The sequence below is a fragment of the Pseudoalteromonas sp. Of7M-16 genome, assembly GCF_022347805.1.
GTDB classification, from domain to species: Bacteria; Pseudomonadota; Gammaproteobacteria; order Enterobacterales; family Alteromonadaceae; genus Pseudoalteromonas; species Pseudoalteromonas luteoviolacea_F.
On record NZ_JAKRFY010000027.1, the window covers coordinates 1 to 57671 of the forward strand.

Annotated in this window: 52 protein-coding genes, 1 tRNA gene and 1 riboswitch; of the genes, 30 read left to right on the plus strand and 23 right to left on the minus strand. The window is 40.6% G+C overall.

The window, feature by feature from the left end; all coding sequences use genetic code 11:
- Positions 1-192: hypothetical protein (locus tag MHN81_RS21895; RefSeq protein ID WP_239426716.1), on the plus strand; the 192-nt coding region annotated here is incomplete at its 5' end.
- Positions 164-1033, plus strand: a complete 870-nt coding sequence (locus tag MHN81_RS21900) for a DNA replication terminus site-binding protein (protein WP_023400161.1) — start codon at positions 164-166, stop codon at positions 1031-1033. The genes MHN81_RS21895 and MHN81_RS21900, both read left to right, overlap by 29 nt.
- 51 nt (positions 1034-1084) lie before the next feature.
- Here the strand turns inward: MHN81_RS21900 and MHN81_RS21905 are convergent, their stop codons facing one another.
- The gene (locus MHN81_RS21905; RefSeq protein ID WP_023400160.1) at positions 1085-2299 is read right to left on the minus strand and encodes a hypothetical protein; all 1215 of its coding nucleotides are present in this window, start codon (positions 2297-2299) and stop codon (positions 1085-1087) included.
- Between the two features lie 708 nt (positions 2300-3007).
- On the opposite strand from MHN81_RS21905, the gene MHN81_RS21910 reads away from it, so the two are divergent.
- From MHN81_RS21910 to rmuC, 6 genes are all read left to right on the plus strand, one after another.
- A complete protein-coding gene (locus MHN81_RS21910; RefSeq protein ID WP_023400159.1) occupies positions 3008-4237 on the plus strand; it encodes an AAA family ATPase in 1230 nt (409 codons plus the stop codon).
- Between the two features lie 14 nt (positions 4238-4251).
- Positions 4252-5217, plus strand: coding sequence for a ParB N-terminal domain-containing protein (locus tag MHN81_RS21915; RefSeq protein ID WP_239426717.1), 966 nt, complete (start codon positions 4252-4254; stop codon positions 5215-5217).
- Between the two features lie 146 nt (positions 5218-5363).
- The gene (locus MHN81_RS21920; protein WP_239426718.1) at positions 5364-8462 is read left to right on the plus strand and encodes a DEAD/DEAH box helicase; all 3099 of its coding nucleotides are present in this window, start codon (positions 5364-5366) and stop codon (positions 8460-8462) included.
- Positions 8463-8763: 301 nt separating this feature from the next.
- The gene (locus tag MHN81_RS21925; protein ID WP_023400156.1) at positions 8764-8970 is read left to right on the plus strand and encodes a hypothetical protein; all 207 of its coding nucleotides are present in this window, start codon (positions 8764-8766) and stop codon (positions 8968-8970) included.
- Positions 8970-9659, plus strand: coding sequence for a response regulator (locus MHN81_RS21930; protein ID WP_023400155.1), 690 nt, complete (start codon positions 8970-8972; stop codon positions 9657-9659). The genes MHN81_RS21925 and MHN81_RS21930 overlap by 1 nt, the downstream gene beginning before the upstream one ends.
- A gap of 131 nt (positions 9660-9790) precedes the next feature.
- Positions 9791-11248, plus strand: a complete 1458-nt coding sequence (rmuC, locus tag MHN81_RS21935) for a DNA recombination protein RmuC (RefSeq protein ID WP_239426719.1) — start codon at positions 9791-9793, stop codon at positions 11246-11248.
- A gap of 33 nt (positions 11249-11281) precedes the next feature.
- On the opposite strand, the gene MHN81_RS21940 is transcribed toward rmuC, so the two are convergent.
- The 3 genes from MHN81_RS21940 to MHN81_RS21950 form a co-directional block, all read right to left on the minus strand.
- A complete protein-coding gene (locus tag MHN81_RS21940; RefSeq protein ID WP_023400153.1) occupies positions 11282-11761 on the minus strand; it encodes a hypothetical protein in 480 nt (159 codons plus the stop codon).
- A gap of 194 nt (positions 11762-11955) precedes the next feature.
- The gene (locus MHN81_RS21945) at positions 11956-13992 is read right to left on the minus strand and encodes an ATP-binding protein (RefSeq protein WP_239426720.1); all 2037 of its coding nucleotides are present in this window, start codon (positions 13990-13992) and stop codon (positions 11956-11958) included.
- A 470-nt stretch (positions 13993-14462) separates the two neighbouring features.
- Positions 14463-16067, minus strand: a complete 1605-nt coding sequence (locus tag MHN81_RS21950) for an isocitrate lyase (protein WP_239426721.1) — start codon at positions 16065-16067, stop codon at positions 14463-14465.
- Between the two features lie 231 nt (positions 16068-16298).
- On the opposite strand from MHN81_RS21950, the gene MHN81_RS21955 reads away from it, so the two are divergent.
- The 7 genes from MHN81_RS21955 (at position 16299) to MHN81_RS21985 (ending at position 24892) form a co-directional block, all read left to right on the plus strand.
- Positions 16299-18479, plus strand: coding sequence for a malate synthase G (locus MHN81_RS21955; protein ID WP_239426722.1), 2181 nt, complete (start codon positions 16299-16301; stop codon positions 18477-18479).
- A 192-nt stretch (positions 18480-18671) separates the two neighbouring features.
- Positions 18672-19535: a MipA/OmpV family protein gene (locus MHN81_RS21960; RefSeq protein WP_023400149.1), complete on the plus strand. Its 864-nt coding sequence runs from the start codon at positions 18672-18674 to the stop codon at positions 19533-19535.
- Positions 19536-19543: 8 nt separating this feature from the next.
- A complete protein-coding gene (locus tag MHN81_RS21965) occupies positions 19544-19912 on the plus strand; it encodes a DUF3019 domain-containing protein (protein ID WP_023400148.1) in 369 nt (122 codons plus the stop codon).
- A gap of 10 nt (positions 19913-19922) precedes the next feature.
- Positions 19923-20615, plus strand: coding sequence for a response regulator transcription factor (locus tag MHN81_RS21970; protein ID WP_023400147.1), 693 nt, complete (start codon positions 19923-19925; stop codon positions 20613-20615).
- A gap of 28 nt (positions 20616-20643) precedes the next feature.
- Positions 20644-21900, plus strand: a complete 1257-nt coding sequence (locus MHN81_RS21975; RefSeq protein ID WP_239426723.1) for an ATP-binding protein — start codon at positions 20644-20646, stop codon at positions 21898-21900.
- Between the two features lie 287 nt (positions 21901-22187).
- Positions 22188-22286: riboswitch (cyclic di-GMP riboswitch) on the plus strand.
- A gap of 88 nt (positions 22287-22374) precedes the next feature.
- Positions 22375-24606, plus strand: a complete 2232-nt coding sequence (locus MHN81_RS21980; protein WP_239426724.1) for a DUF4955 domain-containing protein — start codon at positions 22375-22377, stop codon at positions 24604-24606.
- Between the two features lie 115 nt (positions 24607-24721).
- Positions 24722-24892: a hypothetical protein gene (locus tag MHN81_RS21985; protein ID WP_023400144.1), complete on the plus strand. Its 171-nt coding sequence runs from the start codon at positions 24722-24724 to the stop codon at positions 24890-24892.
- A gap of 148 nt (positions 24893-25040) precedes the next feature.
- Here MHN81_RS21985 and MHN81_RS21990 read toward each other — a convergent pair whose 3' ends face one another.
- Entirely contained in the window at positions 25041-26012 is a 972-nt protein-coding gene (locus MHN81_RS21990; RefSeq protein WP_239426778.1) for an integron integrase, read from the minus strand.
- Between the two features lie 237 nt (positions 26013-26249).
- Between MHN81_RS21990 and MHN81_RS21995 the strand changes: the two genes are divergently transcribed.
- From MHN81_RS21995 to MHN81_RS22005, 3 genes are all read left to right on the plus strand, one after another.
- The gene (locus MHN81_RS21995; RefSeq protein ID WP_239426725.1) at positions 26250-26633 is read left to right on the plus strand and encodes a hypothetical protein; all 384 of its coding nucleotides are present in this window, start codon (positions 26250-26252) and stop codon (positions 26631-26633) included.
- A 135-nt stretch (positions 26634-26768) separates the two neighbouring features.
- Positions 26769-27752, plus strand: coding sequence for a DUF4365 domain-containing protein (locus MHN81_RS22000; protein ID WP_239426726.1), 984 nt, complete (start codon positions 26769-26771; stop codon positions 27750-27752).
- An 82-nt stretch (positions 27753-27834) separates the two neighbouring features.
- Positions 27835-28569, plus strand: a complete 735-nt coding sequence (locus tag MHN81_RS22005) for an abortive infection system antitoxin AbiGi family protein (RefSeq protein WP_239426727.1) — start codon at positions 27835-27837, stop codon at positions 28567-28569.
- Between the two features lie 432 nt (positions 28570-29001).
- On the opposite strand, the gene MHN81_RS22010 is transcribed toward MHN81_RS22005, so the two are convergent.
- Complete coding sequence (locus MHN81_RS22010) at positions 29002-30156, minus strand: IS110 family transposase (RefSeq protein WP_239426728.1); 1155 nt, start codon at positions 30154-30156, stop codon at positions 29002-29004.
- 111 nt (positions 30157-30267) lie between these two features.
- On the opposite strand from MHN81_RS22010, the gene MHN81_RS22015 reads away from it, so the two are divergent.
- Positions 30268-30630 carry a hypothetical protein gene (locus MHN81_RS22015; RefSeq protein WP_023400132.1) on the plus strand — a complete coding sequence of 121 codons (363 nt, stop codon included), beginning with the start codon at positions 30268-30270 and terminating at the stop codon, positions 30628-30630.
- A gap of 108 nt (positions 30631-30738) precedes the next feature.
- The gene (locus MHN81_RS22020; protein ID WP_023400131.1) at positions 30739-31086 is read left to right on the plus strand and encodes a hypothetical protein; all 348 of its coding nucleotides are present in this window, start codon (positions 30739-30741) and stop codon (positions 31084-31086) included.
- 325 nt (positions 31087-31411) lie between these two features.
- Here MHN81_RS22020 and MHN81_RS22025 read toward each other — a convergent pair whose 3' ends face one another.
- Complete coding sequence (locus tag MHN81_RS22025; RefSeq protein WP_023400129.1) at positions 31412-31834, minus strand: PACE efflux transporter; 423 nt, start codon at positions 31832-31834, stop codon at positions 31412-31414.
- Between the two features lie 91 nt (positions 31835-31925).
- On the opposite strand from MHN81_RS22025, the gene MHN81_RS22030 reads away from it, so the two are divergent.
- Positions 31926-32816: a LysR family transcriptional regulator gene (locus tag MHN81_RS22030; protein ID WP_023400128.1), complete on the plus strand. Its 891-nt coding sequence runs from the start codon at positions 31926-31928 to the stop codon at positions 32814-32816.
- A 22-nt stretch (positions 32817-32838) separates the two neighbouring features.
- Here MHN81_RS22030 and MHN81_RS22035 read toward each other — a convergent pair whose 3' ends face one another.
- Positions 32839-33714, minus strand: a complete 876-nt coding sequence (locus MHN81_RS22035) for an NAD(P)H-binding protein (RefSeq protein ID WP_239426729.1) — start codon at positions 33712-33714, stop codon at positions 32839-32841.
- A gap of 457 nt (positions 33715-34171) precedes the next feature.
- On the opposite strand from MHN81_RS22035, the gene MHN81_RS22040 reads away from it, so the two are divergent.
- Positions 34172-34546 (plus strand): hypothetical protein, encoded by a 375-nt coding sequence (locus MHN81_RS22040; protein ID WP_239426730.1) that lies wholly within the window; start codon positions 34172-34174, stop codon positions 34544-34546.
- A 98-nt stretch (positions 34547-34644) separates the two neighbouring features.
- Here the strand turns inward: MHN81_RS22040 and MHN81_RS22045 are convergent, their stop codons facing one another.
- Complete coding sequence (locus MHN81_RS22045; protein ID WP_023400125.1) at positions 34645-35094, minus strand: Hsp20 family protein; 450 nt, start codon at positions 35092-35094, stop codon at positions 34645-34647.
- 763 nt (positions 35095-35857) lie between these two features.
- On the opposite strand from MHN81_RS22045, the gene MHN81_RS22050 reads away from it, so the two are divergent.
- The gene (locus MHN81_RS22050; protein ID WP_036976607.1) at positions 35858-36565 is read left to right on the plus strand and encodes a TorF family putative porin; all 708 of its coding nucleotides are present in this window, start codon (positions 35858-35860) and stop codon (positions 36563-36565) included.
- A 59-nt stretch (positions 36566-36624) separates the two neighbouring features.
- Here the strand turns inward: MHN81_RS22050 and MHN81_RS22055 are convergent, their stop codons facing one another.
- Entirely contained in the window at positions 36625-37350 is a 726-nt protein-coding gene (locus MHN81_RS22055) for a YebC/PmpR family DNA-binding transcriptional regulator (RefSeq protein WP_023400123.1), read from the minus strand.
- Between the two features lie 121 nt (positions 37351-37471).
- A complete protein-coding gene (locus tag MHN81_RS22060; RefSeq protein ID WP_023400122.1) occupies positions 37472-38077 on the minus strand; it encodes an HAD family hydrolase in 606 nt (201 codons plus the stop codon).
- Between the two features lie 388 nt (positions 38078-38465).
- Between MHN81_RS22060 and MHN81_RS22065 the strand changes: the two genes are divergently transcribed.
- From MHN81_RS22065 to MHN81_RS22075, 3 genes are all read left to right on the plus strand, one after another.
- Positions 38466-39353: a LysR substrate-binding domain-containing protein gene (locus MHN81_RS22065; protein WP_239426731.1), complete on the plus strand. Its 888-nt coding sequence runs from the start codon at positions 38466-38468 to the stop codon at positions 39351-39353.
- Between the two features lie 80 nt (positions 39354-39433).
- Positions 39434-40036, plus strand: coding sequence for a hypothetical protein (locus MHN81_RS22070; RefSeq protein ID WP_239426732.1), 603 nt, complete (start codon positions 39434-39436; stop codon positions 40034-40036).
- 1 nt (position 40037) lies between these two features.
- Positions 40038-41342, plus strand: coding sequence for a S41 family peptidase (locus MHN81_RS22075; protein WP_239426733.1), 1305 nt, complete (start codon positions 40038-40040; stop codon positions 41340-41342).
- A gap of 175 nt (positions 41343-41517) precedes the next feature.
- On the opposite strand, the gene MHN81_RS22080 is transcribed toward MHN81_RS22075, so the two are convergent.
- Positions 41518-41898 (minus strand): DoxX family protein, encoded by a 381-nt coding sequence (locus MHN81_RS22080; protein WP_239426734.1) that lies wholly within the window; start codon positions 41896-41898, stop codon positions 41518-41520.
- A gap of 99 nt (positions 41899-41997) precedes the next feature.
- Between MHN81_RS22080 and MHN81_RS22085 the strand changes: the two genes are divergently transcribed.
- The gene (locus tag MHN81_RS22085) at positions 41998-42882 is read left to right on the plus strand and encodes a LysR family transcriptional regulator (protein WP_239426735.1); all 885 of its coding nucleotides are present in this window, start codon (positions 41998-42000) and stop codon (positions 42880-42882) included.
- A gap of 293 nt (positions 42883-43175) precedes the next feature.
- Here MHN81_RS22085 and MHN81_RS22090 read toward each other — a convergent pair whose 3' ends face one another.
- Entirely contained in the window at positions 43176-45971 is a 2796-nt protein-coding gene (locus MHN81_RS22090) for a methyl-accepting chemotaxis protein (protein ID WP_239426736.1), read from the minus strand.
- Between the two features lie 546 nt (positions 45972-46517).
- Between MHN81_RS22090 and MHN81_RS22095 the strand changes: the two genes are divergently transcribed.
- Entirely contained in the window at positions 46518-46922 is a 405-nt protein-coding gene (locus MHN81_RS22095; protein WP_023400115.1) for a hypothetical protein, read from the plus strand.
- Between the two features lie 62 nt (positions 46923-46984).
- Here the strand turns inward: MHN81_RS22095 and MHN81_RS22100 are convergent, their stop codons facing one another.
- Positions 46985-47800: an aminotransferase class IV family protein gene (locus MHN81_RS22100; protein ID WP_239426737.1), complete on the minus strand. Its 816-nt coding sequence runs from the start codon at positions 47798-47800 to the stop codon at positions 46985-46987.
- Positions 47801-47877: 77 nt separating this feature from the next.
- Between MHN81_RS22100 and MHN81_RS22105 the strand changes: the two genes are divergently transcribed.
- Positions 47878-48237, plus strand: coding sequence for a MerR family transcriptional regulator (locus MHN81_RS22105; RefSeq protein WP_023400113.1), 360 nt, complete (start codon positions 47878-47880; stop codon positions 48235-48237).
- A 52-nt stretch (positions 48238-48289) separates the two neighbouring features.
- Here the strand turns inward: MHN81_RS22105 and MHN81_RS22110 are convergent, their stop codons facing one another.
- On the minus strand, positions 48290-49162 hold the full coding sequence (locus MHN81_RS22110; protein ID WP_023400112.1) for a LysR family transcriptional regulator: 873 nt from the start codon (positions 49160-49162) through the stop codon (positions 48290-48292).
- A gap of 109 nt (positions 49163-49271) precedes the next feature.
- On the opposite strand from MHN81_RS22110, the gene MHN81_RS22115 reads away from it, so the two are divergent.
- On the plus strand, positions 49272-50330 hold the full coding sequence (locus MHN81_RS22115) for an FAD-dependent oxidoreductase (protein ID WP_023400111.1): 1059 nt from the start codon (positions 49272-49274) through the stop codon (positions 50328-50330).
- A gap of 109 nt (positions 50331-50439) precedes the next feature.
- Here the strand turns inward: MHN81_RS22115 and MHN81_RS22120 are convergent, their stop codons facing one another.
- From MHN81_RS22120 to MHN81_RS22155, 8 genes are all read right to left on the minus strand, one after another.
- Positions 50440-50859, minus strand: coding sequence for a GNAT family N-acetyltransferase (locus MHN81_RS22120; protein ID WP_239426738.1), 420 nt, complete (start codon positions 50857-50859; stop codon positions 50440-50442).
- A gap of 328 nt (positions 50860-51187) precedes the next feature.
- Entirely contained in the window at positions 51188-51544 is a 357-nt protein-coding gene (locus MHN81_RS22125; protein ID WP_023400109.1) for a ribonuclease E inhibitor RraB, read from the minus strand.
- 157 nt (positions 51545-51701) lie between these two features.
- Positions 51702-52154, minus strand: a complete 453-nt coding sequence (locus MHN81_RS22130) for a hypothetical protein (protein WP_239426739.1) — start codon at positions 52152-52154, stop codon at positions 51702-51704.
- A 255-nt stretch (positions 52155-52409) separates the two neighbouring features.
- Positions 52410-53207 carry a nucleotidyltransferase domain-containing protein gene (locus MHN81_RS22135; RefSeq protein ID WP_023400107.1) on the minus strand — a complete coding sequence of 266 codons (798 nt, stop codon included), beginning with the start codon at positions 53205-53207 and terminating at the stop codon, positions 52410-52412.
- 2 nt (positions 53208-53209) lie between these two features.
- On the minus strand, positions 53210-54253 hold the full coding sequence (gene rtcA / locus MHN81_RS22140; RefSeq protein ID WP_023400106.1) for an RNA 3'-terminal phosphate cyclase: 1044 nt from the start codon (positions 54251-54253) through the stop codon (positions 53210-53212).
- A gap of 2 nt (positions 54254-54255) precedes the next feature.
- A complete protein-coding gene (locus MHN81_RS22145) occupies positions 54256-55482 on the minus strand; it encodes an RtcB family protein (RefSeq protein WP_239426740.1) in 1227 nt (408 codons plus the stop codon).
- A gap of 10 nt (positions 55483-55492) precedes the next feature.
- A complete protein-coding gene (locus MHN81_RS22150) occupies positions 55493-57097 on the minus strand; it encodes a slipin family protein (protein ID WP_239426741.1) in 1605 nt (534 codons plus the stop codon).
- A gap of 207 nt (positions 57098-57304) precedes the next feature.
- Positions 57305-57378: transfer RNA gene (locus MHN81_RS22155), tRNA-Leu, on the minus strand.
- Positions 57379-57671: the final 293 nt, after the last annotated feature.

A 57671-nucleotide genomic window follows, 5' to 3' on the forward strand; every position in this document is an offset into this window, starting at 1 on the left:
TCTGGTAATCCGGTTTCTGGTAATCCGGTTTCTGGTAATCCGGTTTCTGGTAATCCGGTTTCTGGTAATCCGGTTTCTGGTAATCCGGTTTCTGGTAATTACAATTGGAATAAAATAAGGTTTTTAGCTATAATTATAGGAACACATCATACATATAAAGATCATGTCAACAAAGTTAATATTAAGAAGTAGTTTTGATTACTTATTCGATCAGCTAAATCTCCTTTGCGAAGAACTAAAAGAAAAAGAGATTAGCTATTCTAGTTATTATCAATTACCAGAAATCAAAGCTGAAGATGAAAAGAAAGCGCCTGAAGAGATTCAAGTTACAAAAATATCGGGTAATGAAGCATTTGATAAATGCATAAACGGAATTACGGATCTATTTGTTGGTCAAAAAAAGAGTAGCAAAATACTAACTCGCCATCCAGGTTTAATTGCTGTCGATGATGCAGATGGAAAAATTAAGTCAAGACTAGTTGAAGTAAACAAATCCAAAGAACAGTTTAAAAATACCGTTCTTGAAATTAATAATAATGACGCCAGGTTTGAAGCTGTACACAATGCAATACCGAATTTAATTACGTTAGCTGCGTATAGGAAAATACATTTTGAAGATTCTATACCTTATTCGGTAAGGTTCACATGGATGAAAAAGCATTCTACAACTACGCTTTCAAAGAAAGTTGCATTAGAAATGCTCAATAAATCATCAGGTTACTCCAACCCTAGAGTTATCGATCAGCAAAGCTGGCAGCAAATCGTAGAATTAGAAAAAGTTAGGCTCTCTAGTTTAGGAGAAAAAACTAAACTAAGGATAAAAAGGCCTACTCGAGTAACACCAGAAGTTAATGTTAGATTTACAGCCAAAAATAGATATCATGTCAGTGGTGCACTGCCCTTTATTCTATTAAACCCACAAAAGGAAACTAAAATAGGCAGTTTAAGTAACTTCAGCTCTAAAGTTGAAGATACCAGAAAGAAGGACTATAGCTATCTAATTGAGCGAATATATTTAGAAAATTTAGAGTAAGCTTGCTAAAACAAAATTTAAAAGCCAATTTAACATAATTGGCTTAGCAAACTACTTTTTTACGATTGCTTCTAGAATATCTTCATCGATAATTTCAGCCGTTTCGACCAATCTTTTTCCACCTTGAATTTCAATTCTCTTGTTATGTTTATTCAAAGCTAAAATTTCTTCACAAAACTGTGTAGAAGGATGCATTTCATACACATAGTCGATAATTCGGCCAGTATCATCATCTTTTACATTAGAAATGTTATATTCTGAAATAGCACCTTTTTCTATCAAATCTTTCATTGTCGTAGTCATATCTCTACGAAGTGCTTTCAGTTTATTGTCTGTAATTTCATCCGTTGAATAAATAGAGCCATATTTTTCCATTATTGAAAGCAGTCTGAAATGGTAAGTTTTTCCAGGTGCAGCATAGCGCCACAAATGATACAGCCTAAGCATCATCCAGCGGGATAAACCGCGCTTTAGCTCTTGGGCACTGTTGAAATAATAACCTTTATATTCAAGGTTATCGATCATATTATGAACAAATGCGTTTAAACAGGCTACACATTTGATATTTCCACCTTGTCCTTTCTTACCACTGAAATGTAATGAGGATAAGAAGTTCATATTAGATTCATAAAAAGAATCATCTACATCGCTATTTTTAGTATCGGTTGCGCGATATTTAAATGAAAGCTTCGAGCCTTGTAAAGCTTCCAAAGACTCCTTGATCTGCGGGTAAGGCATTGATTGACCAACAGCTTTTAACTCCTGAGCCAATTCATTCATCGAAAAAATCACAGCATATTGAATACCGGACTTAAAATTTATTTTTACTATTTTGCCTTTTGATGCAAGTCGAATAAGTGCTCTTTCAACTTTTTCTTCTCGATCAGACGGCCAAACTAAAAACTCCGTTTCTTCACCATCTTTTTTACTACTTACAACAGCAGGAGTAATTTTAATCTCACCATCGTATAAAATACCATCAACTTTTTCTGATATTCTTCTAGTTATAATCGTCTTTTTGGGAGCTTCCTCTAAAGGAAGTTTTTTATGTCCAGAACGTACAAACCTACCCCATAAATCATAGTGATTAAATGTGTTTGAATACGCTCTCAAGCCATGGTTGGTGTTTTCTAATGAAATTCGCACATCTTTGTTGTCAGTAAAAAGTGCTAAACTTTCATTATCGATTGCACTTTCCACTCCATGAATTTGACCTCTAAGTGAGTCTGGTAGATTGTCAACAGAGATGTTTACCTTGCGGCTCATTTTTTTACTTCCTGATTCTTCCGACAGCTAATAACAACACATTCAAAGGAAAAAGTTAATAATTAAAGTTAGTAAAAAACTGATCTGAGTTCAAGTTTTTTTAGAGATCACAATTTTACCTACTGATTGGTATTATGAGATCATAATTTTACCAACAGTGTAGGAAAATCCTCGTTATTTAGGAGAAAATCACTCAAGAAACGCTATTTGGAGCTGATTTCAATACCGAGTTGTGCATAACATCGATCTAATTTAGTAAAGATCTGATCTATTCGTAGTATAGATCAGATCTTTATTTACTTAATCTTAGTGTTGCCAGTGATTTTGTTGATAACTCTTTGTTTTAACTTAGTACAACTTTGATCTTGAACACCCAATCTGTTTATAACATTGTGGATAAGCTGTTATTATAATGAAACTCAATTAGTAAGTTAGTATTTTCTTGATCTGGCAGTATATAAAGATCTGATCTTTACTACGTATTTTTGTGATCTACTATTTTATTAAAATTACTTTATTTACAATAGCTTATATATGAAATTTATCTCCTTATCCTTATATACCTATATATCTAACCATTTCTAAACTCCTTATTTATTCTTAAGATAAATTTTAAATCCTATATTTTTTGGATGTCTCTTATTTTAGTGGTTTACCTTTTATTTGATGGACATTATAATATTAAGCATAAAATTAAGGAATATACGTATGTCTATCAATAGCAATGCACTTTCCACTTATAAATTGTTGAAAGCAACTGCCGAAGTAGCAGAACAATCCCTTGAGGGCCGCATTCAACACTATAGAGCTCATCTTAAGTCCGAAGACAAAGAACTACGTACTTATACACAAAAGGCTGCTGCGGATCTGTTAGGCGTTAATAACAGAACATTAAAACGCCGCCATGATCAAGGTGATTTTGATCATCTGCACATTCAAAAAGGCGCTAATGGCCATTACGCATATACGTTGAGTAACATTTTTGCTATGGCTGATATTTTAGGGATCAATGCAGATCACAGAGATCTTGAGGATAAGCTTCAAGTCATTGTGATAAACAGCCTAAAGGGTGGTTGCGGTAAAACAACGTCCCTCGTCAATTTGGCGGCAGCGCTTGCTACAACAAATATTAAGAGATATCGCATTGGGATCATTGATTTGGATCCTCAAGGATCTTCATCAAGTTTTTTCCCGTCAAGTGAACATGATCCGATCACAGTTGGTGATCTAATGCGAGATTGCATAGAGCTCGAGGAAAACGAAACTTGGGAACAACTTGTTGCGGATTCATTCCAAAAAACACATATCCCAAATATTCGTATATTGCCTTCCGGCATGGATGACTTTTATTTTGAGCATGAAACAGCTACAGAATTAAAAGAGTCGAGTAGTTATGAGCAAACTCGCCATTATCATAAACTAAAAGAACGCGTCATAGAGCCTGTTAAGGACGAGTTTGATATCATATTGATAGATACGGCACCGTCTCTTAATTTCATGTTCTACAATGCACTGATGGCTTCTACGGCGATGCTGATCCCTGTCCACCCTGAAGCAGTAGATTTTGATGCGAACAATAAGTATCTGAAACGACTTGGTGAAATTTACCATACTGTCGCTGCACTCGGTCATGAAGGTTGGGACTTTATGCAATTCTTGGTGACTAACTATGTTAAAGGAAATCATTCTCAGCGAGACATAGTAAAAGATGTGCGCACTGCATTTGGCAGACAGGTAATGAGTTATCCGATTAATCATAGTTCTGCGATAACAGCTAGTTCGTCTTCTTTTAATACGATTTTTGATCAAAAAACATCGGACTCATTAGCAAGTAGAGAGTCTTTGCTTAGAGCACAAGAAAATATCAAAGACGTTGTCGATGAACTCGAAATGTTAATTCGCTCAAATTGGGCTTCCACACAATCCAGCTTAGATTAAATACAGGTTAGATAATGGCTAGAAAACGTAAAAATGATACACGATTAGACCCTTTTGCTACTCCTGTTGAAAAAAGCAGCTTGGATGATCTATTGGGGCAAGCGAGTCAAGGTGACGTCGTTACTATGCCGTCGCCAAGTGATCCAAATCGGCTAATCGAATTAAAGTGTGAAGTGATCGCATTCTCTGACATTGAAAGCAAAACCATTGTTTTTGGTCAAAATCGGCGTGAGCAATCACTGCTTAATGAAAAATCCGTTGCTGATATTTTACCAGCCATAAAAGAAGATGGCAGGAATATGCATCCCGCTTTATGTTGGGTAAAAGATGGCAAACTACAAGTATTATCTGGTTCTAGAAGACGAAAAGCATGTTTGTTAAGCGGTGCTGATTATGTTGTATTGTCTTCAAGCGACTTCACTAACGACGATGCTAAGGCGCTTGCTGTTTCGTCAGATCAATATATCGCACCAAGTCTGTGGGAGCTTGGCAAAGCGTATGAGCAAACCAGAGTACGGTTGCAGGAAAATGGCAATAAAGGATCTTATAGAGAGATAGCGGCAATAGAAGGTGTTTCTCATACAGCTGTTGCTGATGCTATAAAAGCCTTTCAACATATCCAGCATGAAGTTGTTTTGCTCTACCCTACGCCAAACCACTTAGGACGTGAGGTTGCAAAAAAACTTATCAATGCACGTAAGGAACAGCCTGAACAATTTCAAAGTAAACTAGAACAGATTGCTGATGAGTTACTATTTGATGACCAAATGAGTGATGAAAAGCGTGCTTTGGCCATCACTAAGTACCTCACTACATTTGAAAGCAGCTCTGCGACACGTTCTGAAGCTTTGGTTGATAGTCAGTATATCAAAGTGCAACGAAGCCTTAATTCTGGCGCTATTACCGTCAAAATTGACGATAAGGTGCTAACAGATAAGCGTTTAGAACAATTGCAAAAACTGTTAAGTAGTTTTAATTAGTATGTTGCGGCCTAGATCATCTAGGCCTTTTTTATATCTTTTCACATCCAACCAGTCAATTTTTCATGATTTAGTCCCATTTGGCTCTTTAGCTCAAAACCGTAATTTCATATACTGGTCCTTTACGTTTTATTGCTTGTTAAAAAATGTCCTCGCAGTTATCTAAAGAGCAGCTATTAGCTTTATTTGAAGAAATTAAACAGGAACAGTCTTCTCAGTTCCCCTTATCTGATCGCTTCCTTAAGCAGTACTTTAATTCTGCTATGTTAGCGAAGGCCAAGGAGTACCTTAACGACGATCAAATTTGCTTTCTTGATCACAGTGAGGATTTCTCGAGAATAGATGCTCAAGTACTTGGTAATTTTGGTAATACGTTCACACAACACATAAAAATTGAACAAATAAAAGGCGCTCCGTCAGTTGAGGCTCAATGTTCTTGCTCTCACAATCCGAAGTGTCGCCATATTGCTGCTGTACTACTAAAGCTTAAAATCGACCATTCTGGTGGTTTTGGAGAGTCTTTTCTCGTCAATGATTGGTTTAACGAGCTTTCATTACTACAGCAATCTTCTGGACTGAACACATCCAACGTGCTGCTGTTCGTACTGGAGCATCGCGGAAACGAAGTATTATTAAACCCAAAAGTGTCACCCCATAAACCTGATGGGCATTATCCTCTTGGTCGTGTATTAACGGAGAAACAGCTCAATGCACATGTTCCGCCAAAGGATATTTTAGAAAGTGACTATCGTCTGTTTAGTTGGGTTCGCTCACAAAATACGCCAGGCCATTTCGAATTGGCTGGTAAGTGGGGGTTCGCTGCGCTGCAACAGCTTGCTGCCACCAAGCGATGTTTTTTCGGTAATAGCCGTAAGCCTTTGCAATTTGGCCACATGCAACATTTGGATTTCTTTTGGCAAGCGGAAAATGACAGCTTTAAGCTCGTCAGTCACCTCTCAGATGTAGATCAGTGGCTACTGATAAAATCGGACCCTCCTGTCTATTTAGACACTGAAAATATGTTGCTCGGCCGTATCGAATCTGAACTAAGTGCGCAAGAAATTGCACATTTACAAACCATGCCTAGTATACAAAAAGACAAGATTGAGGCGGTGATCAAGCGCTTTCAAGATATCTTTGCCGACAATGTAATTCCCCCTCCTCAAGGGTATGAAAGGCTGATCAATAAAGATAAATTGGTTGCTAAGCTGTCGGCGAGTGAAGGCGAGTATACTCATCTCACGCTCTCTTTGTTTGACTCCAAGAAAAAGTATTCCACAGAGAAGCAACTTAATCGCTGCGAAAAAATGCTTCTTGGATTAGGTTTCGAGGCGCAAGGTGGCGGTTTTAAACTGCCAGTTGAGGACGAGGTTTCTTATCACTGGTACAACTGTGAAGTTCGACCTTATTTACAGCGTAAAATGTGGCAGGTTGAAGAAATTCAGCAAGCAAAGAAAGTCTTGGTACCAAGGGTCACATTGCAACTTAAGCGAGATAAAAAGCATCATGTTATTGGCAAGGTTATGTTTGATGATAAACAAATTTTGCTTGATTGGGACAAGGCCCCTAGCCATGAAGTCAACTCTATCGCAAACGTATTTCAATATGTACAAATTGCACAGCAGCACTACGCGATTTCGAAAGATATTTATGAAGAGTTATTGCTTCTAAAATCTCGCTTCAGCTATTACCTTTCTAGCTCGCAATTTAAGTTTCCGCTCTCTTATGCTAAAAAGTTATTTGAACTTGATGCTGTGGAAAGTGTTTCCGATGATGCGCGATTGTTAGACTATTTAGCAGAGCTTAACAAGCCCGTAGATATCAATGAATCTTTGTTAGGTGATAGTCAGGAGCGGTTTACTTTGCGTGATTATCAATTGCAAGGAGTCAATTGGTTAAAGTTTTTGAACCGACATCAGCTTGGTGGAATATTAGCGGATGATATGGGGCTCGGCAAAACACTTCAAGTTATTGCTTACTTCATATCTCAGCACAATACATTAGTGACCAAGCCGTCTCTCATTGTCTGTCCTACTTCTTTGGTTGGAAATTGGCAAAATGAATTTAAAAAGTTTGCTCCACATTTACCTGTGCTTACAGTGCATGGCAGTAACCGTGATAAGCAGCTTAATCAGGTAGCCCAAGCCCGTTTTATCATCACGACTTACCCACTGTTGAAGCGCGATTTACCGCACTACTCCGAACTACAGTTTGATTCGATAGTTCTTGATGAAGCGCAGTATATAAAGAACGAAACCGCACAAATTTCGAAATGTGTAAAACAGTTATCAGCTGAATTTAAACTTTGTATGAGCGGTACGCCAGTAGAAAACAACCTTATGGAGCTTAAGTCGCTACTTGATTTTGTGATGCCAGATGTACTTGGTACTAAGCAGCAATTTAAGCAAAACTTTCAGCAACCAATAGAAAAAGAGCGCGATAGCAAAAGGGCTAAAGAGCTACAATCACTGATTGCGCCATTTATATTGCGTCGAACGAAATCTGAAGTTGTGCGAGAGCTGCCGGCGAAAACGGAGCTGATTAAAAAGCTTGAGTTTACACCAGAGCAAGCGTCACTTTATCAGCATGTACAAGGCCAAATTGAAACTAGTTTGATAGATCTGTTTAAAGAGCAAGGTGTTGAAAGTAGCAAACTTGCATTTTTGGATGCATTGCTGAAGCTAAGGCAGATTTGTTGTCACCCTGAGCTCGTAGACAAAGAGAGCGAATATCAGCAAAGTGCTAAATTTAAATGGTTAGGCGCACATTTACCAATCTTGTTAAAAGAAGGTAGAAAAGTCATTATTTTCAGTCAATTTACGTCTGTACTGGATATGATTGCCAATCTATGCGATGAGATTGAAATACCATTTGCGATGCTAACTGGGCAAACAAGACATCGAGATAAAGCCATTGCGCGTTTTACTGAAGGTGATGTTGACGTGTTTTTGATTTCTTTAAAAGCTGGCGGTACAGGCTTAAACCTGACTCAAGCAGATACAGTTATTCATTTTGATCCCTGGTGGAACCCAGCTGTAGAGAATCAGGCAACAGATCGTGCGTACCGTATAGGCCAAGATAAGCCTGTCTTTGTCTACAAGCTTATTGTTGCTAACTCTATTGAGCAGAAGGTTTATCAAATGCAAAAAGACAAACAGGCGTTGGTGGATGCTTTATTTGCTGATACTGGGGTTAATTTAAGTGAGTTTAATGAAGCGCAAATGCTTGAGTTGATAAAAAATTAAATTATTTTTGAACTAATTAAATAAGGGGCTGTCTATCTTTATGCACATTGTGAGATTACATACAGCAGTGAGCACATGTTGATTTCCCCCTATTAATTACATGACGTATTTGTAATAACCAGCTCTTTTGAGCTGGTTTTTCTTTTTTTGCTTCTCGGTACTTAAATATCACCCGCTGTAATGGCGTGTAATGGTATTACGTGTCATTTCTTGCCTTGTTCCACATTTGATCCACAATCTTTCACTTTAATACACACATAGGAAAACAAAACCAAATGAATTGGACTTAAGGTGGGTTATTATGTTGTGCTATGAAAATACGATTTCGCAGTTAAACTTTATTGAACCACAATCGCTGTGCGACTATGATCTCATAAATGAAGTTGCAAGCTCTGAAGATTTAGCAAGTATCTTAACGACACTGCTTTTTGACGATACACTTTCTTCAAATCTTAAAAAACAGATAAAGCAACAGCTGCGAGTATTAAAAGCCAGTAAGAGAAACTAATGGAAGAAAAAAACCACATTTTGATCGTCGAAGATGATTTTGATATTGCTGAACAAGTCATGCTGTTTTTTAAAGCATCAGGCTTTAAAATAACGCATATAGCCGACGGTGCAGAAGTGGTTAGTTGGGTCAGAGAAAACGGCCCTGATGCCATCCTAATGGATATCATGCTACCAAACCAAGATGGTGTTGTGTGCATGCAACAAATTAGAGAGTTTTCAATGGTACCTATTGTGATGTTGACAGCAAAGGTATCTGAGTCAGATAGACTTAAAGGGCTTGAGTTTGGTGCAGATGATTATGTCTGTAAGCCTTTTAGCGCGGCAGAGCTTGTTATGCGTATAAAGGCTATATTACGCCGTTGTAGTGCGCCTGCTGTTTCGGATACGCCTGATATAGAAGTTAACGAATCACAGTTATTGGTGTCCTTAAAAGGACAGTCATTAAGTTTAACTAAAGTTGAATTTGATGTGTTTGCTATGCTTTACAATGCGCCTAACAGGGTGTTTTCGCGACAACAAATATTGGATCATATTCAACCTGACAATTTTGATATATCAGATCGCGTAATTGATAGCCATATAAAAAATATCCGCAAGAAAATTAAAAATATCGATATTTCCCCAAAAATTGTTGAATCTGTGTATGGTGCAGGATATAGGTTCAATGAACAGCATATAAACAGCTAACCTCCCTACTTCTCAGTGCCAATTAAAATGGTTGGCACACTATTTTAATTGGCAGATTAACCTCACTTGTAAGTGATTGATCAACTTCTCTAAGGTATGATTTAACTAGATTTAATTGTTAGGGTTACCCTATGTTTTGGACTAGTTTTTCTTCGCTACCTTGGCAAGTCGCTATGGTGCTTTTAGGGTCTGGTGCCGCCATTTCAGGTTTAGGCTGGTTGGTTTTTTCTTATTTATCTAAGCAAAAAACGCGCTCCTTGCAGGCCATGGCACAAAATAAGATAGACTCACTGCAATATGCACACGATGAGCTGAAAGAGCAATTGAATGTGGCGCAGCAGCTGCAACTGAAAACCCACGGTGAAGCGCAGCAATATCAAGCAAGGTTGGCGGAAAAGCATGCTCAAGTTAAAGAGTACTATGGTTTGTGGCAGCAAGCTCAAACTAAAGCGCAGACAGAGCAAGAGCAAGCGCATCAACTGGCGTTACAGTTAACAGATATGGAAACCAAACTGGCTGAAAAGCAATTGGCTTTTGATGCGCAAATTGCGCATTTAGAGCAAGCCAAAAATACCTTGAAGCAAGAGTTCGAAAATGTCGCAAGTAAACTGTTTGAAGAAAAAAGCCAGCAATTTGCTCGACATAGCCAGGAAAAAATTCAAACGATTTTAAGCCCAGTTCAGGGAGAAATTAAAGGCTTTAGGGACAAAATGGAAGCCATCCACAGTGAGGACCTAAAACAGCGGGCTGCGCTTAAAACAGAGTTACTTCACTTGCAAGCGAACAATCAGGCTATGACTGATCAAGCAAGTAAGTTAACTACGGCATTACAAGGGCAGACTAAAACCCAAGGAAACTGGGGAGAGCTGATGCTTGAAAATGTACTAGATAGTGCTGGGCTTCGTCCGGGTTATGATTATAAACGGGAAGTGAGTTTCACAACCGAACAAGGTAAGTACAGGCCAGATGTCATTGTTTACCTACCTCAGAGTCGTCATTTAGTTGTTGATGCAAAAACTTCATTAAATGCCTACACACGTTATGTGAATGCACAAGATGAAGTATCTGCGCAACAAGCTTTAAAAGAACATGTGAATGCAGTCAAGGCGCGGGTAAAAGAGTTGGGAGATAAATCCTATGAGCGCTTGCCAGGTCTCAACTCTCCGGAAGTGGTAATAATGTTTATACCAGTTGAGTCCGCGTTCGTTGAAGCAATTAAGTATGCACCCGATATCTATCAATATGCATTAGAGAACAAAGTGTTGGTAGCAACGCCTACCACTCTGCTTACTAGCCTAAACATTGTTAAACAATTATGGCGCTTTGAAGAGCAAAGTAAGCACAGCAAAGAGTTGGCCTTACGTGCAGAGAAGTTTTACAACAAGTTGAATAGTTTCCTACATAGTCTAGAGGGAGTTGGCAAACAGCTGGATAAAGCACAAGAAACCTATGATAAAGCGCTTGGGCAACTTTATTCTGGCAAAGGGAATTTAATTAAACAGGCATCCGAATTTAAAGAGTTGGGTGTGTCGGTAACCAAAGAGCTACCAGAAGAGCTGCTTGAAAAGGCAAAGTTAGAATTAAAGTAGTTTCAATAGTAAAAAAGGGCTTTAAGCCCTTTTTTATTTAGTACACAGTGCGTAGTCGCCATTTCTTGGCTTATCGGAATACAAGTAAATATACAGCGAGTTATTCTTTACATCATTCCATACAGTGCTCTTTGGATGTGGACATAGAGACTGTTTGATATAACCTTTTATTTCACTGCTACTCATTGCTAAAGGCGTAGGAATTTGAACAAAAACGTTTAATTCGCCTTGGTTGTAGCTAACTCTGCTTAATTTCCAGCTTCCCATCATATATTGCTTAGCAAAATAGCGATCAATACGCATTTGGGCATCATGGCTTATCTCAGCATGTACAATGTCATTCGATCGTGTGTCCATCCAGTAGTTCCATGCTGAGGCTAAAATTAAAAAGCCAGCTAGCAGCATAGACCAAAAAGGCAATACGCCCTTCTTTTTAGGTCGCACTTTTGACTGATGCCTTTTCCGCTCGGCAATTTTAACCCAATCATTGTGTTTCATTGTACGCTGTGTCATAAGTAGTTTCCTCCCGTTCATGCTGCTCATTTAATCAAGGTAATGTGGATGAAAAATGAAGTATTGTGGAGGCGCAAGGTGATCGGATCAGTTGGGTAGAAAATTTCCGTTTTAAATCCTGATCCAATTCTTTTGTATTAATTTTATATATTTTCACTACTGAGTACATAAAGTAGTGTTTTTAAAGTTTTGGCTTATTTTAGTGGCAAAGCAATTGATATATCGAGTCCACCTAAATTACTGCGTTTAATATCAATACTTCCAGACATGAGTTCTATTAAACTTTTGCAAATTGACAAGCCCAAACCTGAACCGCCAGTGGCTCTGCTTCGAGAGCTTTCAACACGGTACAAGCGTTCAAATAATTTTGGGAGCTCTTCATCGGCGACCGTTGGTGAGGAGTCTTGTAGTTGTATATTTAAGTAGTTCTTGTCCTGATACATTTTAAAAACGACCCGCCCTGGGCTGTCTGTATATAGGCAAGCGTTTTTACATAAATTATTAACGACTCGATCTAGTTTGGGTTTGTCGACTGTTATGGTCGAGCCTTCAGGAATATTTATTTCACTGCTAAAAGACAGCGAGTGGCTTTCCGTCATACGCTTAATATCGTAGCTGTAGTTTTGTGAAAGAGTTTGCAGACATTGGGTCTGTTCATTCAATGCAATGGCATTATTTTCTGCCTGAGATAATTGATATACATCTGTGATAAGAGAATTAAGCTGCGAGATTTTTTCGTTGATCTTACTGTAGGCTTTATTGTTATCTTCGAATAAACCGTGTTCCAAGGCTTCTATATGCAGTTTCAAGACACTTAAAGGCGTGCGTAATTCATGAGAAATATCAGCCAACATCTTTTCTTTTTGCTTTAGATTTTGTTGATACAACTTGGCTGCTAAGTTAGCGGCACGATGCTTGATGAAGTAAATATAAGTAAGCAGCGAAAAAATGAATAGCGCAGAAAGCCCGGCAATGAGCCAAGATTTTTGCATCAACTTGGTATGTTTTAATTCACTTTGTGCAAGGGCTTTTTCTTTCTCTGATACTTCGAGTTGCTGGCGTTGTACTAAGTTGCTAATACTGTTGCGATAGGTTTGCGCTTTTTGATTATTAAATCTTTCATCGTGCGCTTTATGCAAATTGAATGCATCACGAATATAAGTATACGCAAGTTCTGGTTCTCCTACTTGTCTTGCCAAATTAGCTGAGATTTCGTAGTAATGTATTGTTAAAGGGCTGTCTTGTTCATCATTGACCAATACCTCAAGATCTCTAATATAATTTTCTGCCACATGGGGCTGTTTAAGATGCAGATAGGCTTGAGATACGCTGATATGCGCGTAAATTAGTTGTATTTGGCTTTGCGCTTTTTTTGCAAAGTCTAAACTAAGGTGTGCATTGATAAGTGCCTCATCGCCTTTATCTAGCTTCATATAACTACTGGCCAGCATATGGTATGCGCGCGATAGACTCTCATTGGCATTGGTTTGTTTTAGGTATTTTAGAGCCTCATATATGTTATCAATAGCAAGTTGGTGATGATCTTGTTTATATGAAACCTGAGATAGACGTAAAGCACTGTCTGCGATAGCGACAATATTGCCATCTTTTTTATCTTCACTTAGCGCCCAGCGGAAAAAGGTTTCGGCTTGTTCATAGTCATTTAGCCTGACGGAAATATCACCCAAGTTATAAAAGTTACTCGCTTTGATACTATGGTTACTGCTGCCTTTTAAGTAACTTTGTGCCTTTAAATGAAACTGCATAGCTTGTGCAATTTGACTTTTATGGTCATAAAGTGTCCCCAAGTTGCTGTAAGCTAAGCCTATTAGAGTATCATCTTCTAGTTCTTGTGCCGCTTTTAAGGCTTTATAATAGTGCTCTTCAGCTTCTGCAAGACGGGACATACGCCTATAATTAATGCCTTTTTCATTATTTAGAGTACGGACTAGCTCTGTGCTTAAGTAGTAATGCTGTTCTATATGATTGAGTGTCGAGAGCGCTTTTTTGAACAACCCTTGCTTTCGGTAAATTTCAGCTTGGATCAATAGAATATCTAGTGCTTTTTCTTGATTTAAATTTTCTAGACGCCATGGCTCGATTAAATCCAACGCGATTTGATATTTCCCTTGCTTCTCAAGCTGCTTAAGTTCTTCAATATCAATACTTGCAACTGCTGAGTTGGTAGAGAGTATGCAAGTAAATAGCACAGAGGCGAATATTTTTTTCATATTTTTTCATGTTAAATCAAAACGCTTGCATGCTAGGCAACAAATGTGTGACAAATATGGATCATGTAAAGGGGGTTTACAGCTTGGCAGTACGTAAAATTTTGCTCTGAAGTAGGCTATGTTAGTAAAATTATGATTTGGGAAGAAAAATACTTAGTAAAATGTGGATCCAAGCTTGCCAAGTTAGTTAGTAAAAAAGTGTTCTGCCTATTAATTGAGGCGACGTACAGCCGTAGTTGTTGCAACAAGGGCAATACTGGTGGCGTATAGACGCTGTTTTTAAGTCAAAAAGTGGTGTTTAACCTCAATTTACTTGCGGTATTTTATTGGTGCAACTCAGCTAGTATTTTTCTGATCTGTTTCAGTTGGTGTGCGTAAAATCGTGATCTCAATATGCAGGAGATGATATTTGCAAGATACAATGATAAGCACAAAAAGGGCCCAACGGGCCCAAGTTGGGATTTCCTGTACTAAAATTGATTCATGGTATTAGCTTCACCACCTGCCTTCAGCGCATTGTCCCCACTAAAGTACTCTTTGTGCGTGTCACCAATGTTGGAGCCTGCTAAATCTTGGTGTTTTACTGAAGCTTGCTCACGGCGGATTTCCTGTCTTTGAACATCTCGTACGTATGCAAGCATACCGAGCTCCCCAAAATAGCCTTCGGCTAAAATGTCAGTACTCAATGCGACAGTGTGATAGGTTGGCAAGGTGATCAGGTGGTGAAAGATACCTGCTTGTGTTGCGCCATCAAGTTGAAAGCTTTTTACTTTTTCATCTGCGATTTGTGCAAGTTCGGTGGTATCAAGCTCTGGTGCCATAAGCGCTTTAGGGTCAACTGTTGGATCTGGGTAGACTGAAATATCTTTGCCCTGTGCCTTGAGTGTTTCGTACGCCTGCTCCCTGAATTTTAATGTCCAATTGAATGAAGGCGAATTATTATAAACCAGCTTGGCATTAGGTACTTGCTCCCTGATGCGATTAACCAATTCAGCAATTTGGTCTACATTGGGTTTTTCTGTTTCAATCCATAATAAATCTGCACCTGCTTGTAAACTTGTTACGCAGTCCAATACTACTCTATCTTTTTCAGTTCCCTCTTTAAATTGATAAAGTCCATTGTCTAAGCGCACTGGCTTTTGCAATTTGCCTTCTAGCTTGATGGCCATTTCCCCATCTGTAAGCTGATCAAGGTCGACAATCGGCTGGGTGTCTAAAAATGCTGTATATTGGCTAGCGATATCCCCGGGCTGTTTAGAAACCGGAATTTTTTGTGTCAAACTAGCTCCGAGAGAGTCTGTGCGGGCTACAATGATCCCGTCTTCAATACCTAGTTCTAAAAATGCATATCGAACAGCATTAATTTTTGCAAGGAAGTCTTCATGAGGTACTGTTACTTTACCTGCTTGGTGTCCGCATTGTTTGGCATCTGATACTTGGTTTTCAATTTGAATGGCGCAAGCTCCGGCTTCTATCATTTGTTTTGCGAGCAAGTAAGTGGCTTCTTCGTTGCCAAAACCTGCATCAATATCAGCGATGATAGGCACTATATGAGTTTCAAAGTTATCGATTTCTAATTGAAGTTGACTCGTATCTTGACCATTTAACTTCGCGGTATCGAGTGCTTTATACAAATGATCCAACTCCCTCGCATCAGCCTGTTTTAAGAAGGTATATATTTCTTCAATGAGCTTAGGAACCGCTGTTTTTTCGTGCATGCTTTGGTCTGGTAACGGGCCAAACTCAGATCGCAGTGCCGCTACCATCCAACCACTTAAGTATACATAAGCGCCTTTGGTTGTTTTTTGGTGTCTTTTAATGGCCATCATCATTTGTTGAGCCGTAAAGCCATGCCAACACCCCAGTGATTGAGTGTATTGTGTAGGATCTGCATCGTAACGAGCCATGTCCTCACGCATAATTTTCGCCGTGTACTTCGCGATATCTAACCCTGTTTTAAAGCGATTTTGTAAGTGCATTCTGCTTGCATATTCAGGGTTAATTGATTGCCAATTGTGTGTTTTTGTTGCGCATAAGGTAGTAAAGCGGTCAATTTGAGACTGGTAATTGCTCATGATTAATATCCTTCGAACGAGTTGTACACTAAATAAAAAGATTTGCCTAAGCGTTATGTGTGAGAGTTGCTGCGGCTTAATTAAACACTAGAACGGCTTTTATAATTTTTTAAATTTATAGTTGTTATTGTGAGTATATTTATTATGAATGGCGAAAGGGGTTTGTTTTTGTACAAATTGCTTTATTTTTGAATAACCCGTTCAAAATTAATTCGCATTAGGAACTCTGCTATGAATGCAACTGTGACAAACGCTGGGCTCACTATTGATGCTGACTTTTTTGATTTTGTGAATCAAGAGTTGCTCGATGGTCTACCCCTTAGCTCTGAATCGTTTTGGGATGGTTTGGCCAATATTGTAGATACACTCTCACCCATAAATCGTGCCTTACTCGAAAAGCGAAATAGCTTACAAGCTAAGGTTGATGACTATCATCGGCAAAATGTCAGTTGGGATGCCAAAAAATATCGGACATTTTTGGAATCTATTGGTTATTTGTTGCCACAGCCATCAGATTTCAACATTGTGACTGAACATTCTGAGCCTGAAATCGCTCTGGCTGCTGCACCACAATTGGTTGTTCCGGTGAACAACGCACGGTTTGCACTCAATGCGGCCAATGCGCGTTGGGGCTCCCTTTATGATGCCTTGTATGGGACGGATGTGATAAGTGAAGATGAAGGAGCTGAAAAAGGTAAAGAATACAACCCTGTACGCGGGTTTAAGGTGATGGCGTATGCAAGGCAACTATTGGATAAAATATTGCCTCTGAACGGTGGTTCACATATTGAAAGCACCCACTATGGCATTGTCGATAGTCGTTTAATTGTGACATTGAATGATAGCCGTCAGGTGACGCTTGCAGATCCAGAACAATTGATCGGATATTGTGGGCAATTGCAAAATCCTGCTGCGGTCTTAGTAAAACATCACGGCCTTCATATTGAGATCTGTATTGATCATGAGGATCCTATTGGAAAGGTTGATAAAGCGGGGATCAAAGACGTGATCTTGGAGTCAGCTTTAACAACGATTATGGATTGCGAAGACTCTGTAGCGGCTGTGGACGCTGAAGATAAAATCGTGGTTTATCGAAACTGGCTCGGTTTGAATAAAGGCAATTTAGTTGAAGAGTTTGTAAAAAATGGTCTGGCAGTTGAACGATGCCTAGCGAATGACAGAAGTTATAACTCACTCCATGGCGAGGTTTTTACTCTAAGTGGTAGAGCAATGATGTTTGTTCGCAATGTGGGTCATTTGATGACAACCCCTGCGGTACTTGACTCTGAAGGTCGAGAAATCTTTGAAGGAATACTTGATGCCATGGTAACGTCAGTTGCCGCCATGCATGACCTGAGAGGTAATAGCCCGTATCGGAATAGCAAATCTGCCAGTATAAATATTGTAAAACCCAAAATGCATGGCCCCGAGGAAGTTGCCTTTACAACCGAGTTATTTAACGCTGTAGAGCGAGCATTGGGATTGCCAGAAAATACGATTAAAATGGGGATCATGGATGAAGAGCGACGTACTTCTGTCAACTTAAAAGCGTGCATAGCAGCTGCCAGATCTCGTGTTGTATTCATAAATACAGGGTTTTTAGATCGCACCGGAGATGAGATCCATACATCTATGCTTGCCGGAGCTGTTAGGCCAAAAGAAGTGATCAAATCTCAACCGTGGATCTCGGCCTATGAGCGCCAGAATGTTGAAGTCGGTTTAGAAACAGGCTTCAAAGGTAAAGCACAAATTGGTAAAGGAATGTGGCCAAAACCAGATAACATGGCGCAGATGATGGCCTTAAAAGCAGCACAATTAGAAGCGGGAGCAAATACTGCATGGGTCCCCTCACCCACTGCTGCAACGCTGCATGCTATCCACTATCATGAGGTTGATGTTCTAGCTCAACAAGTCAAAATCTCGCGTTCTCAACATGCGTGTTTGGAAGACTTATTGACTCCTCCTTTGTTGCATGATGCCTCTTCTCTTTCTCTGTCAGATATTCAAGCTGAGTTAGACAATAATATTCAAGGTATTTTGGGCTATGTTGTGCGTTGGATAAACCAAGGTGTAGGTTGCTCAAAGGTGCCAGATATTTCTCATGTGGGTTTAATGGAAGATAGAGCAACATTGAGGATATCAAGTCAGCATATTGCAAACTGGCTAGAACATAAGGTGTGTAGCGAAGAGTTGGTATTGGCAACATTTGCTAAAATGGCCAGTGTCGTAGATAGTCAAAACAGCAGTGATCCGCACTATATTGCAATGTGTGAACATGGCCACCCAAAGGCGGATAGTTTAGCTTATAAAGCTGCGTTGGCACTTGTTTTTGAAGGTAAGCAACAGCCTAATGGCTACACAGAACCCTTGTTACATTATTATCGTAGGCTCCAAAAGTTACAGTCACATTAACAGCTAAAAGTGAGCGCTATGATTTAATCTTGGCGCTCACTTGTAAACCCCCTTTCCAATCATGTCTGCTATTCCCTATTTTTGGTAATTTGTAATTAGGTACAATTTGATACACTTTGGTATAATCCGACACGATATTTTTATCATTTTTTCAATATATTAATTAGCAAATAATAAAGATAAGAAACTGCTATGGACTCTAAATTTAAATGGCTGTCTGCTAGCCTTGTTTTGGTGAGTTTGAGCTGGATGCCTAGCGTTTACGGAAAAACAGCTCCTAGCTTTTGGGATGGGTTTGCCAATAAACGAGAAGCTGGTGGCTTTTTGTCGTTAGGTATTGGCGCGTCATACGGTGGTGGGCTACTTTCAAACATCGCGACTCGTCCACTGATAAATATTAATGGCAACTATTACTTCGAAAATGGACTGTTTGTTGAAGTACCTGGTAGTGATAGTAAGTTTGAACCTGACTGGGCTATGGGTTACAACCTGTACAATACCAATGAGTGGGAATTTGATCTCATATTCTCTTCTGCGCATTCCCACATGACTTATTATGGATATTTAGAAGGAAATTTTGCAGGCTATAGTGATGACAGGGATTTGACCGGGTATGTTGGTTTACGCGCTACAGGTGCAATTGGTCAGTACCAAATACAAACCATTTTAGCGCCTAAAGCGGATAACAGTGAGTACGATGGTGGTGCTTACGCTTCTCTTTGGGTTGCCAGATCTTGGCAAGTAAAAAATTGGAACTACTACGCTTCTATCGGGTTTCAATATCGTAACAGTAATATGTTGAACTACTATTACGGTGTGCCTTATAAATCTTCTCGGGTAGCACCATATGAAGCATCAGGTGGTGTGAATACATTACTTAAACTCGGCTTTACTAAACCAATCAGTGAAAGCTGGGTGGTTGATGGTTCTATCGGGTTTACAGATTACGCAAGTAGTATAGATAAAAGCCCCTACTCTATTGATGCACTAAAGTATGTATCTAACCGTAGTAAGTTAGGTCGCAATGTTAACATCACTCTGAGTTACGTATTTTAGGGGGCGATGTGAACAAGTATCTTTTTGGATTTTTATTAGCCCCGACGTTAACCTTTGCTGCGTCCAATAACCCCAACTTTATCGTTAAACCACAACAATGTGTTGCACTAGAACAAGGCCAGGAATGCTTTATCGATGTTTCGGTCAATTGGCAGGTAAGCGATGAAGGCAATTTTTGTTTATTTGCCAATGAAACACGGCTGCACTGCTGGCAGCGCAACAATCGAGGACAGTGGAAAAGCGAATTGGTCATGACTGATGATGTCGTGATGAGTTTGAAAAATAGCAGTGACAAAGTGATATTTAGCGACAAAGTTAAATATGCTTGGATCTATAAAAAACGCAAAAGCAAAGCCGTTCGTTGGCGAATGTTTTAAGGAATTTAGGATGAATGAGTGCAAGATTGCGTTGGTTGAGGATGATGTGGAATTGGCACAGTGGATAGCCGATTATCTCGAAGCAAAGCAGTATCAGGTATCCGTATATCATGACGGGTTAGCTGGCCTTGAAGGTGTAAAAAAAACACAGCCTGACTTGGTTATTTTGGATGGCATGTTACCTAGTATGGATGGTTTAGATGTGTGCAAAGCACTTCGACAGTCGATGCAAACACCTATATTGATGTTAACTGCCAGAGATGAGGAAGTTGACGAAATATTGGGTCTAGAGATGGGAGCCGATGACTATTTAACCAAGCCAGTAAGAGGTCGGTTGCTTGAGGCGAGAATGAGAACCCTCCTACGGCGCTCGGCTGCTACGCAAGCTACGGTGAGTGAGCGATTGGTGCTCGGTGCACTCGAAGTCGACTCTGACAATCGCCAAGTAACACTTAATGGCAACAATATCCAAGTCTCAAGCAATGAATTTGATGTGCTTTGGGTACTGGCGAGTCGCGCTGGAAGTGTTGTGACACGACAGGATCTGGTGCAGGAGTTGCGCGGCTTCGAATACGACGGGTTTGACCGTACTATCGACTTACGAGTATCTCGACTTCGCAAAAAGTTGGGTGATACACAAGCACCATACAAAATAGCGACAGTGTGGGGTAAAGGGTATCAGTTGGCGAAAGACACTTGGTAAGCCGATAAATTAAAGGAACAAATACAATATGTGGCGGTTTGTTGTTGCGCTCGTGAGTGTTTTATTGATCGCAAGTATCTTGTTAGGGCAAATATTCGATACATTATATTCATCAGACGATACTAGCGAGCCTTTGGTGAGCGAGCAATTGTCACTTACCTTGCCGCTTTTAAAGTTAATGGCATTAGGTGAGGTATCTGATTTTGACCCCAACCTCATGAAAGATGAGAATAATCAACGTAACGCCATATTGTATACGCGTGCAATGGACGAGTATCCGCTACCGGCTCTTTTACAGGAGCAATTGAAAAGGCAAGAGCCTGTTTATTTAGAAACGCAAGAGCACGTGATGGTACACCTATTGACCAGTACGCACGACATTTTAATCTACCAGTACGATAAACAAATTGAAAAAGAAGACTATCGCCTTTCCTTAACACTGTCTTTTTACCTCCTTTTGGTCATCGTTATCGTTATTTTTTTAGCGCCCTTTGTCAGACGTTTAATGCGATTGAGTGCGGCTGCGACCAAACTTGGAGACGGTCAGCTTGATGTCAGGTTACAGGTTGGTACGCTTTGGTACATCCGTGATATTGAGTTATCGTTTAATCAAATGGCCAGTAAAATTAGTCTCTTAATGGATGATATTAAGTTGCTGGCAGGCGGCCTATCTCATGAGTTGAGGACCCCGTTGGCGCGGGTACGGATGGGGCTGGATACGCTCGTTGAAGCTCAAGATGAGCAATTGCGAACCAAGTATGAGTCTCGAGTAAATCAGCAACTAGATGATATGGAAGGATTACTCATACATATGCTAGATTTTGCGAGATTGCAGCATAGTTTAGATGACGCAAAACCCAATAAAATGGACTTGGCTCAGATGCTATCGAGCTTAATCTCCAATACCTATCATGGATCTGTTGAATTTACCCTGCCATCAGAGAGTGTGTGTATCAATGCCGATTTACGATATTTGAATATGGCTGTGTCAAACATCATTGATAATGCTATTAAATATGGGCGTAGCAAGTGTGCAGTTAAAGTCTTTTATGAAAATAACGACATAGCAGTCAGTATAAGTGATGATGGTCAGGGGATTGATGCAGAAAAAAGAGCGACTGTATTTAAGCCTTTTGTCAGACTGGATAGGCAACAGTGCCCAGGCTTTGGGATCGGGCTAGCCTTTAGCGCCAAAATCATCTCTCGTTACCATGGCACTGTTGAGGTGGACGACTGTCCAGATTTAGGCGGCGCAAGGTTTACGCTGCGCTTTGTGAGTGAATGAAGCACATAAACATAAGTGCAATTGATAAAAAACCAGCCTTTCTATCTCAATAAATTGTCTGAATAAGCTGATTTTTTGCACCTTTTTTCCTGTGTATGTCGGTTAGTATAAGAAAATAGGGTTGTATATTGTTGAAGAATAGTACCTTTAAGTGGGAATATTTTATCTGTAGTAAAACTTTAATAAATTATAATTCCTGATTGAACAACAGATTAGGATTTTAGCTCTAATTTGTATTTGACCTATTTGGAACCTTCCTATAAATTCCTCCTGAATTTTATACAAACTGTAGTTACTGGCAAACTAGATGAAAGTCTAGGACGCAAAGCTTCCGGTCTAAAGGCACTGTTTCTATAAGCAGAGCACATGATAGCGGGGTTGCTTCATAGTTAGGAATACTATGAATATTCATTAGGGATGTGACTGCCAGATCTACTCAATACCACTACACACTGTAGTTATTTGAGGTTAGAGATGAAACACTTTTCCAATAAGCCCCTATTGTTAGCACTATGTGCTGCAACAAGCTGGCTACCATTTCAAAGTTATGCAAACGATTTCTGGCATAGCTATTTAGACTCGAGATCAACTCAGTCAGATCTAAGAGATCCACACAGTCAAGTGGCAGATGATCAGATCATTGCTAATTTCTCTTACGCTGGATATCAATTTTCGAATCAGTCAATTCCCCAAGTGAATGAACTGGGCTACCGTGTTTTTGACGTCACAGGTTTTGGTGCCGATATCGCGCCTGGTCGTTCAGATAAGCAAGCTGTTCGTGATGCAATTGCCGCCGCTGAGCAGCATATTGATCAAGGCGGTATAGGTGCCGTCATTTATTTCCCCAATGGGACTTACGACCTCAACACTCTGTCCGACGTAGATGGTATCGATAAGTCCGATACTGCAAATGGTCGAATAAGTCGCGCAAGCGCAACCATTAAAGTATCTCGCGGAAATATGGTATTACGTGGTGAGAGCAAGCAAAGTATTTTAAAAATGGACCAGCATTTAGATTTGATATATCCAAACAAAATGTGGACAAGTCCATACTTACTCGAAATTGGTTACAACTATTCAAATCGTGATCCTAAAGTAAAAGGTGTACGTGAAGCAGTGACATCACCCAGTGGTGAGCGTTTTATTACCGATGTTATTTCTAGTCACCCGAGACAGTCTACACGCTCTGTGCAGGTTCGTGATGCATCTTTACTTAAGGTTGGCCAGTGGATTCAGCTGTCTCGATTCGATCCTCGTCCTGAAACAATTGCAAAAGCACTCTCCCCTTACAAGCTAGACGGCAACTGGGGCATGATCAAAAAAGGTCTTCGCTCACAAGAGTATCATCAAATAACAGCCTTAGAAGGTGATGTGGTCACGTTTGCGGCGGTGATCCACCATGATGTTACCAGCGATGGCTACTGGGGATTGAAAAAAGCGCCACTATTACAAAATATTGGTGTTGAAAACCTAACAATTCAAGGTAATTGGCAAGAAGCGTTCAAACACCATAAAAGCGGCGTACATGACGGTGGCTGGAGTGCTATCCGCTTCTCAAGAGTCGCCAATGCATGGTTAAGAAACGTTGAGTTCATCGACTTGAACCAAGGTGTATCTGTAGTAAATAGTGCTGCGATGACCATAAAAGACGTCGCATTTACCGGTAACCCGGGCCACATCAGTTTAGATATCAATGCCTCAACGCATGTGCTAGCACAAAATATTGATGATCAAGCTGAGCATTGGCATGCCGCTGGTTTTTCACACAAAGCGGCTGGCAATGTGATTTCAGGTTCTTCCCATTCATCAAAACGATTTCATAACTTGCATGCAAATATGCCGTACAGCAATTTGATAGAAAACAGCAAAGGCGGCTGGAATTATGGGTATATGGGCGGTTCAGTCGGCGCACAGCCTAACCACCTCAAGCATTTAGTATTTTGGAATGTGACCAATACAGCACAAAATGAAGCGATTGATAAATGGGCATTTATGCGCCATGACAGCAAATACGGTCGGGTAATTATGCCCTATGTGATCGGCTTAAAAGGTGCTGGATTTAATGGTTTTGAAAGCCAGCAAAGGTATGACGTAAGTCTTGCTGACATGCCACAGGCCTATGTGCAACAGCAAACAGATATTGAGAGCTTGTATGCAAGCCAGTTGCAACAACGTCGCTGTGCGAAAAAAGTAATCAGTGAAGGCCTAATTGGTGCATGGTCACTTCAAGGTAGCGTGTGTGACCTGTCTGGTCACGGCCAAGACGGCAAGGTTTTTAGTGAATACCAAGGCACATTTAATGGTGTTGATCAGCGTGTTGAGCTTGGTGATATTGACCAATTCAGCAAAATTGAACTGGAGTTTAAATATCAAGACTTCAGCACGACCAAAACAGGTTTCATGTTATCTAAAGGTAATTACGGTACACAAAACGCTTATTACATTCAGGTCAACAAAAAAGGTGTGATCAGTGCGCGTATTAATGGCAAAGGGGTCAATGCGGGTAACTTTGCTGATGGCAAGTGGCACAAACTGGAAATGCAGCTAGATGGTAATACTTTATCTTTAAGCATTGATGGTCAGTCTATGGGCAGCAAAAGCATTGTGCTACCAAATCAAAATGATGTGCCATTGAGCATAGGTTCTACGCCAAAGAACACATACCCGTTTAAAGGGCAAGTAAGAAACGTACGCGTATATCGTTAATTTTAAGGATGTTTATCTATCTACACAGATAATCTGTGTTCAGATGATAGACATCTCATTTAGAAATTTATTGGTCAGCAAAGATGGCTGACAAGGTAGTAGTAAGGTATTTAACATGACAACAATCCCTCCCTATAAAAAATATGCACTTGTTGCACTGGCACTGGTTTTTGGTTGGTTCTCAAGCTTTATGATCAATGGGATCGAAGTGAACGAGACATCTATGTATTGCTTGAAGCTAAAAGATCAAGCAAATATGGATCTGTGCAGTAAAGACGTACTGTAATTTAATTTGTGTGATGGTGAGTCGAAAAAGGCTCACCATTGTGTGTTGAGGTGAATGAGCTTGTTTAATTTGAATTAGTCTCAACTTGGCTGTCGGTTCTGTGCCAGAAACGGACCATCAGCATAACTAGTTTCTGCCCTAAAACAAGCTAGAAAATTTTGCTCAAAGGGCTAATAACACCGTTTGCGCCTTGCTGTAAAACATGAGTATATATTTGCGTTGTCTTCACATCGGAATGACCAAGTTGAGCTTGCACGGTTCTGATATCTGCACCACTTTGTAGTAAGTGAGTAGCAAATGAATGTCTAAAGGTGTGGGGTGTTATAAGTTTATTTATATTAGTTTGTTTTAGCGCTTTTTTTACAGCTTTTCTAACACAAGTAGGGTGAAAATGATGACGACGTATCTCACCAGTTTTCGGGTCACCACTTAATTTATAGGAGGGAAACAAATATTGCCACATGAGAGATTTTTTTGCTGACGGATATTTGCGATCTAATGCATTAGGCATTGAGACTCCAGCGTATTTTTCGTTTTGTAAATCTAACTTCAAATATTCTTCAACTTGCATAATTTGATTCCTAAGTAATGGGATCAACTCAGTTGCAAGTGTTACAATTCGATGCTTGTTGCCTTTTCCATTCCAGACCTGAATACATTTATAATCAAAATCAATGTCTTTTACTCGCAACTGAGTCGCTTCCATCACTCTTAAACCACTGCCATACATTAACCCCGTGATTAAGTAATATCGCTTGGAAAGATGACTCATCAATTGCTTTACTTCATCAGGTGTCATCACTACAGGCAGCTTTGGTTGTCGATTACTTCGTGCAAAATTCAAGTTTAACGAAAGCTCATTTTTGACAATATGTTTATATAAAAAAGCTAGCGCATTTAAAGCTGCACTTTGTGTTCTAGGTGACATATTACGTTTTAATACAATATGGTCTAAAAAAGCTTCGACTTCTGCATCCCCCATCGAACTTGGATGACGCTTATTGTGAAAGTGAATGAAATTTGCAATCCAACTTAAATAAGCATTAATTGTTCTTAATGAATACTGACGAGTGAGCATATAGTCTGCGATATCGTTTAAATAAGGAGAGCGAGTTTTCATTTCCATCCCCTTGAATTGGTGCTGTATGTATACACAGTATTAATTCCATCGCTCGTATAGTCAAGAAAACGACCAAATCGCTTGTTTTTATCCTAAGATAAAGGCGAGAACTCCTAAGTTTTAATAACACTGGCAATTATTTAACAAATTTGTTAAAAACAACCTAATCAGAAAAACGAGCTATGCAGTTGTAGGAAAACGCGCGATTAGCTCGCTATAAACATGTTAGGCACTCTCATGGAACCAATATCTCATCAGGATATAAACTTCCTCATTGCATTAAGTGCATCTGAAGAATCACTACTTCAAGAGATCGTATGGGAGTTCGACCGCTGGGAGTGCCAAAAAGAAGACGTATTAGTAATACTGAACAGTCTTGTTAAAGATGGAACAGTCTTATTGTGCAAGCCAATTGCTAACTCTGACTTCTTAGACTTAACCAAAGAAGAGACGCTGCAAGCCATATCAACTTGGGATGGCCTTTGCCGAAAAGATCTCATGCTGTTCCTAACTGAATTAGGAGAGAAGCGCTGGGAAGTAGATGACTGGGGAATAACCACAAAAAGGGCTCGCCATCTCATGTTCTCAAATTCAGGTAGTATTACCCGTATTGAAGGGTGAAATGCCTAACAAACCAATGCAGCAGACAGCCAACACTCCGCTTACTTTGTGTTGCTCGCTGCGCTCACAAATTAACACAAAGTAAGCTCCATGCCGGCTGCAGCTGATTGGGGCGTTAGGTTTTAAGGAAATTTCGTGCCAAAAAAGCAGAGATCATTAAATCAAGTAAAAGAGGACATCTCTGTCAGAGTATTGAGAGAGAAGCTACCTCAAGAGTGGGTTGTTCACAGTTATGGAGCTGACTATGGCATTGATTGCGTGATCGAGCTTTTTGACTTTATCGACGAAGAAAAAAAGATCGCGGAAACACTTGGCGAAAACTTTTTTGTACAATTGAAATCTTCAGACTGTATTGAATACTCATATAGGAAAGCCTATAGCCGCGGAAATGTAGCAAAGGGGAGTTTGTCTGAGGATAAAGATGACTATGTTGAAATTGAGGTTGCAAAATTCCAATTGGACATGTCCGATATATTGACTATCCAGTCTATGGGAATAGCAATCCCTGTTTTATTGGTTTTGGTCGATACGAATACTGAAAGAGCTTTCTTTATTTGTCTCAATGACTATATAGATAAAGTCCTAATACCCGAAGATCCTACTTATGCTTCTAAAGGGTCAAAAACGATTTATATACCCACAGTCAATGAAATATTAGATGAGGAAGATGCGCTTGTAGCACTGCGTGCATATGGCAAGCGTTCAAAGATGTATGGTGCATTCTCTCTGTTTAATTACCAGCTAAAAGAAATTTGGCGCATGCAGGGTAAAGCGGCTGCACCTCATATTATCCCACTTGAACAAGCTGTCGATATGATCAAAGCTTTTGTTGATATAGCGTTGAGGCAGGATATATGGTCTGGCCATGAATTTTGGGAACCCATGGAATGGAGTCACGGTGAGTTGCATCATCTACGTGAAAAATTAGATCGAGGTGTAAAGCCTGAAGATCACCAGCCGTTTCTAACTTATTGCTCAGACTATATTTGGCATAGATTAACTAATCTTTCGAATATGTATGAGGAGCTAGTGAGAGAGTGGTTTATGCCAACTTATCTTGCGATGTTGACTTCGTATCCACCAAGAGAAGATAGTGACATTGCTGTACAAAAAACCTAACAAGCGCATGTTGTCGGACTGGTTTTCCGCTGCGCTCCAAACCAGCCCCAAATGCGGGCGTTAGAATTATAAGGAGTTTCAGGTGAGTCCAAAATCTCATACTTTATTTCATTTTACAGATAAAATTGAAACATTGAAGTTAATACTGATGAATGGTTTTTGGCCCAGGTTCTGTCTAGAGGATGTTAGTTGGCTAAAATATCCCGATTTTGACTTTATTGCTTATCCGGTGGTCTGCTTCTGTGATATCCCCTTGTCTAGAGTTAATGAACACGTAAGTTTTTATGGAGAATATGGGTTAGGTTTAACTAAAGATTGGGCAGTGCGCAACGGGATCACGCCTGTGCAATATATATCTAATAAATCGAACATTCCCAAGGCATATAGAGATCTCTCCGATATAGTATCTTCTCATCCAACAGCTCAAGATCATGGGTTTAAGGTCATTAGACAAATGCTCGCTCATGCAAAGCCGATAAGTGGGCAAATGAATATCAATGAGCAAATGGTTGAAAGAGATTTTGTTCAAGAATCTGAGTGGCGTTTAATTGCTGATAACGAAAACTATCCAGATTACTTAAATAAGACTGATTTTGAAAACGCTGACAAACGAAATCAACTTAATGAGCTCACAAAAGCACATTCTATGTGCAAAATTGTTCCTAACGATATCAAGTATATTTTTGTAAAGAGGGATACAGATATACCAACAGTAGTCAATTTTATCCAAGAATATCTTGGCGGCTATTCTGGGGATGCTATTAAATTATTAGTATCAAGGGTTATTTCACTGGAGACGATCCAGAGAGATATATAATTCTAACAAGCAATTTAAGAGGGATTCACAACGCTTGGCACTTTTGCTTCTACTTCAGTTTTAGTGTTTATGGCACAATGCTTTAGGTTTGTGTGGAGGCGTTGTTCACCCCTTAATTGGGCGTTGGTATGACTCCCACTGTCAAGTTAAACACACTGTTCCTTGCCTAACTTTTCAAGCCATATATTCTCACACTCGAATTAGAGCGAGTTAATACATAAAATGAAGCAAGTAATGTCGTCGGTTATCATGCTGATATTCGTAGATTACTTATTTTCATAAGCAGAGCTGACCTTACTTAGTTCGTCGTGGCACCTGTCTTCAGTCTATGTTCGTGGGTCAATACAGGGTGAGCTGTACTGCCATCCTAACGCCGTCGGTGGTAGTGCCACAGCCGATGCTTGATCCTATGCATTAACTCTAATTCGTTTTTCATGCCTGTATTCTTGCCAATCTGAGTTTTGGGTCGACCTGAGAGAGCACCACTTCTTTAGCAATCGCCCAGATATAGGCAATCATTTCACGCGCAATAGCAGTGATAACCAGGTTGTAATGCTTACCTTTATTGATGAGCTTTTGGTATCGGCGGCATAACCTCACCTGCGCTTTCCAGGCGATGGCGATGATATGCTTTGGTAAACCTTCTTGTCGTTTTTGTAACTCAGTGGATATATTGGCGGCATAGCGATAAGTATGTGCACCTTCAATCAACAGCCGCCTTACTCGGCCATTCCCACACTTTGTGATGGCCCCGATATGACGTTTACCTCCACTTGAGTGTTCACTGGGGACAAGACCAAGGTAACTCATAAGCTTGCGGGGATGGTCAAAACGGGTTAAATCGCCAAGCTCGGCGACGACACCTGCTGCGACTAATAGTCGCACTCCGCGCATGGCCTGGATAGCTTTTACAACCGGGTAATAGCGCCATTGATAGACATGGTGTGTCAGCTCATTATCAAGCCGTTGAAGTCTAGCAATACGCTCATTAATGGTTTGAAGGCATTCTTGCAATACAATTTGTTGTGCGGGGTGTGGTAAGACTAACTCGGTTAACCAGCGTAGATGTTTAAGAGACCAATTAGCGGTACCTGCGTAGTTGATATTATTTCTAAGTAGCAAGGCCTTTAATTGGTATTTAGCGTCTTTTAAGTCTTTCATAGCGACTTCACGTGCTCGAGATAAGTCGCGAACGGCTTCATCTTCAGGCTCAGGCACATAAATGGGTGTGAGGTCTTCAGATTTGAGTAACTTAGCGAGTTTTAAAGCATCACGTTTATCAGTTTTAACACGTTCACCGGGCTTTTTAGGGATAAGTGAAGGTGCGACAACATAACAACAATGACCTAAGGACGTTAAAAGTCGGTAAATCCAATATCCACAAGGCCCTGCTTCGTAGACAAAATGAAGCGTCGCATAGGGATATTTAGATTGAAATTGTCTGGCCAATTTTATGATTGCCTGTTTAGCGCTTGAAACACGGCCATGGTGAACCGGATTTGAACCGCGATGTTCTTCTATGTATGCGACCTCAACAAATTCTTTATGCGTATCTAAGCCAATAAAAAGTATGTTATGTTTAGTCATGCTAGCCTCTGCTATTTAGTTGATGACAAACTAAGTATGGCTCTGGCTTATAGCTAACCCACGAAAATGCGGAGGCTAGCACCGTGTGGGAGTCATTATGTCTAGGTATACATGGAATTTCTGCACAAATTTGCATGTTTTGATTGTCGAGTGGCATTCAAAAGGCGTGCGACCGAAGAGTCAAATACGGGTACTGCTTGGCAAGCGGAATCAGAACTCGAGCATAATTGCCCTAATTGTGGTCGCAAGATGGCTTTTTTAGGTCGCAATTTTCGTGCACCAAAACAATCGAGTAAAAATAAGTGGCAATCGGCAATGTTACTTTGGGAGGCTGGCTTTAGGTACTGTGGCAGTGGCTATCATTCAGATCCTGCTCTTCCTGAAAGCAAAGTTGAAACAATTGACTTCATTAAAAATAATCCTAGCCACACTCAAAAAATTGCTAGTAGTAACTGTTGGGAAACGTATACCTAACAAGTTACTCAAAAGGACGCAAAACGCTTGGCTTGCGCTCCTTCGTCGCTAATTTTAGCCAAGCATTTATGCGCCCATTAGTAAGGCGTTAGGCAACTTAGGAAAGTCATGCGCAAAATTTTATTTCTATTCGTATTAATAGTCTCATCTAATTCCTACGGTCAAACGTTGGTTACAGGAAAGTACGAATTGACTATCACTGAACTGTGCGAAGAAGGCGTTGTTGGTTGTGACAATGTTGTTTTGAACATGATTGAGCATGATAGTGCAGAGAAGATACGAATTGGTGGTGAAGCGTTTCATACAATGTGTGCAGACGGAGTTACGCCATGCGCATTTCAAGGTTATAGATTCAAAACCAAAAGTGAAACATACAGAATTTTAAACAATGGCACTTTCCAGATCTTTGATACAAATGGAGAGCAAATACACTCAGAAAAAGGAAAATGGTTGTAGCCGTTGCCTAACAAGTGCCTAAACCAAAGGACGCAAAACAGCAGGCTTGCGCTCCTTCGTCGCTAATTTTAGCCTGCTATTTTACGCCGGTTAGGCAAGCGTTAAGAGCGACCGCTTCTGGCACACAGCTGTCCTTCATCTCTAGCGCGTTTAGGTCCACTTTCGTTTCAGCCTGGTCGGGCTGAAACATTTCTTGCCTCAAAGTGCGTTAGTATAAATACACAATCTGTCTCAAATGAGCGAATAACGATTATAACAATTTGTGATATAAAGCAGGCGTATTTTAATGATCAGAAGGTGAACCGAGTTCTGATTTACTTACGTATTACCTGATCTTTGGCGGACTAATAATGTCGTAAAGGTAGTTATAAACAAAAGTGTATAAAGTAATGTAAATGACTAAAAACAACTCCAATCGTAGTGCCTCAAACATTGACACATTTAGCCACCAAGCCAATATTGGTAGAGTCAATACCAGCATAGTGCCTTCAAAACCTAAGGCATGAACAACCCTTACTTTTAGTGAACGCTGGATAAGTTGTTTGGGGTGATGTTTTAACAAATACGTATCAAAAACATAGTTAAATATTAAATTCCAAACGACGGCAAATATGGAAAAGGCAATACCAATCGTCAGAGATTTGGACATTTCTAGTTGAAATAAAGGTTTAAGCAATACGCTAATACCCAGCAGGGCAAATACTTCATAAAACAGGGCGTGAATTATTCGCTCTTGTTTGGTTCTCATTTTTTATCCATCGTCTAAATTGCTATCTGCTAACCATTTTATATACTTAGTGACTAGATTATTATTTAGAATATATACATTAAGTAGATAGATGGCCGTTTCCTTCGAACAATTAGAAGCTTTTGTGGCAACACATAAATGTGGTTCGTTTTCCGCCGCTGCCAGATATACTGGCAAAGCACAATCAGTAATGAGCACCTTAGTATCAAACTTGGAGATTGATTTAGGTGTCGATTTATTTGATCGCAGCCATAGATATCCAACCCTCACTCCTGCTGGAGAGTCCTTAATAGGTCGGGCTTGTGGGGTTGTTGAGCAAAGAGAGAGGTTAATAGTTGCGGCAGATGAACTGCTTGCCAACGTTGAAACTAAACTGACTATTGCTATAGAGAATCAAATAACGATTGAAAACCTAGGTCATGTACTCAAACAACTCATCGTAAAACATCCTTATGTCGATATTGAAATCGATTATGGCACGGTACAGGACGTATGGCGCAGAGTGTCCAATGACACCGCACAACTTGGCATAGTAATACAGCCTGAAAACCCTTTAGAAGGTGTTGATTTTAGAGGTGTCGGTGCTATGGAATTTGTCTGTGTTGCATCTGAAGAGCATCCGCTGTCACAATTAAAACAAGTATCTTGGGAAGATTTAAAACAGCACAGGCAGATATTGATCAAAGGTTTTGAAGATTCATCCATGACTAAATGGCAAGCTTCATTTCAGATTTGGCAAGTAGCAAACGTTCATGGATGTTTCGAGCTGGTTAGTGAAGGCATTGGTTGGGCGGTATTGCCTCGTTATGTATTAAAAGACACTAATTCAAAACAGAAAATTGTAAACTTGCCTTTGTCATTCGACAGCAGGAGTAGCTTTGCTCAGGAAGTGGATTTAATCTGGTCCGATACCAAAGCACTTGGCCCAGCTGCTAAGTTTATTACTGAACAACTGAGCGATTTAATGCAAGTGCGAAATTAATATTAACTAACCAGAGCTTGGCTTAACTCACAAGTGATTTGGCAAAAGACTCTATCGTCGTTGTTGGCTCACCTAATATTTGCCAGGTTTGTTCAGATACAGGCTGTTCATTTAACTGTTCAAAATAAGTGAGCAAGTGCTCCATAAATTCAGCTTCTTCTGCAGGAAAGCCCATCTCTGGAATAGCGGCAATTGGGTAAGTAGCTATTTGGGTTTCGGGGCTGAATACGTCTAAGAATTTTCTTGCTGCTTCTGGAAATGAAATACCTTCTTTACCCTGTACTGAAAACGCTTGGTTATAAGCTTTGTCGTTACCAATGGCGTTGTAAATGTTTATCGCTAAATCGGTCGTATTAGTATAGTAGATAGGGTAAGTATGATCGCCGATAATGCCGAACTGACCTTCTTGAATAAATACTGGGAATGAATCCAAAAAGAACGAACAGTGGAAGAAGGTATAGTTAATTCCCGATTTTTTGATGTAGTCCATTCCCGGTAAACGAATTAGATTCGTTTTGTAAATTAATCCATTAGCGGCAAACTCTTCGTGTAAGCTGTCAATACCAACAATTTGCATAACGTGCTTCACGCCATTTTCTTTGGCGGCATCAACAATATTAATTACCCCTTCTCGTTCAGTATGAAATGGCAAACTAGGATCAAGGCTAGTGGTATTTAAACTGATATAAACAGTTTCTGCACCTTTCAATGCGTCTTTTAAACTGTCTAAATCGCTTACATCTGCATAAACACAAGTCACCTCTTCAGGTAGAGCTGCTTTTGCTTTTTGCACATCTCGTACAACGGCGGTTACTTGAACGCCTTTAGCAACTAAATTTCTAATAACAGGTTGAGCTAAGTTACCTGTTGCGCCTATTACCGTAATTGATTTTTGCATGAATAATCTCTCTATAAATATACACCACGAATGTAATGTTAATATCGACTTAGGGTATTAATAAAAATAGGTTGTATCCATTTCATGTATAGGTTGATGGTTGTTCCGGGAAGATCAGTTACAAATTCTAAAGCGATGAAAATTGATTCGTTTTGTCCAAAAACGAGTTTGCTGGCCGTCTGTTTCTCGCTCAAATCGACAAGTTACATAAAACCTAAATCTACTTACAAATTAAGCAGTGCCTTTGAGTTATCAAACTGTCTATATATTTGATTTTCTTTACGCCCTTCATCGTCTATGGGTTAAATTATCGCCTGTCTGTCATTTTATGTTTTTGCGTTAAATGCCTGACTTCTTTGAGGCTGTTACCTGTTCAGGAATTCGCCTACACTTTGTTACAAGTTACTAAAAATCAATGTGCTAGATTAGGGGTATATTGATTGGTATCGAGGTGAGTGTGAAAAACAGTAAGCATTTGATAAGTTTGATTGCCCTAATAGGACTATCTGGCTGCATAGTTGCGCCCAAAAAGACAATGCACTTTGATGAGCACTGTGATTTTGTCAGAGAAAAAACGGAATTAGATGTACAGATCTTTGGCGATGACCCAGCTAATCGCAGCCCCATTGTTCCTGGAGATCTCTTTATTCCAGTAATGGTTGCTGCGACAACTGCGGCGTTTTCATCGGCTGTGTATATTTACGATAATGCACAAGATTCTATAGCGTACAAGCAAAATTGTAAGGATACTCAGCAGTCAAATAGGCATAAAACTAAACCTGAAGATACATGCGGTGGCAATGAATTGTGTGGAATAGAAAGAACGAAGTAGCTACCCTGCTGGTTTGTAAAGGGGGTTTACATACACAGAAAAAGCCGCATAAAGCGACTTTATCAGGGATAATCAAATAGGTTGTTTTGGGGTAAAGCTTAACTAGCGTTTTCGAGCAGTTTGCCTTTACCTATTTCAATTTTTCTTGGTTTTAAGGCTTCCGGTACTTCTCGCTCTAGGCTGACTACCAGCAAACCATTTTCTAATTCTGCGCCAATCACTCTAACATGGTCACCGAGCTGGAAGCTTTGTTCAAAATTGCGCTCAGCAATACCTTGGTGAATAAATTTGCGTTGAGTTTGGTCTTCTTTATTGGCTTTTTGACCTTTAATTCTTAGCGTGTTGTTCTCTGATTCTATATGCAGTTCATCTTCGCTAAAGCCGGCAACAGCCATTGTAATTTGATATTTGTCTTGGTCCAGCGCCTCGATGTTATATGGAGGGTAGCTAGTTTGTTTGCCATTATGTGCAGCTCGGTCCATCAGTGACGCTAAGTGGTCAAAGCCAATGAATGAACGGTATAGTGGAGTAAGATCTACGTTTCTCATAATAATATCCTCTTAGAGCGATAAGGTTTGTTCACCTTTCAATTGAACCGATAAACAAACGTAATAAATAATATTTTGTATTGGTTGGGACCCTGTCGGCGTCCTCACAATACTATCTATGGACGGGGCAATTTGTTTTCAAGGAAAAATCTAAAAAAAATTTAAAAACGCCGCTTTTAATGCCTTTCAGGCAAGTTTTTATCCTTTCTTCCATAAACAATGTTCCCTTTGCCTATAACCAAACTTGTGGCTGACTCGGCTTGGCAAGAAGTAACGGCGGGCATGGGATGTAGGTATAAGTATTATCGCGATATGCGTGCTGCTCCTTTATTGAACATTTTTTTCGTTAAATTTTTATTTATGGTGTGTGAGATTAAAAATGGACTGTATTTATAAGTGTAAATTTTAAAATAGTACATTTGCTAAACAAACTTTGTAATGTTTGGTAATTAGGTACTATTGAAATAGAGCTTATATTAAGATTAAATTAGCAAAAATAACATGTTACCTACTAAAATGATGCTTTTTTACGAGTTGTTTTTTACTTGTTGACTACGTCATTAAAGCACAAATGTCGTTTCTGCTTATTGTGGTAATGGTAATTTTAGCTGTTTAAATATTAATTTACTGATCTTGTCTTGGGGTATTCGCTTGTTTAACCAGTGAGTTACACTAAACTTGGTGCATATGAAGTATCTAGATAGCGCATTTTTACTTTTAAACTAACAAGGTTCGGGGTTTGATTAACTTCGAAATAAAAATTATGAAAAAAAATCTGCGACTCACATTGTGTACGCTGTCTGTATTGTTTGCCTCTAATTCAGTTATTGCAGGTGATTGGTCTTCAACCATCACTGGCGCTTCCGATTATACATTCAATGGTATCAGCCAAACGGATAACGATTTTGCGCTACAGGCTAGCTTAGACTACAGCAATTCAAAGACGAATTGGTATGCAGGTTCATGGGCTTCAAACGTCGACTTTAGCGATGGCACAGACACGGAAGTTGATGTCTACTTTGGGCGTACCTTCTCATTGACTGACGCTGTGAGCCTAGATGTCGGCATCGCATATTATAGCTATTATGGCGGTGACGACTCCAGCGATTTAAATTACCCAGAAGCTTACACTAAGTTTGGATTTGACAATGCTCTGGGCACGACTGAGTTTAACTTTTGGTATAGCTGGGACTACGCTGGTCAAGATGAAAAACACACTATTACTACGTTATCACACACTTTTGAAGTTGCTGAAAACCACGATATTTCGGTAAGTTATACGGTGTCTAATTATGTGGGAGGGGATGTAAAATGGGACGAGACAAATAGCTCCTACCATCATTATGAAATCGCTTATTCAACCAGTTTATCGGGTTTCGATTTATCGATTGCAGCTGAAGATACGTCAATAGACTCAGACACCTCTGATGAGCGCATCGCGTTTTCTGTATCTCGTACCTTTGAATTTTAATTTATAAACGAAAAAAGCCGGGAAGTTGCCCGGCTTCTACATAATTATTCTATGGTCGTTTATTTTTTAACGATTGCGTTGTGATAAACGTTTTGCACGTCGTCACAATCTTCTAGCATACCCATAAACTTTTCGAAGTTAGCGATGTCATCTTCGTTTTCGATTTCAACGTGAGTTTGTGGGATCCAAGTGATTTCATCAACTTCAAAAGTGATGCCATCAAATGCTTCTGTTAGAGCTGTTTTTGCTTTGAAGTACTCAGTGTTTGGTGCAAATACTGACACTTTACCATCTTCAACTTCAACGTCGGTCACGTCAACATCTGCCATCATTAGGGCTTCTAGTACAGCTTCGTCATCGTCACCTGCAAAACCTAAAATAGCGAAGTGATCAAACATGTGTGCTACACAGCCTGGGCTACCAATTTTTGAGTCAGTTTTAGTAAACGGAAGACGCACATCTTTGATTGTACGATTAGGGTTATCTGTTAAGCAGTCAACGATAACCATACAGTTACCTGGACCGTAACCTTCATAACGTGCCGGTGAGTAGTCTTCACCAGCGCCACCAGCAGCTTTTTCGACTGCTTTTTCAATAACGTGTGCTGGAACTTGATCTTTTTTTGCTTTTTCGATCAAACGACGAAGGGATAGATTTGTTTCAGGATCTGCGCCACCGTTTTTAGCAACTACATAGATCTCTTTACCGTACTTAGAGTTTACCTTAGTTTTTGCCGCTGCCGTTTTTGCCATGGCGTTTTTGCGGACTTCAAATGCTCTACCCATCTTAATTCTCGTTATTTGAAATTCAATTGCACAAGATTCTAACAAGACTAGACGCTTTGGGCTATACCCTAATGGGCCTCAGTCCATATGAAAGGCTGGATTATCGGTGCAAATCACAATCTTAGGCAAGTTGATGCTGGAATTTGAGATTTTTTTGCTCTATCAACATTAATAGTGTTTCCCAACTGTTGAAAGTGATGTCTGCTTTTGAGGAATATTCAGGCGTCGCATTGGGAATATAAAGGCAGGATATCATCTGTGCATTGTGTGCGGCTTCAATATCGTACAGGTAGTCGCCAACATACATACAGGCTGTACTTGGCAGGCCCCATTGCTGCGCAATCATATTCAATGCGGTAGGGTCTGGTTTAGCAGGCGCATCGTCACGGGTTAAGATGATATCTATAGGCAGGTTACACCGCGCTAATTTTGTTTGTGCTGCTTTGGCAAAGTTACGTGTCACGATGGCCATAGGAAACCCTCTATGATGTAACTGCTCAACGACCTGCGCCGCACCAGGTATAAACTCCGCTTGATGCGCATCTTGCATTTCGTGTTGATGAATAAGCGCCATTGCTTCTTCACGCATGTAGGGTGAGGGCAGTGTATCGACAAATTCCAACAAGTCATTTTCTCTAGGGCAACCCAGCTGCGCTTTCATCATGGCGAAGTCTAAGTTGGAAGTGACTAATGTGCCATCCAAGTCAAAAATAATTCCTTTAATCATGCGTTTCTTACCTCGTATTCCGTAGCAAGACACTCTGCCTGCTTTAAACATAGAGTACGTCAATTGAGGTTGCAAAGATCACAGCTAAAAATTATCTAATTGACCATGGTGGACCGACCAAAAAGTCACAGAAATAGTTTGTAGATGTACCTGAGTTTATCACTAACATAACCTAAAGTTATTTTATTTGTGGTTGCATAAGTGCTCTACTTGGAGTGATTTACCTATTTTACTTAACCATATTGATATCAAGTTAGTTTTCTCTTTTGAACTTTTCGCTGTTTTTTCCATTGTTTTTCTTTTTTTTAATAGAGGTTTATAAAAATTATGTGCTATAAAACTGTCTATTACGAACGATAAATACTAAACATATATATAAGCTAAAGTTATGTATAAAGAGTTGCTAAATATATCTGGGTTTCGCATGGTAGAGGCGGCGGCAAGGCTACAAAGTTATAGCAAAGCTGCTGAGGAATTAAATGTGACACAAGCGGCCGTGAGCCAACAAATTCGTAAAATTGAAGCGCAGATTGGTTGCAAACTGTTTTACCGTCAAGGTCGCTGTATGCAGCTAACTTATCAAGGCGCTGTTTTAACCGAAGCGATACAGAACGGCTTTGAATTAATTGTAGAGGGCCTGAAAAAGATCCAATATGAGCCATTGCCAGGTAAGTTGACCATCACAACAACACAATCTTTTGCGTCATTAGTATTGGTGCCTAGAATGTGGAAGTTCTCATCTGCATATCCTGATATTGATCTACGCATTGTGACTTCAAAGGAAGTAGAAGATTTACGCCAAGGTGAAATCGACATCGCGATTCGCTATGGCTACAGTGAATATCCTGATTATCACTGTGAGGTTTTAATCAATGATCCCATTGTTCCACTATGTTCTCCTGCTGTTGCTGAGGTGCTCGATAAAAGCAGCCCTGTCAGCTTAAAGCAAAGTTGGCTAATTGATTATTCTGGTGTCTCTTATTGGCCTAAGTGGTTTGAGCATATTGGTATTGATCCGGATATTAGCGCCTGCCAAGTACTAAAGGTGAACAATATTGATGTCGCAATGAGTGCTGTACTTGCAGGTCACGGAGTATGCTTGGGTTCCGCAAAACAAGCAGCGTACTATTTAAATGAAGGAATGCTAGTACAACCCTACGAGTTCGGGCTGATGCCGGGCACTCAGTATCGATTGATGTATGACCCTCAATCTCCACGTTTAAAGCGTATTGAGCTGTTCAGTCAGTGGCTTCATAAGGAGATAGAGTCTTTATAATTTATCTTAAAATTGATGCCTGTAGCTGCTACAGTACCAAGTGTTAGATGGAAATATAATAATTATAAAAGATGTAATAAATGGCGTATTTGATCACAACGGTTATTTTAATTGCGTGTTGCTCTGTTTTTTTCATTCCTAAATTTAAGCAGTTTACTAAGAATAACGAGCTGGCAAGTAATTTTGTACTTACGCTGGTGGCAACGCTTGTTGGTGTTTTGCTGGCGATTGCTATAAGCAATTACGATGAAGATGAAAGGGAACGCCGTGACCTAATTAAACTGCTTTATGCGGCTAAGGCTGTTGCATCTGAAAGTCTTGATTATAGTCATGCCGTAATGGATTACTATAAGAGTAATGAAGCGGGTGAGGAAACAAAAGAGTCAAAGGCTCGTTTCTTCAAAAATAATCCGTTGCCCTACCCTGACTACCTAGATGCATTGATGTCGCAACAACTATTTATTAAAAACCTCTCGCAAGAATCTCTGACTGAGTTAAGTGAATCACTGATTGTCATGAAACGAGCAAAAACCTATAGGCCGAGATTGTTTATCTCCAATTTAACGTTTGCTCTTTATATCTTAGATCAGGAGCGGCTCTTCCAAGAAGGTAAGATATCAGAGATGGAATTGGAACTGCGTTTAAGCGAGAAAGAAAGGCAGCTAGAAGAAGGAAAAAACTAAATTGAATATTCTGTTTTCTCACAAGGGAGCTTGTACTAAAGCCTGTGTATTTTTTATTTCATTGATGTCCAGCAGTGGGGCATTTTCACAAACGACTACACAGCATTTGTCGCCGACAGCAGTCGACGAAGACATATCCTCATTTATTTCATTGCTAAATGAGCGTTATGCCTATTTCGATAAGAAGCAAGTTGATAAAGAGCAGTTCAATGCTTGTTTGCAAAAGGATACTAATAAGATAAAAACACGCAATGATTTGTCGAGGAAGCTTAACCATTGTTTTGAGTTTTTCTACGATCAACATAGCGAAATAAGACCTAGACCTCGCGACTACTATCTACCTATGCCCACCGCATTGACAATGTGGGCTGAGCTACGTGACAGCAAAGCAATTATCACCTCACTACCACATAATGGCTATGCGCATAAAGTGGGGTTTAGGCCGGGTATGATCATAGAGAACATAGACAACAAGCCGGTTCTTGAAGCCGTCCGGCAAGCGAATGTATCAGGCCAAAAAGCGGCTCAAACCTGGGTTCTCAATCGATTATTAACCGGAACAAGGGAGCAGCAGATCTCTGTTGATGTGAACTGGCAAGGGCGTTTGCAAACGTTGACAATAGACACCGGGCAGGTTGTTGCGGGCATCTTGAAGGAAAAGCCACTATTAACCAGTAAACTAATAGGAGAGTTTGCGTATATCAGACCTGAAAACAGTTTGGGCAACAATGCATTGATCGGCGCTTTTGATGAGGCAATATCACAGTACAAACACTCAGCCGGTTTGATATTGGACTTGCGCAATACACCCAGTGGTGGGAATAGCGATGTTGCTAGAGGCATAATGAGCAGGTTTATCGCGCAGCGGCTTCCCTATCAAGAGCATGAATTGATTGCTGTAGAGCGTCAATATGGCGTTAAAAGGCGTTGGCAAGAGTTTGTCTATCCAAGAGGTGACTTTACTTATGAAAAGCCTTTGGTGGTTTTAAGTAATCGCTGGACAGGTAGTATGGGGGAAGGGCTAACGATTGGGCTCCATGGTATGAACCGTGCCACAGTGATTGGGACACAGATGGCTCAGTTACTTGGTGCTATTTCCGGACATACATTACCCAAATCAAAGCTTGATGTAGTGATCCCGGTTGAAAAGCTATTTCATGTTGATGGCAGTGCAAGAGAGGTGTTTTTGCCTGACATACAAATAGATCATGTTAAGAACGCGGAAAATGCAGATCTTGCTTTGAAAGCGGCGATAACCTACCTGAATAAATTTGCAAGTGCCGGTGATAAATTCCAATCCGAGTAAAGGAACAAGGCATCAAAGTGAAATCTGGATGAGAAAAGCTGCTTGTTTAATTAATCTGATTTGTTAGCAAGCAAGCTCCTTTATATAGAGCGCAATTGTGCGCTCTTTTTCAATGTATAGAAGTGTGCCTTCTATCTGTTATCCCATAGTTGGCCTATGAGCAAACGTCATCGTTTCAATTGCTACTGAAAAATTGTGACAGCAGAGTTTGGTTGGATATAACTAATGCAGAAGATAGCAACAAAGTAACAATTGCTGGAATAGCATCTTTCAGTGTATCGAATTTTAAGTGGAAAAAAATCGCGCCAACTGACGCTAAAGTAATACATAGAGCGCCAATGCAATTTAATATTGCATGTTCGTATGCTAACGAACCTAACAAAGATAGTGCAGCCGTCAGTTCGATAATACCAACCAAAAACATATGTATACGAGTCAACCCATACTTTCGAAAGAAAGCCAGCTGTGTTTCAAATATATACTTCTGCCAGCCTAATATTTTAATTGAACTTGCAAAGGTGAAAAAAACGCCAAGAACAGCAGTAATATATGTCATGTAAAACTCCCAATAAATTTTTCAATGGCATTTAAGCATTCCTTAATAGTCGGATAAATGCTATTTTTACGATATCTGGTATTCCAATTTGGAATGGTGATGGACAAGTTAGAGTGTATAAAAGTGTTTCGGCATGTTGCTCGGTTAGAGAGTTTTACGGCTACAGCAATCGAACTCAATACGACACAAGGAGCCGTGAGTAAAAAGATAGCTTGGTTGGAAGGGGATTTAGGTTTTACTCTATTTCATAGGAACTCACGTAAAATTAGTTTAACAAGTGCTGGTAAACAATACCTTGGCTTTTGCCACGAACTTGTTGAGAAAATGACCCTGACTGAGCAATTGATTAACAAACAGCTAAGCCTTGCTGTAGGTACACTTAAGATATCAGCCCCGTCAGCATTTGCTACTCAGCGACTAGCGGTTCCTATACGAAAATTCTTGATAGCAAACCCTGAAGTGAAAATAGATATTTCAGTCGACGACAAGCATGCAGACTTATATCGTGACGATATTGATATCGCTATTCGAGCCTCTTACCTCAAGGATTCTGGGTTAAAAGCCAAAAAGCTGCTGGATCACGACGTTTGCTATTTTGCATCACCTGATTATCTAAAAAATAATGGTACTCCTGTTGTTCCCGAAGAGTTATCAAAGCACACTTGTCTAACTTACTCTTTAAGTACAACCTCAAATGTTTGGCAAATAAATAAAAAGAAATTCATGGTACGAGAGTTGTTTACTAGCGATAGTCCAGAAATGTTAGTGAAAATGGCGATATTGGGATGTGGTATAGCCGCTATGCCGAAATGGATGGTTCAAGAGTCCTTCAAAATGAATCAGTTGACAGAACTGTTCGCAGACCATCAAAAAGGTTCTCTACCAATGTACGCAGTGTATAAAAATTCTGACTATTTACCTTATAGAATTAGAGCGTTTGTCGACTTTATCGCCAGTTACTTTGAATCTGAATTGGCGAATTAGCTTTTATCAATTCTACGGGTGTACTAGAGTGAGCAACCTCCTTTTGTGGGGATAAATCTTAAGAAATAATCTATTGCCAAAGAAGTTAAGCGGTTTTAACTTATTCAAAGTGGCTTTTCAGATATTAATTAACCATCGCTGTTCCTTGTGATTTTCATAGGTGGTAGCCCAATGCTCCAGTGTGGCTTTTAACTGAAATGGGCGTGAGTGTTTTATTTAAAACCACCGCTTGTTAAGTATTGATTTAAAAATACATTATTACCTAACAAGCTGTTGTGGTTTTCATTCGTGTTTCAATTCCCTACACCAAGCCGCAACATTCCTACAGCCTCTGGCGCGGGTAGCAGTTCTTGCTGAGTCGTCGCCTGTGTTTTAAAGCTAGCGACTTGTTGTAACAAGTTTTGAGCTTGTTGCCTCATAACTTGGCTTGAATGCGTGGATTGTTCGACTAAATGCATATTTTTCTGCGTTTCGTTATCCATTTGCGCAATCGTAGATGACACTGCCGCGACGCCCTCTGATTGCTCTTGACTGGCCTCGGTTATTTCAGTGATCATCACATTTACCTCTTTAACCACTTGGATCAGTTGCTCAAAAGTATCCCCTGATGCCGATACCAGCTGGCTACCTTTAGATACAGCTTGAGAGCTATCTTGTATTAGGCCTTTAATTTCCTTAGCTGCGGATGCGCTGCGCTGTGCGAGATTACGGACTTCACTGGCGACCACCGCAAACCCTCTACCTGCTTCTCCTGCTCTGGCCGCTTCGACAGAGGCATTGAGTGCTAATAGGTTGGTTTGAAAAGCTATCTCATCAATAACCCCGATGATATCTGAGATGCTTTTACTGCACGCTTCTATTTCATTCATCGCGGCAACTGCATCTGAAACGGTACTACCGCCCTGCTGGGCTTTGACCATTACTTCATCTGCGTGATCAGACACATCTTTGGCGCTTTTGGCATTTTGCTGTACGGTCACGGTTAGCTCTTCCATGGTGGAAGCTGTTTCTTCGATGCTTGCGCCTTGATTTTCAGTGCGTTTGTTTAATTCTTCATTACTATTGGCAATACTCTGTGCGCCTTGGTACACGCTGTTTGATGCTTCTGTGATTTCTTGCACCATGCTATTTAAATTATTCATGAGGGCGTTCATAGCGTCTTTTAAGATATTAAACTCAGTGCCTAAATCATCGTCTATGGTATGCATTAACTCACCCTCAGCAAGTGCCATGATGGCGTGTTTGATACTCGAAATCGCGCGCTTTCTAGCTGTGATATCCGTCGCGTACTTCACCACCTTAAAGGGGTTGCCTTCGGCATCAAAAATGGGGTTATAGGATGCTTGGATCCAAATTGCCTGGCCATGTTTATCAATACGTTTGTACTCGCCACTATCAAATTGTCCAAGGCGTAGGCGCTGCCAAAAATCTTGATACTCTTGACTGCGTGCATACTCGGCCTCGGCAAAAATTTTGTGATGCTTACCCTTTATCTCAGCCAAGGTATACCCAGTCGTAGCAAGAAAATTCTCGTTGGCATCAAGGATAGTGCCATCTAAATTGAATTCAATCACGGCTTGTGACTTGTGAATAGCCGCCAGTTGCCCGGCAAAGTCGGAGCTTTGTAACTTTTGAACTGTGATATCCGTCGCAAACTTAACAACTTTGAAGGGCTTGCCATTGGAATCAAATATGGGGTTGTAAGTCGCCTGTATCCAGATTTTTTTGCCATTTTTACCAACTCTTTGGTACTCACCTGAGTCAAATTTTCCTTGGTTGAGTTGTTGCCAAAACTGTTTATATGCCTGACTGTTGGCGTAATCTGGATCAGCAAACATGCTATGGTGTCGGCCTTGAATTTCATCCAATGTGTAGCCAGTCGTTTTTAAGAAGTTTTCGTTGGCATTGATGATGGTGCCGTCCATGTTAAATTCGATCACTGCCTGTGATTTGCCTATGGCTTGTAACTGTCCTTCATAGTTGGCGGCCTGAAGCTTTTGCTCCGTGATATCTGTCGCGTATTTAACTACTTTAAATGGTCGGCCGTTTAAATCGAGTATGGGGTTATAAGATGCCTGAATCCAAATTTCTTTGCCGTGCTTAGCTTTGCGCAAGTATTCCCCTGCGGAGTATTGCCCGGCGTTTAATTCAGCCCAAAAATTCGCATATTCGGCACTTGCAGCATACTCTGGATCAGCAAACATACTGTGATGTCGACCTTTTATTTCATCTAGCGTATATCCCATGGCCGATAAAAAGTTTTCATTGGCATAGATGATAGTGCCATCCATATTGAATTCGATAACAGCTTGGGACTTTCTGATGGCTTCAAGTTGACCTTGATAATCCGCCGCTTGCAATTTAGTTTGTGTTATATCTGAAGCGTACTTTACTACTTTGTACGGGCGACCATTTACATCAAAAATGGGATTGTAGGATGCATGGATCCAAACCTCCCTTCCGCCTTTGGCGAGTCTTTTATATTCTCCCGTACTAAATTGGCCCTGATTCAGCGCTTGCCAAAATAACTGATACTCTTCACTTTTGGCGTATTCAGGCTCTGCAAACATGCTGTGGTGTTGGCCGACTACTTCTGACAGTGTGTATCCCATTGCTTGTAGGAAGTTGTCATTGGCATGAACGATTGTACCGTCCATATTAAACTCGATGACTGCCTGTGATTTACCGATGGCCTCAATTTGGCCTAAATGTTCAGTGTTAGCACGTTTATAGTCAGTCACATTGTGCAGCAGTAATAGCGTGAGTTTACTGTGAGTTTGCTGATCAAATGTGCTGTGCACAGAGGCGCGAAACCAAAATACGGAATTGTGTTGATATCGGACTTGAAGCTCTTGGTCTGGCTGAGCTATGTGGTTATCTAAATCAAGCTTTGTCTTTATAAGTCGGCTGTAATGTTGACCGATTAAATCGGCTTGTTTACAGCCAAGTTCTGCCAAAAAATGCGCACTGACTTGCGTAATTTTCCCCTCGTCATTGAGTTCTAATACAGATTGTTTTTCAAAAAAGACGTTAAGTTTGGCTTCTAAAGATTGTAATTTTTGACGCTCTGTCCTTGATGAAAATAACATAGTCCACCTAGTTGATAATCGTTACTATTAGTCAGAAATATAGTAGAAAAATGTATAAGTGCCACTTGAGTGTATGTTCGATAAAGGAAAAACGGACGCGTTTGTTAAAGAGCGTGTGATGACAAGGGGAAGAGTTATGTGTGGAGCAAAAAAAAAGCGCGCCAGAGGCGCGCCAAAAGTCTTTTTAAGACAGGGAAATCAACATGTTAAATAACTGCATTAGACATATCTACTTAAAGTCGAAGGTGTGTATATGCGCTTACTCAACAGGGAAAAGTATATCTATAGCTGCTGTTGCAATCTTGACTTAGGGTGCAAATGGCTGTGCAAGCTTGTTACTCTTTGTAAAAGAGTTTTCGTATTGCACTATTTTGAGTACAAAAATAAATCGAAGCTGAACCAAACAAGTATGTGGCATAGAAAAAGTGCCAACCGGAAAGTCTAAAAGTTCATCGATATAATGTGTATTGTCTAGCCTCTAAGGGTAAATTAAATCAGGTAACGGAGAAAAGAAGGTAACCGGGTTTGCAAAGCCAAGGAGTTGAAATGAAGTCTCTTCCTATAATTGTGGTGGTTGTTTTATCTGGGTGTGTTCACACGAACTATACGCAGTTGAGTCTTGCCCAGCGGTTGGTAGGCACTTGGTATTATTCTGATCGTGGTACAAATCACCATGATAGAAAATCATGTCTGTTTAAAGAGTCAGGAAAGGTTGAATGCGATGTTGAGGAAGGCAATTTTTTTGCAAACGGATTTGGCGAAGCGCACTTTCACAAAACAACAGGTAGTTGGCACATATACAAAACTCAGTTAACAGTGATAGAGGCGCCCACCTATTCACCAAATAATGTACATACTTGGAAAATGAAGGTCGACAAGTTGACCCAAAATCAAATGATATTGTTGAATGAACAAGCGTATCGAGAAGTGTGGCAAAAAGTGACAGACTAACTGCTCAGGTACTAGGTGATGCAAAACGGTACATAGTAGTACCGCATTAACCTCATAAATATTTAAACATCTTTTGCCGTTTCAGCTTCATAGGCACGGTGTAGCAGATTCTTGAGTGTATCCGATTGCTCAAACGATTCACTGTCAATGCCCTTTACACTCACTGCGGGTGTCCATGAATTCATAACAACCGCCCCTGTGAATGAACTGAGCTCATCGAGTGTTAATTGCGTGGTGCGTTGTGGCATATTTAGCTTGGTCAATTGACGTTGTAACATACTCATCATAGTACCTTTTAACATTGCGGCGCTTGGCCAAATAACGTGATTGCCATCCCAAAAAGCAACATTCCAAATTGTCCCCTCGCTTATGCGACCTTGCTTATCAATAAACAAAGCATCATCAAATCCGAGCGATTTAGCTTTATGCAGGTAGTAAGTTTTGCCAATTTCCCCCACATGTTTTATTTCTGGTAAATGTCGTTCGTGCGGGATAGTTGTGAGCCTTAAAGGGCCTTGAGGCCCATTTGATGGCGCACTGGTGCTGACCAGTACACTGGGATAAGTATTCATACTACGAGTAGTAAATTCACCGTGGGTAGAGTAAAGAGTCACGGTCAGCGAACAATCATCTGAGGAATTTGTAATTGCTTCACGAATGTAAGATAGAAGTTGTGCGTCATTCAATGATTTACCAAAAAGAGTCCGTGAAGCTAGGCGCAATCGTTCTAAGTGTAAATCCACCCCTTTAACCTTGCCATTTCGTACTTGCATGGCACTGAAGTGTGCAAAGCCTGCAAATGCTAATGGGTTAGTTTCTGAGTTGGGCTGACGTCGGCCGTTGATAAAAACTTGTTGTACAACATCTTGATTTTTCATACTTTACTTCCGTTGAATTTGCTTTTGGAAGGCAATAATATAAACCCTCACAGTGCTGTTAGAGTCAAGAGCCCGATATGAAAATTGGTGAATTATCCAAACTAACCGGCGTGAGCATACGAATGCTGCGCTACTATGAAGAGCAAGGGCTTTTAAAGCCACGGCGGTCCGCTTCTGGATACCGTGATTTTGATCAACGAGAAGTGCAAATATTAGAGAGAGTTAAGTTATTGAGTTCTGCAGGCATGACCTTGAGCACCATTCAAGTATTTTTGCCGTGTGTGCGCGGGGAGCGGCCTATTATTGAGCCTTGTGATGAGTTGAGAGTACTCCTAAACACCCAGTTGCGAGAAGTGGATGAAAAAGCCGCTCAGCTGGCTCACAGCAGACTTGTGCTCACAGGTTTCTTACAAGAAATAGAAGCAGGTGACGAATAACAATTCCCGCGGTTAATTGCCTTTGAGAGTCTCTTCAACCTGTCGCTGTAACTTAGGCTTCAGCGAAGGGGGAAGCGCACTTCAACATATCTATAAACTTTCGTACTTTAGGTATATGAATAATGTCACGGTGAACTAATACCCAGCTGTTAACTTGCCAGCTTTCGCCGATTGCGAGTTCATGGAGTAGATTGTTATTTTGCACGGCTTGTTTGGTTGCGATGGAGATCCCGCACCCTGCCTGGAGTGCATGGTCCAGTACTTGATACGAGTTGCTGGTGGTGACAATATTACTGGTTGGAATGTGGGTATGGATCCACTCATTCCATGGCAAGTGCGCGATGCGTTCTGAGTTGGCTAGAAACTGATGCTGGGATACATTATCAAGCGTTGGTAGACCATGTTTTTCGATATACGTTTGGTGTGCACACAGAATTACGTCAATCTGCTGAAATGGAATGACAATATTGTCGAGGGTTTGTGGTTTTTCTCCCATTCGGATCGCCAGATCCGCTTCCCCGTACTCTAGGTCATATTTGCGAATATCACCGAGGATCTCAAAGCGCACATTCGGATATCGAGCTTGGAATTGTCGGATCACAGGAAAAAGTAAAACAGACAGTTCACTGACACAGGTGATCTTAAGGACGCCTTCCATCAGTGCACTTGAGTTGGTTGTTTTATCAACAAATTGCTTAAACTGCACATCGGTGATTTCTCCTAAACGCATTACCTCCAACCCCGCCTCGGTGGGAATATAGCCTTTGTCATTACGTTGGAATAACTTTACGCCAATGTGCGTTTCTAAGGCGTCAATGTGGCGCATCACCGTCGAGCGATGTATGCCTAGATCTTCAGCCGTGGCACTGAGCGTTCTCAATTTTGCTAATCGATACGCTGTTTTAAATTCGGTCCATTTATCCATAATCAGTATTGCGTTGCAAATATGCACATAAGGGTATTTTAATTACGCATTAAAAACAAATTTGCAACGGTATATGCTGTCGATCGTCAAGTGAGTGGAGAGAGTGAATATGAAAACCCAAGTGTTGATCATAGGCGGAGGCTTTGGTGGCGTCACGACAGCGCAAAAGTTACAAAAAAGTGGGATCAAAACAACATTAATCGATAGAAAAGATTACTTTGAGGTGACCTATGCTGTGTTAAGAGATGTGGTTGATCCAAATAAAACGAAGGGGTTAGCACGCAGATATTATCGGGATATTTTAGCGGGAGGTTTTGTGCAAAGCACAGTACAAGTGCTGCGCGATAATAGCGCTTTACTTGAAAACGGCGAGATCATTAATTTCGAACAAGTAGTGATTGCAACAGGCTCCAGATATCCAACACTGCCTCTGGCAAAATCCATAGATGCATCTACCTTACGCGATAGAGAAGATGAACTAAAGCGCCATTATGACAAGCTCAAAAGTGCATCAGAGGTTTTAATCATGGGTGGCGGTGTGGTCGGAGTCGAACTTGCTGGTGAAATTGCATATGCGATTGAAGGCGTCAATGTGACATTGGTGCACAAAGGTCATGCTGTACTCGATGGCTTTAGTGAAAAAGCACAACGTAAAGCCCACCAGCAATTGGCCAAGTTAGGTGTGCACATAAAATTGGAGAGTAACTATCAACAAAGCGGGAATAGCTATAAAGATGAGCACAGTGGACATGAAATAACCCCGGATGTCGTTTACATGGCCACGGGTACTAAACCAAACAACGCATTTTTACAGCCGCATTTTAAGCATCTGCTTAATGATAAAGGGCTTGTTGTTGTCAACGAGCGATTAGAAGTAGTTGGACAAGACAATTTTTATGCACTCGGTGATATTGCCGAGGTCGGAGAAGCAAAGCTTGGTTACCTTGCCGTAGAGCAAGGCAAATATTTGGCAAAGGTCATAGCGAACAAGCGCCAAAGGCAACCGAACAAAGCATACAAACGCAATGCTTTTATGGCCCTAGTTCCGACTGGACAAAAAACGGGGGTAGTCCAGTTGCCGGTATTTACTTCAACATGTAAGCACCTAGTCAATTTAAAGCAAAAAGATTTGTTTATTGGCAAAACTTATAAAGAGTTTATGAAATAGCTAACGCTTTTTCATTTTGGAGGCTGTTGTTCAGCCCCAATGTTCTTTTTTAAATTGTACAGCTACGTCACTCAACTTGTGATTGTCTCCTGAAATTGACAGGTCCATGTCATACAAACTTACACATACCTAATCCGAGTTTTGTGCCATCACGAGAGGTAAAGCCAAACTTTTCGTAAAATGTCTCCTTACCTTGGGCTGCCAGCAAACCAATCGTTGCACCAGATTGGCAGTTTTCATCCAGATAAGCACCGATTAGCCCCATGATTTGAGACCCTAGCCCAATGTTTTGATGTTCGGGGTGAACAATGATGTCTTGAATGTAGAAGTACATGGAGCCATCACCGATAACGCGGCCCGTGCCAATTAGTTTGTCGTCACGATACGCAGAAACCCAAAATAATGACGCTTGCATACTGTTTGCTAGGGTGCTCAACTGCGGATTAGACCAACCAATCAATATCCTGATCGCTGCGAATTCTTCGACCGTCGGCGCTTGCTGTTTTAAAACAATGTTAGAGGTAGTCATTTTACTCCTTTAATGGCGATGTTTGAGCAGAGGTAAATACCGTGGAGCTAGATACAGGGGAATTCACACCCACGTTAACCTAGATACTTTTTGTACAGCCGGCTCTTTTTGGGGTCAAGTTTTATAGATAAAGTGTCGTCAGGAGAATGTAGTACACCATGTTTAGGTCAGAACGCCGGTAATTTAATAGTGGGAAAGCATTCATGGAAAGACAGTTAGTTATTTATTGACTTGGGTAAGAAAAAGTAGCTACAGGAATTACAATGCACCAACCTATCCTGATATGTTTACATGCGATGATAAGTCAGTGCAACTAGGAGCCTCTTTGTCAGCTACAAGGACTACAAACAGCCCATGAATTACAAACACCATCCAAAGGTTCGACGAGGCGGCTTAGCCTCGTTTGCTCTTGGCCGACAAATTCGTGAGTGACGATATTTTTAGTCGTAAATAGTACATATCCGGGCGCGTCACCGTCAGCAATTGATTCTTGATCTGAGTCTAGAAAGCTTGCTCTCGGTAATTTTTCAGTGATTTCTTGCTGTTGTTTATCAGTGAGAGGCCAGTTTTTAAATTCAATGTAAAACTCAATATTGTGAGTTTTATCGAAGTCAAAATCCCTGTCTTCTAATATGCGCAACACGTCGCCATCAGCATCGGCCGGCCAAGTATTTCTTTCGCTCATGGTATCTTTTCTTTCTATCAAATAGAGTTGGTTAATGTTAGTCGTATTTCGAGTCGATAAATTTACTGCTTTTACTCAATTAATTGAAAGCCTATGCACTATTGGACTGGAATGTCTGCTGGTGTGACTTTTAGACTATTCGACGTGGATAAAAAGATTAGTTGGTAGGTTGGTATTGCTTGGCGTTATTTAATACGTAAGGTAGCGTGCAGCTTCCTTGCAGCTTCCTTGCAGCTTCCTTGCAGCTTCCTTGCAGCTTCCTTGCAGCTTCCTTGCAGCTTCCTTGCAGCTTCCTTGCAGCTTCCTCACTACCTAAACTTAGATAACCAAGAGCGCAGCTGTTATAGCTGACATTAACCGGTTTACCTGCCATGTATGCCGCCAATAACATTGAAACGCGTGTTTGATACTCATCAGCGGATTTGAACTCTAAAAAAAAGCCATTGTTGTATGTGCACTGGACACTATTATCTGTGTTTGTGAAGCTTTTTAGCTGAACATAAACACCATTACTTTGTGCTTTAATTGTGTGGATCTCTTTGAGTCCTGACCAAGCTGCACTTGCATTAAACGATAGTGCTAAAAAGGCAAATAGTGCTATTTTTTTCATTTCTGCCACTCATTTTGTTGTGTTTATTTTAATAAATAGGGGTGAAGCTCTTCCGTGAGTCCCTATTTTAAATGCAAATGTATCGTGTCGGTAGGTTTAATGCGTGCTGAACTTAATTTAATGAATTTTATTATATTTCAATGGGCTACACCAAGTAGAAGATGTGACCTCCTATTGGCGAATTGCGGTTGAAAGTGGAAATACAGTGCAGAGTGTTGGGTAGCGTATTACTTACCCAACGTGCAGTTTAATCAATTATATACTGTCTAACATTTGCAAAAAGGCCTTATCCAGTGCTGCTGTGTTTTGGTCCACATCAGACTTATTGAATTGATAGTTAAAATGATTGAGTTCAGCTTCAATAAACCGATTAAGTGTCGGAATTTGCGGCCCTAGTGCTTTTTCTGTCGCGTGCAGTTTTTCTACTACCAGTTTCTGGATCTCGTCGAACAAGACACTGTCATCAATAACAGCTGCCACCAAGGCTTCAAACTCAATGGGGGGTGGGCTTTTAAAGCGTTCTATCCACCTTGCTGCACATAGTGCACGCATTACATAGAGATACTTTTTACGCGGAACATATTCATTTTTCAAATAACCTCGATAGTTGTTTTTAGCCATATTGAAATAATGGTACAACCCCCGCTCTGCTTTATAGTATTGTTTAAAAAGTGCCATCACCTGTGTTTGAAAGTGGTTATGGTTGATATAAACAATGGGTGATTGAAGCCATTCACCAATCGCTGGGTTGGAGACGCGCAGTAGTTTTAGTGCTTTTCTTAAATCCCAGCCATTGATATCGATATCATCGACAATGGGGTATTCAATCACATCTCTTTGGTCTTCTAGCATCACTGACAAATACCAATCTTTGGGATGGGCATAGATAAAGCGTACATCATAGTCACTATTTGAAGACGCAAACCCCCAAGCACGGCTACCAGACTCAATAGCGTAAAGGACCTTTACGTTATGCTCTTGTTCGGTGTTTTTGATGCGTGTCATTATGTCATGGCGTATCTCGGGTGCGATACTATTTACTGGTACGTTCATAGCTAATCCAAATAAACTTTCCAAAGCTTGTCGTTAAGTTGTTGTGTTTTGATACAGGTTCCCGTTATTTGGCTGATCACATCAATATTGGTTGTGGTGTGGCTACTTAGCTGCGTAGTGGTAAAGCTGCCTTTTCCAGCCAGTACCATGGGCAGAAGTAATTGATCTGCCAAGTGCTCTTCAATTGCGGCGCCTGAGTTCAAATAAGCTTTTAAGGCAGTGACGGTTCTCCCTGCTACTTTTTCTGCACTTAGGCCAAGTTCACCCATTTGTTCGAACATGGCTACTTGATTTTGGTGGCCAACACTTAAGTGAAAGCTATTGCCTTGCCCGTGTGCCGCGCAATTTAATATCTCTGTAAAGGGCGCATTCCAACCCAGTCGCTTTTTCGCTTCTTCGATCTCTCTTTTTGCGACAGAGTTTTTTACCCCGGCAACAATGGACATCGCTTTACAGTGACTTTGCTGCTGTTCTAATTCTGCACCGGATTGCTCAAACAAACAGGGGGACAATGTATCTGTAGGGTTGATATCTATTTGCCAACAGCCGCCACCAGCTGGGAAAAATCCCAACTTGGTGGTCTTTACTTGGCAAGCTACGCCCATAGTTTGCAATGCTGGTAAAAATGACTGCTCAAAAAAGGTCAAAGAAGGAGACATGCCATTGTGTGTACCGCCATGCAGTTTTACGCTTGATGCCTTTCCTGCCAGTACTAAGGGGAGTAATATGGTTTGGCATACCAGCACGGTACTGCCCGCTGTGCCAATTTTGAATTCGTACTCGCCCGGTTCGACTGCATTTGGTGTAAATTTAATACATTGCGAATTTAGTTCTGCGCCTTCCACAGCCGCACTGCTGATCTGTTTTGCAGCAAGTACACAGGTCAAATGCTGTCGCATCAGTCCTGGCTTTTTACGACCAGCACGAATGTTACGAATTTCGATGGGCTGATTGTGTAGCATAGATAAGCTCAGTGCCGTTCTTAAAACTTGTCCGCCACCTTCGCCTTTTGAACCGTCTATGATTATTGTTTTTTTATGAGTCATTATTAACCTTTTACACATACTACTTGTTTTAATGTGCACACGACCTCTACCAAATCTTGTTGTGCAGCCATTACTTTGTCTATATCTTTATAAGCGTGAGGGATCTCGTCGATGACCGCTTGGTCTTTGCGGCATTCTACGCCTTTTGTTGCCGCTACGTGATCCGCGATGTTATAGGTCTTTTTAGCCTTGGTACGTGACATAACACGCCCTGCTCCATGGCTGCAACTATTGAAGCTATCTGGATTACCAAGCCCCCTAACTATGTAAGAGCGTGCACCCATATTGCCAGGGATGATCCCCATTTCACCTCTTTTTGCGCGTAAAGCCCCTTTACGGGTGACATAACATTGTTTTCCAAAATGCTCCTCGCGGGAAATGTAATTGTGGTGGCAGTTAACTGCAACATCTATGGTCTCAAATGGGATTGGCAGTTCTTCGCGTAATGCTTTTAGAGCGTTAAACATCATTATCTCGCGGTTTTTGGCTGCGAAATCTTGGGCCCATTCTACGGCTTCAACGTAATCATCAAAATAGGCACTCCCCTCTTTTAAGTAAGCAAGATCCAAATCTGGCAAATGTTGTTGATGACGTTGCATTTCTTTTTTTGCGAGTTCAATAAAGTAGGTGCCAATACGATTGCCAACGCCACGGCTGCCGGAATGTAGCATGACCCAAACATATTGATGCTCATCTATACAGAGCTCTAAAAAGTGATTACCTGTGCCCATGGTGCCCAAGTGGTTAACATGGTTGCTTTTAGCAATTGCTGGATGCTTATCACAAATTCTGTCGAATCGTGTTTCCAACGTTTGCCATTCTTTCGCCACCAGTTTGGGAATATTTCCCCATGCACCTTTGTCTCGCTTACCGCGATTGGCTGTGCGACCATGAGGCACTGCGGCTTCAAACGCGCTACGTATCGACTTGAGGTTGTCGGGTAGGTCGCTGGCTTTTAAGGTTGTTCTCGTTGCGACCATACCGCAACCGATATCAACACCGACAGCTGCGGGGATCACTGCATCAACTGAGGGGATAACACAGCCTATGGTTGCTCCTTTTCCTAAGTGGACGTCAGGCATAACGGCAATATGACTATGTACAATGTCCATAGCTGCAATATTTTCTAGTTGTTGTTGTGCTGCTGGTTCAAATGGCACGCCTTTTGTCCACGCTTTAATCGGGTAACTATTGTCGTTCTGTATTACTTCGTATTGTTCTTTACACATTGTTTTTCCCTTATTGGTGGCTTAGTTTCACAGCGTTATTCATCAGTCCGTCCAGCCCACCATAGACAGTTAGACTATCTATTTTGTCTGCGATCTTCTCTAATGCTTCGAGCTCTTTTAGGCGCATTAGTGTGGGGTTGTTCTCCATCACTTTTGCTGTGTTGTGTAAACTTCGGGTCGCTGCAGTTTCTTCGCGTCGTTTAATAACATTGGCTTCGGCCGCTTTTTGTGCTTCTACTACTTGGTTTAATATCGATTTCATCTCACCGGGTAAGATGATGTCCTTCATGCCCACATTAATTAGCTTGACGCCTAAGGCCTGTAGCTGAGTTCCAACAATGTCTCTTAGGGTTTCGTTTATGTATAATTTGTCGAGTAACAAGTCATCTAGGTTTTGCGTACCTACCGCTTCTCTCAATGCCAACTGTAATATGTTGTAGGTGAACGACATAATGTCCTCAGTACTTTGTGAAGCGATAACCGCATCTGTGACTTGCACACTCGCAGTGAGATTTATTCGTAGACTCACCCTGTCTTTGCTTAAGATCTCCTGACCAGATACTTCAAGCATTTGAGCACGACAGTCGAATACTTTTAGATCAATGTCTCGATTAAATCGCCACATACCATAGTGGCCCGGTGGCAGCTTTCTGACTAGTACATTGTCTACATATAACAACCCGATATGCTCACTTTCAATTGACACATCGACAATAGGGTTACAGCTCACTGCTGTCTCGCTCTTAAAGAGTTTTGCAGCGCAATTGAGACCTAATCTATTTATGTTTGCCAATGTAGCTGCATCGACATACATGTTTTCGCTTATATCCACTCTTTCCAAATGGATATCACCAGCGTCTTTCCATAAATACAGGTGTTCACCAGGAGGGACGATGCCTTTTAAAACCTGATTTACATACAGCAGCCCTACTTCCTGTGGCCCAATAACTTGATGTGACATACTCTGAATTGCTTTATTTTTATCATATATATCCGCCCCGTCACGCGCTGTTATTGTGCGACAGTCAAAGGTTTTAAATTCATAGTCGCGATTAAATTGCCATACACCATAGTGGCCAGCTGGCAGTTCTTTCACAAGTTGATTATCAGCAAACAAAAAACCGACGTGGTCGCGTTTTACAGTCATCTCGTAAATAGGCTTACAGGCGCTGTTTTTAGCGCTTTTAATAAGTTTAGAGGCGAGGTTCAGCCCTGCTTTTTCAATGAGTTTTAATGTCCTGTCTTCGACGTAAAATTGCGTAGTGAGATCAATTTTCTCTAACCGAATATCTCCCGCATCTTTCCAAAAATATAAATCTTCGCCAGGTGCAACGACCCCTTTTAGGGTGTCATTTAAATACAGCAGGCCAACTTCTTGTTCTGTGAGTTTAAAGTGACTTATGTGTGATTGCAGTGCTGGGTGTGTGTGGTACAAACGCACAGCATCAGGTGCTGTAAAGTAAAGTGTGTCGATATTGAAAGTAACAAACTCTAGCTCGTTGTTAAAGTCCCAAAAACGGTGCGTACCGGGTGTAAGTACGCGGTCAAAAAGTTTGTTCTTGTATACCAGTACGCGTTTCGCCTCAGCGACAATTTGTTGTTTTATAAATTTCATGTTTTTAATCCTTATACTGCATTGTAGCGGCCTGCTAGCTATGACCTAATTGGCTTGATAACTGCGTCTTTGGGGAGCATCCTGCTTGCCAACGACGGGAGTTACCTTGCGAGTTTTGCCTGAGTGTTAGCGGCGGCTACGTGCAAAGTTTTGAGCTTTACAGCCCAGTAAATTCGTATCAATCAAAGATGATTTGTATTTTATTTATGGTGATTAGAGCGGGACTCGAACCCGCAACAAACGAAAGCTATGTTCGCGGCTCTACCATTGAGCTATCTATCAAAAATGGGGAGTCGAACCCCGCACCTAAGTGCTTTCCATATTGAGTAGTTAATATCGGAATACGTGCTTACAGCGTAAGTCGTACCGTGGTGTTATTTAGAAACACGTTATCAAGCTACAGCCTAGATATATCAAATGGTGTGCCAAGCATATTAAAAACGTGCTTATTTTGTTTTAAGTATATGATTTTGAACGTTTAAATTTTTGTTTTTTAAATTTTTAACTTGAAGGAGTCTTGCGCTTATTTTGTTTTAATGTTTCTATTTAGATATTAATTTATCTATTTGGATAT

Coding starts and splice junctions, on each gene's coding strand:
- MHN81_RS22030 (WP_023400128.1), top strand. CDS start 31,926: ATGGCCGTTTCCTTCGAACAATTAGAAGCTTTTGTGGCAACACATAAA.
- MHN81_RS21980 (WP_239426724.1), top strand. CDS start 22,375: ATGAAACACTTTTCCAATAAGCCCCTATTGTTAGCACTATGTGCTGCA.
- MHN81_RS21995 (WP_239426725.1), top strand. CDS start 26,250: ATGGAACCAATATCTCATCAGGATATAAACTTCCTCATTGCATTAAGT.
- MHN81_RS21925 (WP_023400156.1), top strand. CDS start 8,764: ATGTTGTGCTATGAAAATACGATTTCGCAGTTAAACTTTATTGAACCA.
- MHN81_RS22015 (WP_023400132.1), top strand. CDS start 30,268: ATGGAATTTCTGCACAAATTTGCATGTTTTGATTGTCGAGTGGCATTC.
- MHN81_RS21915 (WP_239426717.1), top strand. CDS start 4,252: ATGGCTAGAAAACGTAAAAATGATACACGATTAGACCCTTTTGCTACT.
- MHN81_RS21990 (WP_239426778.1), bottom strand. CDS start 26,012: ATGAAAACTCGCTCTCCTTATTTAAACGATATCGCAGACTATATGCTC.
- MHN81_RS22085 (WP_239426735.1), top strand. CDS start 41,998: ATGGACAAGTTAGAGTGTATAAAAGTGTTTCGGCATGTTGCTCGGTTA.
- MHN81_RS22115 (WP_023400111.1), top strand. CDS start 49,272: ATGAAAACCCAAGTGTTGATCATAGGCGGAGGCTTTGGTGGCGTCACG.
- MHN81_RS21910 (WP_023400159.1), top strand. CDS start 3,008: ATGTCTATCAATAGCAATGCACTTTCCACTTATAAATTGTTGAAAGCA.
- MHN81_RS21960 (WP_023400149.1), top strand. CDS start 18,672: ATGGACTCTAAATTTAAATGGCTGTCTGCTAGCCTTGTTTTGGTGAGT.
- MHN81_RS21970 (WP_023400147.1), top strand. CDS start 19,923: ATGAATGAGTGCAAGATTGCGTTGGTTGAGGATGATGTGGAATTGGCA.
- MHN81_RS21930 (WP_023400155.1), top strand. CDS start 8,970: ATGGAAGAAAAAAACCACATTTTGATCGTCGAAGATGATTTTGATATT.
- MHN81_RS22150 (WP_239426741.1), bottom strand. CDS start 57,097: ATGAAATTTATAAAACAACAAATTGTCGCTGAGGCGAAACGCGTACTG.
- MHN81_RS22045 (WP_023400125.1), bottom strand. CDS start 35,094: ATGAGAAACGTAGATCTTACTCCACTATACCGTTCATTCATTGGCTTT.
- MHN81_RS21950 (WP_239426721.1), bottom strand. CDS start 16,067: ATGAGCAATTACCAGTCTCAAATTGACCGCTTTACTACCTTATGCGCA.
- MHN81_RS21900 (WP_023400161.1), top strand. CDS start 164: ATGTCAACAAAGTTAATATTAAGAAGTAGTTTTGATTACTTATTCGAT.
- MHN81_RS22060 (WP_023400122.1), bottom strand. CDS start 38,077: ATGATTAAAGGAATTATTTTTGACTTGGATGGCACATTAGTCACTTCC.
- MHN81_RS22070 (WP_239426732.1), top strand. CDS start 39,434: ATGGCGTATTTGATCACAACGGTTATTTTAATTGCGTGTTGCTCTGTT.
- MHN81_RS21920 (WP_239426718.1), top strand. CDS start 5,364: ATGTCCTCGCAGTTATCTAAAGAGCAGCTATTAGCTTTATTTGAAGAA.
- MHN81_RS22110 (WP_023400112.1), bottom strand. CDS start 49,162: ATGGATAAATGGACCGAATTTAAAACAGCGTATCGATTAGCAAAATTG.
- MHN81_RS22145 (WP_239426740.1), bottom strand. CDS start 55,482: ATGTGTAAAGAACAATACGAAGTAATACAGAACGACAATAGTTACCCG.
- MHN81_RS22065 (WP_239426731.1), top strand. CDS start 38,466: ATGTATAAAGAGTTGCTAAATATATCTGGGTTTCGCATGGTAGAGGCG.
- MHN81_RS22125 (WP_023400109.1), bottom strand. CDS start 51,544: ATGAGCGAAAGAAATACTTGGCCGGCCGATGCTGATGGCGACGTGTTG.
- MHN81_RS21955 (WP_239426722.1), top strand. CDS start 16,299: ATGAATGCAACTGTGACAAACGCTGGGCTCACTATTGATGCTGACTTT.
- MHN81_RS22020 (WP_023400131.1), top strand. CDS start 30,739: ATGCGCAAAATTTTATTTCTATTCGTATTAATAGTCTCATCTAATTCC.
- MHN81_RS22120 (WP_239426738.1), bottom strand. CDS start 50,859: ATGACTACCTCTAACATTGTTTTAAAACAGCAAGCGCCGACGGTCGAA.
- MHN81_RS22055 (WP_023400123.1), bottom strand. CDS start 37,350: ATGGGTAGAGCATTTGAAGTCCGCAAAAACGCCATGGCAAAAACGGCA.
- MHN81_RS22135 (WP_023400107.1), bottom strand. CDS start 53,207: ATGAACGTACCAGTAAATAGTATCGCACCCGAGATACGCCATGACATA.
- MHN81_RS21975 (WP_239426723.1), top strand. CDS start 20,644: ATGTGGCGGTTTGTTGTTGCGCTCGTGAGTGTTTTATTGATCGCAAGT.
- MHN81_RS22130 (WP_239426739.1), bottom strand. CDS start 52,154: ATGAAAAAAATAGCACTATTTGCCTTTTTAGCACTATCGTTTAATGCA.
- MHN81_RS22095 (WP_023400115.1), top strand. CDS start 46,518: ATGAAGTCTCTTCCTATAATTGTGGTGGTTGTTTTATCTGGGTGTGTT.
- rmuC (WP_239426719.1), top strand. CDS start 9,791: ATGTTTTGGACTAGTTTTTCTTCGCTACCTTGGCAAGTCGCTATGGTG.
- MHN81_RS22050 (WP_036976607.1), top strand. CDS start 35,858: ATGAAAAAAAATCTGCGACTCACATTGTGTACGCTGTCTGTATTGTTT.
- MHN81_RS21940 (WP_023400153.1), bottom strand. CDS start 11,761: ATGACACAGCGTACAATGAAACACAATGATTGGGTTAAAATTGCCGAG.
- MHN81_RS22105 (WP_023400113.1), top strand. CDS start 47,878: ATGAAAATTGGTGAATTATCCAAACTAACCGGCGTGAGCATACGAATG.
- MHN81_RS21905 (WP_023400160.1), bottom strand. CDS start 2,299: ATGAGCCGCAAGGTAAACATCTCTGTTGACAATCTACCAGACTCACTT.
- MHN81_RS21945 (WP_239426720.1), bottom strand. CDS start 13,992: ATGAAAAAAATATTCGCCTCTGTGCTATTTACTTGCATACTCTCTACC.
- MHN81_RS22090 (WP_239426736.1), bottom strand. CDS start 45,971: ATGTTATTTTCATCAAGGACAGAGCGTCAAAAATTACAATCTTTAGAA.
- MHN81_RS21985 (WP_023400144.1), top strand. CDS start 24,722: ATGACAACAATCCCTCCCTATAAAAAATATGCACTTGTTGCACTGGCA.
- MHN81_RS22035 (WP_239426729.1), bottom strand. CDS start 33,714: ATGCAAAAATCAATTACGGTAATAGGCGCAACAGGTAACTTAGCTCAA.
- MHN81_RS22080 (WP_239426734.1), bottom strand. CDS start 41,898: ATGACATATATTACTGCTGTTCTTGGCGTTTTTTTCACCTTTGCAAGT.
- MHN81_RS22025 (WP_023400129.1), bottom strand. CDS start 31,834: ATGAGAACCAAACAAGAGCGAATAATTCACGCCCTGTTTTATGAAGTA.
- MHN81_RS22010 (WP_239426728.1), bottom strand. CDS start 30,156: ATGACTAAACATAACATACTTTTTATTGGCTTAGATACGCATAAAGAA.
- rtcA (WP_023400106.1), bottom strand. CDS start 54,253: ATGACTCATAAAAAAACAATAATCATAGACGGTTCAAAAGGCGAAGGT.
- MHN81_RS22100 (WP_239426737.1), bottom strand. CDS start 47,800: ATGAAAAATCAAGATGTTGTACAACAAGTTTTTATCAACGGCCGACGT.